This is a genomic window from Streptomyces sp. NPDC002032, assembly GCF_042890765.1.
In the GTDB taxonomy this organism is placed as follows: Bacteria; Actinomycetota; Actinomycetes; order Streptomycetales; family Streptomycetaceae; genus Streptomyces.
In genome coordinates, this window is sequence record NZ_JBIASM010000004.1 from 452,979 (window position 1) to 508,917 (window position 55,939).

Sequence of the window (55,939 nt, forward strand, 5' to 3'; positions counted from 1 at the left end):
ACCTCTTCACCGTCCGGCTGCCGCGGACCGCCGACGCCGTCCGCGTCGTCCTGGAGACCGTCGTCCTCCAGGAACTGGTGGCCCAGCTCAGCGCCGAACGCGACGTACCGATCGAATCGTTCGTCTTCGCCAACGACGACACGAAGGAGGGCGGCCTCGACATGTCCGACTTCGAAGTCGCCGCCCACTCCCCGGCGCCCTGACCCCGCCGCCGCCCCCGTAGCCCCCAGGCCGCCCCCGGCCTCGGGGGCCACGGCCGTCTGCTGAGATCATCCGTCCATGGACGACGTACTGCGGCGACTGGCCGCCGTGGGCCCCTTCTTCACCGTCGCGTACGGCGAGGAACCGCCCGGGCCCGGATTCCGGACGCTGGAGGCGCTGTACGGAGAGCACCTCGGCCCCTACGTCGACGAGGTCGGGCGACGGACCGGGAGCGGACCCGGGCGGGTGGCGGCCTCGACCGCGCAGCTCGGGATCGCCTCCCGGCTCTGGTCCCTGGGGCTGGGCTGCGCCGCCCTCGCCGGGCGGGTGCCCGACCTCGACCCGGCCCGGGTGGGATGGCGGCTGCCCGCGGCGGGCTCGCTGGAACTGTGGCTGCCCGCCCCGGCGTCCCGGCCGGCCGGGGACCTCGGTGCGAGCGTGCTCGGGAACCTGGCCGTACTGGACCGCGCGCTGCGCGAACGGTACGGCGTCTCGGCGAAGGTGCTGCGCGGCAACGCCGCCTCCGGGCTGGTCGGGGCGCTGCGGGTACTGCTCGACCGGGTGCCCGGCGCCCTTGCCGTGGACCTCGCGGGAGCGCTGCTCGCCGAGGGCGGAGCGCTGGCGGGCACCGGCACCTTCGTCCACGAGGAGGGGCTCGGAGTGGCCTTCGTGCGCCGCAGCTGCTGCCTCTACTACCGGGTGCCCGGCGGCGGCTACTGCGGGGACTGCGTGCTGCGCACCCGCTAGGCCCTCGCGGACCCGCCCTGGCGCGGACGGGGCCGGACGCGGCGGCGCCACCGCACGCGCGAGGGGCCGCCGGGGAGCGGTCGCGCCGCTCCCCGACGGCCCCGCCCTGCGGGAGCGTTCCTAGAAGGTGAGGTTCCAGGAATCGATCTTGCCGGTGTCGCCGGCCGCGTTGTCGTTCACGCGGAGCTTCCAGGTGCCGTTGGCCACCTCGGAGGAGGCGTTGACGGTGTAGGTCTGGTTGATGTTGTCGGTGCTGCCGCCGGCCCGGTTGTGGACCGTGTAGACGGTGCCGTCGGGGGCGACCAGGTCGACCTTCAGGTCACCGATGTAGGTGTGCGCGATGTTCACGCCCACCTTGAGGGTGGCCGGGGCGTTGCCGGTCACGCCGGAGACGGTGATCGGGCTTTCCACGGTGGTGTTGTCACCGATGGCGAAGTCCGCGGTGTTCTCGAAGTACTTGCCCGCCGGCGGGGTGGCGCCGACCGCCTTCAGGGCGTCGACCTGGCCCTCTCCGAAGAAGGAGTTGTTGGCGGTCGTACCGGTGCAGCGGCCGTCGGCCGGGCAGGCGATGTCGTTGGCCTGGGTGGCCAGCTTGTCGCGGATCTGCGCCGGGGTGATGCCCGGGTTGGCGCTGGCGATCAGCGCGGCGACGCCCACCACGTGCGGGGTGGCCATCGAGGTGCCGCTCTTGGTGCCGTACTTGCCGCCCGGCAGCGTCGAGTAGACGTCGCTGCCCGGCGCCGCGACGTCGATGACGCCCTGGCCGAAGTTGGAGAACGAGGCCTTGGTGACGCCGGTGCCGTTCGCCGCGACCGTGACCACGCCCGGCAGTTCGGTCGGGATGTCCAGGCAGGCGTTGGTGATGGTGCGGGTGACCGGGGTCGAGTCGTTGGGGCTCGCGGTGTCGGTCGTCTTGTGGGCGAGGTCGTAGTTCTCGTTGCCCGCGGCGGCGATCTGGAGCGAGCCCTTGCTCTCGGCGTACTCCTGGGCGCGCTTGACGCCCTCGATGATGGCGGCCTGGTCGATGTTGTCCGGGCAGTTGAACTGCCACGGGTCGGTGTAGTAGCTGTTGTTGGTGACCTTGAAGCCGTGGTCACCCGCCCACACGAACCCGCAGATGGTGTTCTCGGCGAAGAAGAACGAGTTGCCCGGCTCGGCGACGCGGACCGCGGAGATCTTCACGCCCGGAGCCACCCCGACGACGCCCTTGCCGTTCTTGGCGGCCGCGATGGTGCCCGCGACGTGGGTGCCGTGGGTGTCCACGTCACGCCAGGCGCCGGCCCGGGTGTCGGGCTTGCCGTAGGCGCAGGAGACCGAGTCGGCCGCGTTGAAGTTCGGGGCCAGGTCCTGGTGCTGGTCGTCGACACCGGTGTCCAGGATGCCGACCTTCACCGAGGCCGAGCCGGTGGTGACGGCCCACGCCTGGTCCGCCTTGATTTGGCTCATGTCCGCGCGGACCGGCTCACCGGCGGCCGTCGCGGACTGCGCCGGGTTGGCGGGCAGGGCCGGGTCGTAGGCGTCGGCGGGAACGTCCGAGGTACGGGTGGCGCCGACCTTCTGCACACCGCTGACGCCGCGCATGGCCGTGGCGAAGTTCGCGGAGGCCGAGTGGGCGACGGTCACGCCGATCGCGTCGAAGGACGAGAAGACCGTGCCGCCGTTGGCGGTGATGGCCGAGCGGATCGCCGAGCCGTCGCCGGGGGCGCTGATCACGAGGTAGGCACGGGTGCCGGCGGCCCAGGTCGCACTCTGGGAAGCCGGGGCCGCAGCCTTGGGGGCGGCCGCCGGAGCGGAAGCCGGGGCGGAGCCGTTGGGGGAGACGGGAGCGGTGCCGGCGAGCGCGGCGGGGGCTCCGAAGGTGAGGGCGGCGCCAAGGGCGGCGGCCAGCACCAGACTCCGTCGGTGTCGGCCGGATATGTGGGGTATCAATGCGTCCTCCGATGGGCGCGGCAGTGCTGTTGGCACCTGCCGGGCCGTACGAAACGAGTGGTGGACGCAAGATGTCAGACGGGCTGCCCGCTAGGGAAGTACCTTTCCCCGCAGCAGAGTTGAAGATCACATGGCCGAAAACAGCCGTACGTGGGCATTCGTCGGTCTTCGTCGGGCTGTGACGCGCCCCCGCCGGCCGGAACCGGGCGGGGGCGGGCGCGGTGGCCGGGATCCGGCCGGACTGGGCACCGTGGGGGCGAGCCCTGTCCGGCCGGATCCCGGCCGGGGTGTGCCGGCCAGCCTCAGGCCGGGACCCCGTCCTTGGGGCCGGCCGCCGGGCCGGCCGCGGGTACGGTCGCCGGCACGGGCACCGTCGCCGGCGTCGCGTCGGGCTCGGGCTCGGCCTCGGGCGCGTGGCCGTCGTCGACCAGCGTGGTCTCGTCGAACGGCAGCCGGCCCGCGAGGACCTCCGTGGCGCGCTCCCGGTCGAACTCCTTGGTCCACGTGCCGATCAGCACCGTGGCGACGGCGTTGCCCGCGAAGTTCGTCATCGCCCGGGCCTCGCTCATGAACCGGTCGATGCCCACGATCAGGCCCACGCCGTCGACGAGTTCGGGCCGGTGCGACTGGAGGCCGCCGGCCAGGGTGGCGAGGCCCGCGCCGGTGACCCCGGCCGCGCCCTTGGAGGCCACGACCATGAACAGCAGCAGCGAGATCTGCTCGCCGAGCGCGAGCGGCTTGCCCATGGCCTCCGCGATGAACAGCGAGGACATCGTCAGGTAGATCGCGGTGCCGTCCAGGTTGAAGGAGTAACCGGTCGGCACGGTGATGCCGGTCACCGGACGGGACACGCCGAGGTGCTCCATCTTCGCGATCAGCCGTGGCAGCGCCGATTCCGAAGAGGACGTCGACAGGATCAGCAGGAACTCCCGCCCCAGGTAGCGCACCAGGGCGAACACGCTGACCCCCGTACAGACCCGCAGCAGCGTGCCCAGGACCACGAAGACGAAGAGCAGACAGGTGGTGTAGAAGCCGATCATGATGACCGCCAGGGACTTCAGCGCGTCCATGCCCGTCGCCCCGACCACCGCCGCGATGGCACCGAAGGCGCCCACCGGGGCCGCCCACATGATCATCGCGAGTATCCGGAACACCAGCTTCTGGAGGTGTCCGATCCCGCGCAGCACCGGTTCCCCCGCCCGGCCCATCGCCTGGAGCGCGAACCCGCACAGCAGCGCCACCAGCAGGGTCTGGAGCACCTCCCCGCCGGTGAAGGCCGACACCAGCGTCGTCGGGATGATCCCGAGCAGGAACTCCGGCGTGCTCTCGGCGCCGCCCGCCTTGGCCTGGGCCTCGCCGGCGTGCCGGACCGCCTCGGTCAGGTGCAGCCCGCTGCCGGGCTCCAGCAGGTTCCCCACGAGGAGGCCGATCGCCAGCGCGACCGTGGACATGACCATGAAGTAGCCGAGGGCGAGGCCGCCCACCGCGCCCACCTTCGCGGCCTTGCGGACGGAGCCGATGCCCAGCACGATCGTGCAGAAGATCACGGGCGAGATCATCATCTTGATGAGGTTCACGAAGCCGGTGCCCAGGGGCTTGAGCTCCACGGCCACGCCGGGGGCGGCGAAGCCGACGGCGATGCCGAGCAGCACCGCGGCGATCACCGCGATGTAGAGAAAGTGGGTCTTGTCGCGCCTGGCGGCCACGTCGCCTCCTGGGTGGTGAATGTGTTCCCGCAGACCATCGCCCGCCCTGTGACCCCGGTCACCCTTGCGTTCATTGAGTTCATGGCCGGGTGCACACTGAGCGCCATGTTCCGCTTCCCTCGACCGCCCCGTAGCCTCGCCGGCCAGCTGTTCGCCATGCAGGTGCTGCTGGTCACCGTCGTCGTCGCCGGGTGCGCGGTCTTCGCGTACGCGACCGCACGGGACCAGGCCGAGGACGCCGCGCGCCGCCACGCCGGGGCGGTGGCGCGGGCCGTCGCCGACTCGCCGTCGGTGCGCGAGGCCGTACGGGCGGGCGCGGGCGGCAGCGGCCCCTCGGCGGCCCTCCAGCCTTACGCGGAGCGGGTCCGCGCCGACGCGGGCGTGGACTTCGTGACGATCATGGCTCCCGACGGGCGCCGCTGGACCCACCCCGACCCGCGCCGGATCGGCGAACGCTTCCTCGGCAACACCGCCCCCGCGCTGCGCGGCGAGACCTTCAGCGAGACCTACACCGGCACGCTGGGCCCCTCCATCCGCGTGGTCACCCCGCTCGCGGACGAGGCGGGCCGGATCGTCGGTCTGGTCAGCGCGGGGATCACCGTCCGCGCCGTCAGCGACCGGCTCGCGGCGCAGCTCTCCGCCCTCGCCTGGGTGGCGGCCGGGGCGCTGGCGCTGGGCGGCGCGGGCACGTACGTGGTCAACGCCCGGCTGCGCCGGCACACGCACGGCATGAACGCCGCCGAGCTGAGCCGGATGTACGACTACCACCAGGCGGCCCTGCACGGTGTCCGGGAGGGGCTGCTGATGCTCGACGGCCACCGCAGGATCACCCTCATCAACGACGCGGGACGCGAACTCCTCGGCCTGCGCGGTGAGGTCACCGGCACCGGCGTCGCCGACCTCGGACTCCCCGCGCCGCTCACCGGGGCGCTGCTCGCCGACCGGCCCCGGGTCGACGAGGTGCACCTGACCACCGAGCGGGTGCTCGTCGTCAACAGCTCACCGGTGGCGGGCGGCGGCCGCCGGGGCACCGTGGTGACCCTGCGCGACCACACCGAACTCCAGGCGCTCACCGGTGAACTGGACCACGAGCGGGGCTTCACCCAGGCGCTGCGCTCACAGGCCCACGAAGCCGCCAACCGGCTGCACACGGTGGTCTCCCTCATCGAGCTGGGCCGCAGCGAGGAGGCGGTGGAGTTCGCCACCGCCGAACTGGAGCTGGCCCAGGCCCTGACGGACGAGGTCGTCACGGCCGTCGGCGAGCCGGTCCTGGTCGCCCTGCTGCTCGGCAAGGCGGCCCAGGCGCACGAGCGGGGCATCGAACTCGCCGTCACCCCCGACAGCGGGCCGGTCGACACCGGGCCGGGGGTGCCGCCCGCCCGGGACCTCGTCACGGTGCTCGGCAATCTCATCGACAACGCCGTCGACGCCCTGAGCGGGGTGCGCGGCGGCCGGATCGCGGTCACCGTGCGCAGCGACGCCGGCGGGCTGCTGCTGCGGGTCGCGGACAACGGTCCCGGACTCCCGGAGGGCGTGGACGTCTTCCGGCGGGGCTGGTCCGGCAAGGGTGAGGGGCGCGGGCTGGGCCTGGCGCTGGTCCGCCAGGTGGCCGACCGCCACGGCGGCCTCGTCGACGCGGCCCCCGGGCCGGACGGCGGCGCGGAGTTCACCGTGAGCCTGCCGCCGCACACCGCGCCGGCGGCGCCGGGCGGCCCGGACGGCAGGGACGGCAGGGACGGCAGGGACGCGCCGCGGCCGCCGGGGCCGCGGGGAGCGGCGCGCGGGCCGTCGGGCGCGCGGCCCGGCGAGGACGCGTCCGGCGCGGCGGGGACCGTACGGGATCCGGCCGCGGGGGCGCCCGGGGCTCGGCCCGGCATCCCCCGTCAGCGCCGCTCGGGCGGCACCGCGTGAGCGCGCCCGAGGTGCGGGTGCTGGTGGTCGAGGACGATCCGGTGGCCGCCGCCGCGCACGCCCTGTACGTGGGCCGGGTGCCCGGCTTCACCGCCGTGGCGGCCGTGCACTCCCTCGCCGAGGCGGCCCGTGTCCTGGAGCGTGCCCCCGTCGACCTGCTGCTGCTCGACCTCACCCTGCCCGACGGCCACGGGCTGCGCTTCGCGCGCGGCCTGCGGGCGGCCGGGCACCCCGTGGACGTGATCGCGGTGACCTCGGCCCGGGATCTGGCGGTGGTCCGCGAGAGCGTGTCGCTGGGCGTCGTGCAGTACGTACTGAAGCCGTTCGCGTTCCCGACCCTGCGCGAACGGCTGCTGCGCTACGCCGAGTTCCGTGCGAGCGCGGGCGAGGCGGCCGGGCAGGACGATGTGGACCGGGCGCTCGCCGCACTGCGCGCGCCGGCTCCGGCCGAGCTCCCCAAAGGGCTCAGCGCCGCGACCCTGGACCGGGTCGCGGCGCTGCTGCGGTCGGCGCCCGAGGGGCTGACCGCGGCGGGGGCGGCCGGGGCGGCCGGGATCTCGCGGATCACGGCCCGCCGGTACCTGGAGCACCTGGTGGACACCGGCCGCGCGGACCGCACCCCCCGGTACGGCCAGGTGGGCCGCCCCGAACTGCACTACCGCTGGCTGGCGGCGGCGGCCGGCTCGGTGTCGAACGCGTAGAACGTGCGGTGGTCCAGCATGTCGGCCGGGGTCACGTCGTTCCACGGCCGCATCGTGTCGCGCAGGTCGACCACGTTGGGGGTGCCGGCGGCCGGCAGGTAGGTGGACTGCGGGTGCTTGGCCTGCCAGTCGGCCCAGAGCTTGTCGATGAACGCGTGGTGCATCCAGAACACCGGGTCGTTGGGCGAGACCCCGGTGCCCATCTGGCCGCCGACCCAGACGTGGACCCGGTTGTGCAGGTTGGCGCCGCGCCAGCCCTCCAGGTTGTTGCGGAAGCCGTTGGAGGAGCTGTTCCAGGGGGCCATGTCGTAGACGGGCATCGCCAGGACGGCGTCCACCTCGGCCTTGGTCGGCAGCTGGGCGACGCCCTCGCCGAGCGCGCGCCGCAGGTAGTTGCGGCCGTCGACGCGTACGGCTATCTCCCACTTGCCCGTCGCGTAGGCGAAGGGTCCGTCCATGACCTGTCCGTCGCGGGCCCGGCCGGTGCCGCCGAGGAAGTCGGCGGCCCAGAGGGAGGAGCGGGTGGTGCGGTCGGCCGTCCAGTCCCAGTACGGGAGCGAAACGCTCGCGTCCACCGCCTGCAGAGCAGCCTCGAACTCCAGCAGAAACCGCCGGTGCCAGGGGAGGAAGGAGGGAGAGCGGTGGCCGACGCGGTCGCCCGAGTCGGTGTCGCTCATGATGAACCCGTTGTGGGTGGTCACGAACCGGTCGTAGCGGCCGGTGCGCTTGAGTTCGAGCAGCGCGTTGGTGAAGGCGCGCTTCTCCTCGGAGGTGAGCGCGGCCTGGTTCTTGCGGACGGTCATGCCGTGCCACCCATCTGCATCGGGGCGAGCTGGGCGCCCTGGAGCTCGCGCACGGCGGCCCGGGCCAGGGAGGTGGGCTCGGCGAAGGTCTCGTAGTGGTTGACCACGCTGATCCAGGTGCCGTCGGCGTTCTGCATCACGTGCAGTTCGCGGCCGTCTATCTTCACGGTCGGCAGGCCGGGGGAGTGGTGGCCGCCGTGGTGGCCGCCCCCGGTGCCGGGAGTGATCTGGATGCGGCGGCCCTGGTACACCTCGTCGACGGTGCCGGCCGGGGTGGTGGCGGCGCGCGAGTCGGTGGCGGCGGCGTGCGCGGTGGCGCCCGCGATGCCGAGGACGGTGAGAGCGCCGGCGGTGGTGCCCAAGGCCTGCCGGCGGGTGATCTTGTTCATGGCCGAAGAACTATCAGGGCCACGAGGGCAGTTGACCGCTATCCGGACATCCGTGGATAAGTTGTGTGGAAAACCAATGAAATGATCTTCCCGTCCGGACCGGCTCCACCGGCCGGGACAGCAAGATCTGCGGAGGAAATGCTACTGGACGGTAATTCTTGTGGTGAGACGGTGAAGGTATGGAGGAGATCACACCCCCGAGTCGGCCGGAAGGCGTGGTCCCCGCTCAAGGAGCGCCGGAACCGAATCTGTCGCGATCTGCCCCTTATAGTCCCGATATGGCTCTTCATGAGACGAAGGACGTACGTGCCCGGGACGCCGCGACGGACGTGTTCGCGTCCGCCCTCAGCGGCCAGATCCTCCCCAAGTACCGGATGCCCGACGACCCCGCACCCTCCGACGTGGTCTACTCGCTCCTCCACAACGAGCTCCTCCTCGACGGCAACGCCGCCCAGAACCTGGCCACCTTCTGCACCACCTGGTCGGACGACGGCGTACACCGCCTGATGAACGAGTGCCTCGACAAGAACATGATCGACAAGGACGAGTACCCGCAGACCGCCGAGATCGAGGCCCGCTGCGTCAACATCCTGGCCGACCTCTGGAACGCCCCGCCCGGCACCTCCGGCACCGGATGCTCCACCACCGGCTCCAGCGAGGCCGCCATGCTCGGCGGCCTCGCCCTCAAATGGCGCTGGCGGGCCCGCCGCCGGGCGGAGGGCGAACCGGCCGACCGCCCCAACCTGGTGTGCGGACCGGTCCAGATCTGCTGGGAGAAGTTCGCCCGGTACTTCGACGTCGAACTGCGCCAGGTCCCCCTGGAGCCGGGCGCCACCGGACTGCTGCCCCACCAGCTCGCCGCCCACGTCGACGAGAACACCATCGGCGTCGTCGCCATCCTCGGCGTCACCTACACCTGCGACTACGAACCCGTCGCCGCGATCTGCGAGGCGCTCGACCGGATCCAGGCCGAACACGGCTGGGACGTGCCCGTCCACGTGGACGCCGCCAGCGGGGGCTTCGTCGCGCCCTTCCTCCACCCCGACGTCGTATGGGACTTCCGGCTGCCGCGCGTGGCCTCCGTCAACACCTCCGGCCACAAGTACGGGCTCGCCCCGCTCGGCGTCGGCTGGATCATCTGGCGCACCGCCGACCTGCTCCCCGCCGACCTCGTCTTCGACGTGGACTACCTCGGCGGTGACATGCCGACCTTCGCGCTCAACTTCTCCCGCCCCGGGGGCGAGGTCATTGCCCAGTACTACCTCTTCCTGCGCCTCGGCCGGACCGGCTACCAGCGCGTCCAGCAGGCCTGCGCCGACACCGCCCAGTACCTCGCCGGGCAGATCGCCGACATGGGCACCTTCACCCTGCTCTACGACGGCCGGGGCGCGCTGCCCGCCGTCTCCTACACCCTCGCCGACCCGGAGGGGGCCGGCTTCAGCCTCTACGACCTCTCCGACCGGCTGCGGATGCGCGGCTGGCAGGTGCCCTCGTACCCGCTGCCCGCCGACCGGCAGGACACCGTCATCCAGCGCGTCCTGATCCGGCACGGGGTGACCCGCGACCAGATCGCCCTGCTCGTCACCGACCTGCGCCGGGCCGTCGAACACCTCAGCGCCCACCCGCAGCCGGTCCCCGCCGCCGAACCCCGCTCCGCCTTCCACCACTGACCGCTGCGGCCCCTCAGCCGGAACCCGACCAGCGCATCCCCAGGGCGGTCAGCGCGGCCACCCGCTCCGGCGGCAACCGCTGCGCCCGGGAACGCTGATTGGCGATCCACGACCCGAGCCGCAGCTCCCGGTCCCCCACCCGCTCCACGTGCGGGCGGGGGACCCGCAGATGCCCCTCCCGGGCCCGGAACAGCCGGGCCGCCTCCAGATGCCCGGCCCAGGCATCGGCATGGCTGCGGCGCGGCGGCGGCCGTTCCTCCTCGCGCACCGGGTCCAGCCCCAGCGCGTGCTCCAGCAGCCAGCGCTGCGCCCACCCCAGCCGGTCCCAGCCCAGCCGCTGCGCGCGCACCCAGGCCCCCAGGTCCTCGCCCTGCACCAGGAGCCGGCCCGGCCCGTCCGGGAGCCGCCCGCCCGCGTCCAGGTGCACCCGGGTCAGGTGGAAGGCCCGCTGCCAGCCGATGTCCCAGGCGGGGCACCAGGACGGGTCGATCGCGTCCAGGGCCTCCCGGCGGTCCTCGGGCAGCGCCCCCGGCCCCTCCCGGCGGGCGGCGGCCCGGTTGTTCTTCATCCACACCCCGACGGGCGCCCCGTGCCAGGTCGCGTTCACCGGCGGCAGCAGGTGCCCGTGCCCGGCGGCCCAGGCCCGGGCCGCCGCCAGCCCCTCCTCGAAGGCCACGTCGAAGTGGCTCCACACCATGCCGAGTTCGTCCAGCTCCCGGGTCCGCTCCCGGCTCAGCGCGCCCCGGCGGTACGTCCGCCGCGCGTCCGCGATCCACTGGCCGAGCGGGAATCCCGCCGGCGCCGCCGGCCCGTCCCCGCCGGACGCCGGCACCTTGTACGCGAACGGCACCCGCAGGTCCCCGGCCAGCGCGGCGTACGCCCGGGCCGCCTCCACCCCGCGCCGCCACTGCGTGTGCTCCGGGTTGAGCACGCGCAGCCGGATGAAGGCCGCCAGCAGCGCGGGATCCCGGGGCGTGGAGAAGCTCAGCAGCGCCCGCGCCCCCGGCCCGGGGCCCGTGCCCGGGGCGCCCGCACCGGCGGCGGGCGCCGGGCGGCCCGGCGCCTGCGGCTGGGCCAGGGCCTCCACCAGCCGCGAGTCGTGCGCCCTCAGCGCTTCAAGGAGCCGCGCGAGGTCCCCGTACGCCCGTGAGGTCAGCATCGACTCCGGTGACTCCCCGGGACCCAGCAGCACCGGCACCACCAGCGAGGCGACCTTTCCCTCGCCGGGCCGGATCCGCAGCGCCCGGCCCACGGCCTGCACCAGATCCGGCATGGAACCGCGTACGTCCGCCCAGAAGACGGAGTCGCACTCCTTGGTGTCCACCCCCTCGCCCAGCACCCGGACGCTGCCCAGGAAGGCCTTCTCCGCGACCCGGTCGGCGGCGAACGCCTCCAGCACCCGGCGCCGGTGCGCCGCCGGGTGCTGTCCGCACAGCCAGTCCGCCCACACCGTCCGGGGATAGGCCGGCAGGGGTGCGCGGCTCGCGGAGCGCAGCCGAGCCGCGACCGCCGGCAGGCCCGCCGCGAAGGCCTCGGCCTCCTTGGTCAGGTGGTGGAAGACCAGCGTCCGCCGGAAGCCCTGTTCGGCGGCCGCCTTCACCAGCGCGGCCTGGAGCGCGGCCAGCCGCATCCCGCGGACCCGGTCGGAGCGGCCGTCGGCGCCCAGCAGCACCTCCGCCTGGAAGCCGGGATCGCTGACGTCCACGCACACCACCCGGTACGGCGCGCAGATGCCCCGGTCGATGGCCTCGGACAGCGGCAGCGTGTAGCAGCGGGCGCCGAACGGACCCGCCGGATCGTCCTCCATGGACGCGACCAGCTCGCCGCGCCCGCGCGCGCCGCCGCCGGGCGCCGCGTACTCGGCGTCGGCGTCGGTGTCGTTGCCCGCGCCGGTCCCGGCCGCCGCCTCGGCCTCGGCTTCTGGCTCCGCCTCCGCCTCGGTCTCCTCGCCGTCCCGCCACACCCGGGGCGTGGCCGTCATGTAGAGCCGCCGGGCGGACGGGATGCGCGCGTTGTCGTGGACCACCGCCCAGGGCTTGCCGATCCGCCCCGACGTGCGGTGGGCCTCGTCGACGACCACCAGGTCCCAGGGCGGCAGCCCCGCCAGGTGCGCCCGTTCGAGCGTGCCCAGACCGAGGGAGGCGTACGTGGCGAACACGGTCACCCGCTCGACCGGCCGGGCGCCCCAGCGGGCCAGTTCGCCCGGATCGGTGGTGGTCGGCACCCCGGCGTCCTCGCCGCGCAGCGAGCACACCGCGACGGCCCGCCCGCTGCGGCCGCCCCCGCGCCAGGCGGCCACGGTCTGCACGAGCAGGTCGAGGGAGGGCACCAGGACGAGCACCCGGCCCGCCCGCAGCGCCTCTGCCGAGCGCACGGCGACCAGGGACTTGCCCGACCCGGTCGCCATGATCACCTGTGTCCGCAGGCCGCGGGCCGGCAGCCGGCCGCCGGCCGGCGGCTCCAGCGCGCGCACGACGGCGTCGACGGCCTCCCGCTGATGCGGACGCAGCTCCGCCCTCGCCGTACGACCCATGAGTCCGATCCCCCTTGATCTGCCGATTCGCCTCCAGGGGATATCTTGCCCCGATTATGAGTCAAAAGGGTGGCGGCGGACCGGCCGGTCGTCGCCGTCGTGTCCCCGCGGCGCGGGCCGTCCCGGCGGTGACGTCAGCGGGCGCCGAAGTTCTGCGTCCACCAGGGGCCGCCCGAACCGTTGTGGATGCCCACCCCGATGTCCTTGAAGGAGCAGTTGAGGATGTTCGCCCGGTGGCCCGGGCTCTTCATCCACGAGTCCATCACGTCCGCCGCCGTCTGCTGGCCCCGCGCGATGTTCTCCCCGTACGTGGACCAGCGGTACCCGGCGGCCGTGGTCCGCGCCCCCGGGTCCGCCCCGTCGGGGTTGGTGTGCGAGAAGAAGTCCCGCCGCGCCATGTCGTCGGAGTGCCCCTGGGCCGCCGACCGCAGCTGCGCGTCCTCCTTCAGCGGACCGCAGCCGGCCGCCGCGCGCTCGGAGTTGACGAGCGCGATGACCTGACCGGCCACCCCCGCCGGGGCGGGCGCCGGAGCCGGCGGGGCCGGGCGCGGCGGCGTGCTCCTGGACTGCGTGGGCGCCGGCGGCTTCGCCGCACTCGTGGACGGCGACGGGGACGCCGAAACGGAAGCCGGCGCCGAGGGGGACGGCGGGGCGGAGGGCGAAGCCGTCGCGGAGGGCGGCGCGGAGGGCAGGGCCGAAGCGCCGTCCGACGCGGAGAGCGCGGCCAGCCCGGAGGCCGACGCGCTGCCGGCCGCCTCGGCGCCCCGCTTGCCGGGGAGCGAGCCGAGATAGACCAGGCCCCCGCCCGCCACGCATGCCGCGAGCACGGCGCCGCCGATCACCCGGCGGCGGTTCTGCCGCCGCCTGCGCTGCGCCCCGCGCCCGGCGGCGGACCCGGCCCCCGGATCGCCCGCGTCGCCCCCCTTGCGGCGCGCGGCCCGGCCCGGCCCCGACACCACCGGGGTGAGCTGGGTCCCGGCGTCCGCGAACCCGGCCCCCGAGGCGTGGGGCGCGGCCTGCGCCCCGGCGAACGCCGCGCCCGCGGGCGCGAAGCCCGCGGCCGTGGCCGCCCGTACGCCCGCCAGCAGCGCCGCCGTCACCGGGACCAGCGCCAGACCGGCCAGCAGCCCCTCCGCCGGCACCAGTCCGTTCCACAGCCCGGAGCAGCGCAGGCACTCCCGGGCGTGCCGGGCTATCCGCTTGCGCCACAGCGCGGACGGCCGTCCGTCCCAGGTGCCCGTCATGGCCCGCAGCCCCTCGCACGGGGGCTGGGCCTCCAGCGCCCGCTCCACCACCCGGGCCGCTTCCAGCTGGGCCTTCATCCGCTGCACCCGTACCGCCGTGTGCTGCGGGGTCAGCTCCAGCGCGGCGGCCGTCTCGGCCCGCGTCACCTCACCGGCGCACTCCAGCCACCACAGCGACAGCAGCGCCCGGTCGTCGGGCTCCAGCCAGCGCGTGGCGCGGGCGGTCTCGCGCCGCTGCCCGGACAGGTGGAGGCGTACGACGGTCAGGTCGGCGAAGTCGGCGCCGGGGTCGGCGACGTCCGCGGCCGCCTCCAGTCCGCTCTCGCCCGGACCGCCGCTGCGGGCCTGCCAGTGCGCCCGCACCCGGTTCATCGTGATCGCCACCAGCCAGGACCGGAAGCTCTCGTCCGACCGCAGGCCGCCCAGCCCGTCCAGCGCCCGCAGCATCGTGTCCTGGACCACGTCGTCCACGTCGCACGACCCGTTCAGGGCCCGGCCGACGATGTTGTAGACGAGCGGCAGGTGGGTGCTGACGAGCTCGTCCTGGGCGCGGGGATCGCCCGCGCGGGCCGCTGCCACCAGCGCTGCCGTGTGCTGTGTACTCATGTGAAAGTCCCCGTCCGTACCGGCGGTCGATGATGCCCAATAACTGGGAGACCGTCGAGCGGGGGCCCGATAACGGATATCCGGAGAAAAACTTTCGGGGCTGCTCCGAACGGGGCGCCGGGCCCGGTCGCGGGGGTGTTCACAGCAGCGGCGACAGCGCCCGCGCCGCCGCTCTCAGCGCGGGCGCGTAGGCCTCGACCTCCGCGCGGGAGACCAGGAAGGTGACGGTGGTGACGGAGACCCCGCCCACCGGACGGCCGTCCGGGCCGGGGACCGCCGCCCCGGCGCAGCGGATCGTGGGCTCGTTCTCCTCGTCGTCCACGGCGAAGCCCCGTTCCCGGACCGAGGCCAGTTCCGCCTCCAGCTCCACCGGGGTGGTCAGCGTCTTCGGGGTGCGGCGCGGCAGGCCGGCCGCGGCGGTCAGGGCGCGGACCTCCTCGGGGGGCAGGAGCGCGAGGACGCTCTTGCCGATGGCCGTCGTGTGCAGCGGCATCCGCATGCCGACGCGCGAGGCCGTCCTGAAGGGCTGGTCGGCCTCCAGCTTGCGGACGTAGGTGATCGTCTCCCCGGTGAGCAGGGCCAGGTGGACCGTCTGGCCCGTCTCCCGCCGCAGCTCGTGCAGGACCTCGTCGACGCCGGCCGGCTCCGCCGCGCCGACCAGCGCCGCCAGTCCGCGCAGCCGGGGGCCGATGCCGTAGCGGCCCTCGCCCTCCGCCCGTACGAAACCCTGCTCGGCCAGCGCCGCGAGGATCCGGAAGGTGCTCGACTTCGGCACGGCGGCCGCCGCCGTCACGTCCGTCAGCCGGTGCGGTCCGCCGGGGGCGGCGACCGCCTCCAGGATGCGCAGGGACTTCTCCAGGGCCGATCCGGCGGCCGAGGTGCGGCCGCCCGCGCCCCCGCGCGCGAGCCGTGGAACGTCCTCTCCGGGGCCTTGCTCCGTTGACACGTCGTCTCCCTGGGTGGGTAAGGTCTGGACCACGAAGTTCCGGCACACGATACCTCGTTCCACTACGTGGAACACATCGGAGGGTCCCTTGTCCTGCCATCCGTACGCGGTCATAGTCGCCCAGCGTCTGCTGCCGGTCCTGCGCACCACCGGCGCGGACGAGGCCGTCCGCGCCACCACGGCCCTGCTCGCCGCCGGCTGCCGCGCCGTCGAGCTCACCACGACCACCCCCGGCTGGGCGGAGGCCGTCGCCCGCACCGCCCCGCTCGCCGACGCCCACGGCCGCCCCGCCCTGATCGGCGTCGGCACCGCCACCACCGCCGCCCACGCCGAAGCCGCCCTCGACGCCGGCGCCGCCTTCCTCGTCTCCCCCTACCCCGCCCCCGAGGTCCGCGAGGTCGCCCGGCGGCGCGCGGCGGCGTTCGTCGAGGGCGGCTACACCCCCGGCGAGATCGCCGCCGCCGCCCGCTCGGGCGGCGCCGCGAAGGTCTTCCCGGCCCACGTGGGGGGCCCGGACTTCATCCGCTCCCTCAGGGCGGTCCTCCCCGACGCCCTCCTCGTGCCGACCGGCGGCATCCGCCCCGGCGAGGTCCGCGCCTGGCTCGCCGCGGGCGCGAGCGCCGTGGGCATCGGCAGCGGACTGCCCGCCGACCCCGCCGAACTGGCCGCCATCTTCGCGGAGCTGGCCGGACCGTGCTGCGCCGCCCGCGGCTGCGACCGGCCGGAGCCGTCCCGCGGCTCCGGGGCGCGCTGACGGTGGCGGGCACCGCCGGCCCCGCCGGCTCCCCGCGCGGCTACGACGTCCTCGTGCTCGGCGAGGTCCTGGTCGAGATCCACGCCGACACCGCCCTGCGGGCGGCCGCCGACGGCACCGGCGCGCGGATCTCCTACTCCGGCGACGCCCTCAACGCCGCGGCCGCCGCCGCCGCGGCCGGGGCCCGCACCGCCCTGCTCGCGGTCGTCGGCGACGACGAGCTGAGCGTCCCGCTGCTGAGCCGCGCCGCCGAACTGGGCGTGGACGTTTCCCACGTCCGGCGTGCGCCCCGCCCGAACGGCGCCTACCTGCTCGGCGCCGACACCGAAGGCGAGCGGGAATTCGTCTACTGGCGCGCCCACAGCGCCGGTTCCACCCTCTCCCCGGCCCACACCGAAGCCTGGCGGGACCTGCTGACCGGTACGAAGGCACTGGTCACCAGCGGGATCACCGGCGCCCTCTCCCCGAGCGCCCGGGAGGCCGTCCTGGACGCGGCGCGCACGGTCCACGCCGCCGGCGGGCACGTCACCTACGACCCCAACCACCGGCCCCGGCTGACCGGCCGGAGCGAGGCCCGGGAGCTGCTGGCCCGGATCGCCCCGCTGACCGGCCTGCTGAAGACCTCCTGCCCGGCCGACGCACTCGCCCTGGTGGACACCGGCGCCCCCGGCACGGCCGCGGCCCGCTACCGGGCGCTGGGGGCCCGCGCGGTGGCCGTCACCTGCGGGGCGGACCGGCTGCTGCTGGACGACGGGGGCCGCGTGGCCCGCTTCCCGGTCCCGGCCGACCCGGCGCCCGTCGACGCGACCGGTGCCGGGGACTGCTTCACCGGCACCGCCACGGCCCGGCTCGCGCTGGGCGACACCCTCGCGCGGGCGGTCGCCCACGGCGTGGCGGCCGCCTCCCTGTCGGTCTCCGGGCGCGGCGGCACCGGTCACGTCCCGGCCTTCGCCGACACCGCCGCACTGGCGGCTACGGTCCGCCCGGATGCGGGGCCGGGCCCCTGACCCGGCCCGCCGAGGGGGTGTGTGGAGGGCGCCGCCGGGCCGGAACGGTTTCCGCGGCCCGGCGGCGCCGGTCGGGTGGGGCCGGGGGCCGGCCGCCGGCCGGCCCCCGGGCCGGTCAGTGGCCGTGCAGGCCCCGGTCCACGGCGGCGGTCAGCTCGCCCTCGGCGGTGTCGGCGTCCAGAGACCAGAACATCGCCCCGCCCAGGCCCTGTTCGCGCACGTACCGGGCCTTGGTGTTCAGCACCTGCGGGTCGTCGTAGGTCCACAGGGTGGTGCCGTCGAAGAGCCAGGCGTGGCCGCCGCGCCGGTCGCGGTGCACCTGGTAGGTGCCGGAAGCGGCCAGCTTCTTGAGTTCCTTGTAGTCCTCGTACCCGGCCGCCCAGGTGGCGGGCGCCGGACCCGTCGCGGGCTGTCCCATGCCGTCGCCGCCGCCGCTGACCCCGGTCCAGCCCTGGCCGTAGAACGGCATGCCGACCACCAGCTTCCGGGCCGGCGCCCCCCGGCGGCGCCAGGCCTCCACCGTGCCCTCCACGCTGAAGTCCTCACGGGCGCGCAGGGCGGACTGCTGCGCCGTGGTCTTCTCCCCGGACACGTGGAAGTCGTAGCCCTGGAGGTTGACGAAGTCGAGGCCGCGCATGATCCGGCGGACGTCGAAGCCCGCGTCGATCTTCGCGCTCGCGGTCGGGACGAAGGCGGACAGCTCGTACGTCCGCCGCTTCTCGCGGCCGTACGCGTCGAGCTGACGGCGGAACTCCTCGACCAGCGCGGCGAAGTTGCGCTTGTCCTCCGGCCGGAACGTGGTGTCGGTGTCGCCCGCCGAGCCGGGCCACTCCCAGTCCAGGTCGATGCCGTCGAAGAGGCCCGCCGCCGCGCCCGCGCCGCCCCGGGCGCCGTCCTGCGGGAGGTTCCCCTTCAGGTACAGGTCGATGCAGGAGGAGACGAAGGCCTTGCGCGAGGCGGGGGTGAGGGCGGCGTCCGAGAAGTGGGTCGACCAGCTCCAGCCGCCCAGCGAGATCATCACCTTGAGCCCCGGGTGCCGGGCCTTGAGCTCCCGCAGCTGGTTGAAGTTGCCGGCCAGGGGCTGCTCGGCCGTATCGGCCACCCCGTCGACGGAGTTCGCCGCGTCGAGCGGGCGTACGTAGTCGGCCCACGCGTCGGCCTCGCCGGGCACGTTCCCGGTGAAGCACTTGCCGTCGGCGCTGACGTTGCCGAAGGCGTAGTTGACGTGCGTGAGCCGGGCGGCGGTACCGCTCGTCTCCAGGTCCTGGACCTGGAAGTCCCGCCCGTAGACGCCCCACTGGGTGAAGTACCCGACCTTGCGGAACGAGGTGTCGTGGCCACCGCCCGCCGCTGCCGCCGCCTCCTGCGGACCGGCGGCGGCGGTGGGCGCGAAAGCGGTCAGCAGGGAGAGGGAACAGGCGGCGACGGCGAGCCTGCCGAGCGTGCTGCGGCGCATGGGCTTCCTTTGCGGATGCGGGGGAGTGGTGCTCGTCAGCCGGAAACTATTGGTCTGGACCAGCTGGGTCAAGGGTGCGTTCACCTCGGGTTCCGCACGGCGGCCCGGTCGTCCGAAATTCATCCTTCACGGCCCTGGGCACCTTTGCGCCCCCTCGCTACCCTCCGCGCATGATTCCCACGGTGGTCTGGGGCACGGGCAATGTCGGCCGCGCGGCGATCCGCGCCGTCGACGCCCACCCGGCGCTCGAACTCGCGGCAGTGATCGTCCACAACCCCGGAAAGGTCGGCCGCGACGCGGGCGAACTCGCCGGGCTGGAACATCCGTTGGGGGTGGCGGCGACCGATGACAGCGAGGCGGTGCTGGCCGGCCGCCCGGCCGCCGTCGTCTACGCGGCGTCCGGCGACGTCCGCCCCGACGACGCGCTCGCCGACATCACCCGGGCGATAGCCGCCGGAGCGGCCGTCGTCAGCCCGGCCCTCTACCCCCTCTACGACCACCGCAACGCCCCGCCGGAGTTCCGGGACCCGGTGCTCGCGGCGGTCGCGCGGGGCGGTGGCTCGCTCTTCGCCTCGGGTGTCGACCCCGGCTGGGGCAACGACGTGCTCCCGCTGCTGCTCAGCGGCCTCGGCACCCGGGTGGACGTGATCCGCTGCCAGGAGATCTTCGACTACTCCACCTACGACCAGCCGGACTCCGTCCGCTACCTGGTCGGCATGGGCCAGCCCATGGACTACGAACCGATGATGCTCATGCCCTCCGTCCCCACCATGGTGTGGGGAGGGCAGGTCCGGATGATGGCCCGAGCCCTGGGCGTGGAACTCGACGAGATCCGCGAAACCTCGGACCGCCGCCCCCTCGACACCACGGTCACCACCCGCACCATGGGCGAGTTCGAGGCCGGCACCCAGGGCGCCATCCGCTTCGAGGTGCAGGGCATCGTCGCGGGCGAACCGCGCATCGTCATCGAACACGTCACCCGCATCCACCCCTCCTGCGCCCCCGACTGGCCCGCGCCGCCCGACGGGACCGGCGCCCACCGCGTCGTCATCGAGGGCCGCCCGCGCATCGAGGTCACCGTCGAGTGCACCGACGAGGACGACAACCGGTCGGCCGGAGGGAACGCCACCGCCGTCGGCCGCCTCGTCGGCGCCATCGACTGGCTGGTCGACGCGGAGCCCGGACTCTACGACGCGCTCGACATCCCGCTGCGGCCCGCAGTCGGCAAACTCGGAAGGAAGCAGTCATGAGAATCGACGTCCCCGAAGGACAGCACCCCATCGAGTACGTATGGGGCGACATGGTCCCCGGCATCGGCATGGCCGCCGCCAACTTCTCCCTGTCGGTCTACGCCCACACCACCCTCGGTCTGCGCGAGTTCGAGGCCGCCCGGCTGCGCATCGCCCAGATCAACGGCTGCGTCTTCTGCCTGGACTGGCGCACCGACCGGGACGGGGAGAAGGTCGAGGAGGGCTTCGCCGACGCGGTGACCGAGTGGCGCACCACCGGTGCCTTCGACGAGCGCACGCGGCTGGCGGCGGAGTACGCGGAGCGCTACGCGCTGGACCACCACAACCTGGACGAGGAGTTCTGGGAGCGGATGGGCGCGCACTACAGCCAGTTGGAGATCGTGGAGCTGAGCATGAGCATCGGCTCCTGGCTCGCCTTCGGCCGGCTCAACCACGTCCTGGGCCTCGACAGCGTCTGTGTGCTGCCGAGCGGCTGACACGGCCCGGGGCCGGACGGGGGCGCACCCTCCGTCCGGCCCCGGGATCCCTTCCGGCTCAGAGGTCCGTGGCGATGATCTTCTCGATGTTCCGCTCGGCGAGGGCCGTGATCGTCACGAACGGATTGACGCTGGTGTTGCCGGGGATCAGCGCTCCGTCGATCACGTAGAGGCCGGTGTAGCCGCGCAGCCGGCCGTAGTTGTCGGTCGCCTTGTTCAGTACCGCGCCGCCCAGCGGGTGGTACGTGAGGTGGTCGCCCCAGATCTTGTTGGTGCCGAACAGGTCGGACCGGTAGATCGTCCCCTCCTTCGAGTTGATCTTGTCGAAGATGGTCTTCGCCATGTCGATGGAGGGCTGCTTCCAGGCCGTCTGCCAGTTCAGCTCGACCTGGCCGGCGGCGGCGTTCCAGGTGAACTGGGCCCGGTTGGGGTTCTTCGTGATCGAGAGGTAGAAGGACGCGTACGTCTCGATCCCGGTCGGCAGCGGGGCGACCTCGGCGAAGGCGCCGCCCGCGTCCCAGTTGTCGATCCCGCCGCAGGGGATGGAGGCCTGCACCTTGCCGGTGGGGTCCCACATGTGGTTCGCCCGGCCGCACATGACGTTGCCGTTGTCGCCCCAGCCCTTGCCGATCTCGTCGTTCAGGTTCGCCAGCGCGCCCGTGGCCTTCAGCCTGACGAGGAGCTTGCTGGTGCCCACGCTGCCCGCCGCGAAGAACACCTTGTCGGCGGTGACGGTCTTGGTGGCGACCACCGCCCCGGTGGTGTCGAGCTGCTCCATGGCGACCGTGTAGCCGCCACCGCCCGAGGGGGAGACGGTGGTGACCCGGTGCAGCGGGGAGATGCCGACCTTGCCGGTCGCCTTCGCGGCGGCGAGGTAGGTCTTCTGCAGGGACTTCTTGCCGGCGTTGTTGCCGTAGAGGATCTCGCCGGCGACCGCGGACTTGGGGACGGTCCCGGCCACCTCCTGCTTCATGTAGTCCCAGTCGTACACGTCCGGGACGAAGACGAAGGGGAATCCCGAGCGCTGGGCGTGCTTGCGGCCCACCCGGGCGAACTGGTAGCAGTCCACCGTCTCGAACCAGTCGGGGTCGATCAGTCCCACCCCGAGACCGGCGTTGGCGCGGGGGTAGTAGGTGTTGTACATCTCGTCGGCGTTCACCGAGGGCAGGATGGCCGCGAAGTTCTGCCGCTTGGGCGTCACCGCCATGCCGCCGTTGACGAGCGAGCCGCCGCCGACCCCGCGGCCCTGGTACACGATGATCCCGCCCATCTCCTCGGCGTCGAGGATGCCCGTGTACTTGGGGACGGCCGAGTCGATGGGGAAGCCGAGGAAATTGCTGAGCGGGGCCTTGGTCTTGGTGCGCAGCCAGTACGAACGGTAGTCGGGCTTGGTGGTGTTGGCGAAGATCTTGCCGTCGCTCCCGGGGGTGTCCCAGGCCATGCCCATCTCGATCATGTGCACGTCGACCCCGGCCTGGGCGAGCCGCAGCGCGGCGACCGAGCCGCCGTAGCCGGTGCCGATCACGAGGGCCGGGACATGGGCCCCGGAGTCGATCGGGGGGTTCGCGGCGGCCGTGCCGACGGCGGTTTTCGCCTGGGCGGGGGTGGTGTTGACCGCGAGGGCCACGGCTCCCAGAATAGAACTGGTTCCAGCGATGAATCCACGGCGTGAAACACCCTTGGAGACCTTGCTGTGCAGGCTTTTGTCACTCATGTGACCTTCCTCACTCTCGACGGAGTGAGAACAAGTTCTACTGTTGAGTGCTTGCTAAGTCACTACATACGACGAGGTAACTTCCGGCTCGTTCCGCTTGCCGAACCGCCGGGGCTCCAGGGGCAACCCGCCCGGAAAGTGGCTCCCGGCGCCGGCTGTCGACCCGACTTCCCCCCGACCGACCCCCGAATTCGGTGGATCTTCGCGCCGTGCCGTGCCATGGTTGGTCCCACCGAAGGGGTGTAGCTCAGCTGGCCAGAGCAACGGTCTCCAAAACCGTAGGTCGCAGGTTCGACTCCTGCCGCCCCTGCCCTCGCAGGACAGTCGAAGGCCCGTACCGGCGCGCAAGCAGCCGGCGCGGGCCTTCGGCGTATCCGGGGCCGGAGCCCGCTCAGGGGGCCGGCCTCCGCGCCCGTCTCCGCACCCGGTCCGCGCCCGGCTCCGCGCCCGTCTCCGCGCCCGGCTCCGTGCCCACGCCCGTGGCCGGATCCGGTCTGTGCGGCGGACGCCGTTCCGGGCGAAAGGCGGCATCTGGCAGACTTGGCCGGGTTGTCCGGGCGGCGCAGGACAGGAAACCGGTGCGAATCCGGTGCGGTCCCGCCACTGTGACCGGGATCCCGACCGTGGGATCTCGGGAGTCAGACACTGACGCGCCGCCTCTTCACTTCGACCGGGGACGAGGATCCCCCGGAGAGGCCTTCCCATGTCGCGTTCCCGCGCAGCCCTGCGCTCCTTCGCCGCCCTCGCGCTCCTGACCCCGCTCGCCGCCTGCAGCGCACCGGCCGGGGCGGACCGGCCCGCCGCCGACGCCCGGCCCGCGCCCGGGTACCCGTACACCGTCACCAACTGCGGTGTCACCAGCACCTTCCAGGCGCCGCCGAAGCGGGCCGTCACCATGAACCAGCACGCCACCGAGATCATGCTCGCCCTCGGACTCCAGGACCGGATCGCGGGCACGGCCTACCTCGACGACTCCGTACTGCCCGCCTACCGGCCGGCCTACGACAAGATCAAGGTGCTGGCCAAGGAGTACCCCTCCAAGGAGGTCCTCCTCGGCGCCGGCCCCGACTTCGTGTACGGCGGTTACGCCAGTGCCTTCGACAAGGCGCAGGGCCGTGACCGCGAAGCCCTGGCGAAGTCCGGCATCAACTCCCGTCTGAGCGTGGAGTACTGCACGCGGGGCCCGGTCGGCCTCGCGCAGCTGAAGACCGAGATCACCGAGGTGGCCCGGACCTTCGGAGTGCCCGAACGCGGCGCGGCGCTCATCGCGGACGAGCAGCGCCGCGTCGACGCCGTCACAGCACGGGTGAAGGACGCGCCCAAGCCGTCCGTCTTCGTCTACGACTCCGGCGAGGGCTCGGCCTTCACCTCGGGAGGCGAGGGCATAGGCAATGAGATCGTCTCCCTCGCCGGGGGGACGAACGTCTTCGCCGACCTCAAGGACACCTTCGGCGACGTGTCGTGGGAGAAGGTCATCGAGCGCGCGCCCGAGGTCGTCCTCATCTACGACTACGGCGGTACCACCGTCGAGTCCAAGAAGCAGCGCCTGTTGAACGACCCGGCGCTGGCGCAGGTTCCCGCCATCCGCGACCAGCGGTTCGTCGTGCTGCCGTTGTCCTCGGCCGTCCTCGGCGTCCGCGTCGCCGACGCCGTCGAGTCCCTGGGCCGCCAACTGCACCCCGACGCCGCGTGAAGCGGCGCCGGACCGCCACCGTCCTCGTCCTGCTCGCCGTCCTCCTCGCCGCGTCGTCGGTGGCGGGGCTCGCGCTGGGCCCCGTACGGATCGGCCCCGGGAAGGTCCTCGGCCTCGTGCTCGCCGGGCCCGGGGCGCGCGGCGGGGCCTTCGCCTCCATCGTGTGGGACGTCCGCATGCCGCGGGTGCTCCTCGGCACGGTCGTCGGCGCCGGACTCGCCGTCGCGGGCGCCGTGCTCCAGGCCCTGGTCCGCAACCAGCTCGCCGACCCCTTCCTGCTCGGTGCCTCCTCGGGTGCCTCGGCCGGCGCCGTGCTCGTCCTCGTCTTCGGTACGGCCGCGGGCGCGGGCGCCGCCGGGTTCGCGGCCGGAGCCGGGGTGCCGCTCGCCGCGTTCGCCGGCTCCCTGGCCGCGCTCGTCGCCGTCTACGCGATGGCCCGGCGCGGGGGCACGATGACCACCGGCCGGCTGATCCTGGCCGGAGTCGCCGTGCAGTACGTCCTGTCCGCGCTGACCAGCCTGGTGCTCGTGCTGTCCGCGCGCCCCGACCAGATCCGCTCCGTGCTCTTCTGGACCCTGGGCGGCCTCGGCGGCGCCCGCTGGGACGAACTCGCGCTGCCCGCCGCCGCGCTGCTCGTCGGCACCGTCCTGCTCGTCGCCCTGGCCCGGCCGCTCGACCTGCTGCTCGCGGGCGAGGAGGGCGCGCACACCCTCGGGCTGGACACGGGCCGGTTCCGGGCCGCCGTCTTCGTCCTCACCTCCCTGGTCATCGGGGTGCTGGTGGCCTACAGCGGAGCGATCGGCTTCGTCGGGCTGATGGTTCCGCACGCCGCCCGGATGGTGGTCGGCGCCGGCCACCGGGCACTGCTGCCCGTCGCCGCGCTGGGCGGGGCCGTGTTCCTGACCCTGGCCGACCTGGTCGCCCGGACGGCGGCGGCGCCCGAGGAGATACCCGTCGGCGTGGTCACCGCGCTGGTGGGCGGGCCGTTCTTCCTGTGGATGCTGCGCAGGTCCGGCCGGAGCGAGGGGGTTTCCGCATGACGGGGCGTCCGCCAACGCCGGGGAAGCCGGTGGAACTCGCCGTGGAGGCCGTGCGTTACGAGGTCGACGGGCAGACCCTGCTGCACGGCGTCGACCTCACCGCCCGGCCCGGCGAGACGGTGGGGGTGGTCGGCCCGAACGGCAGCGGCAAGACCACGCTGCTGCGCTGCGTCTACGGCACCCTGCGGCCCTCCGGCGGCCGGGTTCTGCTCGACGGGGCCGACGCGGCCTCGCTCGGCGTCAAGGAACGCGCCCGGCGGGTGGCGGCGGTCCCACAGGAGGCGGGCGGCACCCTCGGACTGACGGTCCGTGAGGTGGTCGCCATGGGCCGCAGCCCGCACAAGAGGTTCTGGGAGCAGGACGGTCCGCAGGACGCCCTGTGCGTCGGCGCGGCCCTGGAGACCGTCGGCGCGGCCGCCTTCGCCGACCGCCGTTTCGACGAGCTCTCCGGCGGCGAACGCCAGCGCGCGCTCGTCGCCCGCGCCCTCGCCCAGGAACCGGGCCTGCTCGCCCTGGACGAGCCCACGAACCACCTCGACATCCGCTTCCAGCTGGAGGTCCTGGGGCTGGTGCGCGGGCTCCCCGCGACCGCCCTGCTGGTCCTGCACGACCTCAACCTCGCGGCGTCGTTCTGCGACCGGCTGTACGTGCTGGAGGCCGGCCGCGTCGCGGCGTCGGGCCCGCCGGGCGAGGTGCTGACGGAGGAGATGCTGGCCGCGGTCTACGGAGTCCGCACGCGTATCGGCGTCCACCCGACCACGGGCGCCCCCAGCATCGTCTACCTGCCCTGAGCCCGCGCTCCCGGCGCCACGGGCACGCCACCGCTCAGCCCCGGCAACGGACCTACGACTGGCGAACGAGAAGCTCGTCGGCGAGGTGTACGGCCGGACCACCGCCACCGATTTAGCCCGGCGCTCGGGGAGCTCGTGAAGCTGAGGGGGGCGTGGCTGGACAGCCGCCGCTCCCGGGCCGAATTCCTCGACGGGCACCCGCCGGTGCTCGGTCCCGCTTTCACCGGACCGCCGGTCGAACCGGGGCCGGAGCCCCGGGACCGGGTCGCCCCGGCCATGCGCCTGCGTGCGGTGACCAGCGTCGTCGGCGTGCCCGCGCCGGCGGTCCCGACCGGCCCGGCCGACGGGCTGCGGATCGTCGGGCGGGCCGGTCGGGACCGGTGCCTGGCGGTGGCGCAGGCCGTCAAGGGCCGGCTGCGGCGCCCTGGGTGTGCCGTCCCGCGCGGCGGTGGGTCAGTGGTCCGGCCGGGCCAGGCGGCGGAGCAGGGGGAGTGCCTGGTCGAGGGGGACCGCGTCGAAGAACGCCGCGTCGGCCCGTTCGACGGCCGCGATGGCCCGGGGCGCCAGCTCGGCGCCCGCCTCGGTGACCCGCAGCCGCTTGGCCCGGGTGTCGGCCGGGTCGACCTCGCGCGCGACGAGCCCCTTCTGCTCCAGCGCCCGGAGTACCTGCGAGGTCATCTTCACGTCGGTGCCGGCCTGACGGGCGAGGGTCAGCTGGTTGGGCTGTTCGCCCTGGGAGTTGAGCCACCAGGCGCAGGCGAGCAGCACGAACTGCACGTGCGTGAGGCCGAGCGGTGCCAGCGTCGCGGCCATGTCGCGCTGCCAGCGCAGCGTCGCGTGCCACAGCAGGAACCCGGGGCTGTCGGCCGGGCGCAGCGCCATCAGCGGGCCGCCGGTTCGCCCGAGGGGTCGGAGGGGTCGGAGGCGTCCGGCCCGGCCGGCTCCGCGAGGGCGACCAGTGCGGCCATGGTCTGCGGCCAGTCGGCGGTGATGCCCGGTCCGATCTCGGGGCCGGCCTCGTCCGCGCCCGTTCCGGTGATCTCCATCCGGTAGGTCACACGGATCCGGCCCGGCCCGGCCGAGTCGAGGCGGTGCAGGGTCCGCAGCACGAGGCCGCCGAACTGGGCTTCGTCGACGAAGAGTTCGTTCTCCACGGCCTCGGCGATGACCAGCGGGATGGGGTCTTCGCCGGGCGGGGTCATCGTGATGCGGGTGCCCGCGGCGAACGGCCCGTCGATCTCGATCTTCTCGACCCCGTCGTTCCAGTCGGCCCAGCGCTCTACTTCGGCCCAGAGCCGCCAGACCGCAGCGGGGGTGGCGGTGGTCTCGACGCTGTGCTCGTACGTCCACATGGTGCGGGCTCCCTCGGGCGGCCGGTCAGATCTTCTGTCCACAGACTATCTGTGCGCAGACTATCTGTCCAGGGGTGGTCGGGATGCCCCGGCGGGAACGCGCGGAGGGGCCCGCGGCGCCGCGCGCCACGGGCCCCTCGGTGGGGAGTTTCGCTAGCCGCCGTACGGGCGGGTGATGATCTCCATCCCGTGCCCGTCCGGGTCCGGGAAGTACACCCCGCGGCCGCCGTCGTTGTGGTTGATCTCGCCCGGCCGCTTGCCGTGCGGGTCGGCGAAGTACGGGATGCCCGCCGAACGGATCTTCTCGAAGGCGCTGTCGAACTCGGCCTCCGAGACGAGGAACGCGTAGTGCTGCGCGGCGATGGCCCCCTCCGGGAGGGCGGCGAAGTCCAGGGTGACCCCGTTGGCGGTGGACACCGGGACGAACGGACCCCATGCGGGGCCGACTTCGAGACCGAGGATGTCTGCGAGGAAGGCCGCGGACTTCCGGTTGTCACGGCAGAAGACGATGGTGTGGTTCAGCTGTACTGACATGAGTGAATGCCTCCGCAAGGCACGTCACGGACACCTCCATGCCTCACCCAGCCGGTGACCGACACGCGATGCCGCGGTCGTGATCCTAAACAGCCGGTCCGGGGGAAGTCCACCGATATCGCCGCCCGGCCGTCATGCGCCGCCGTACACCTCCTCGACGTTGTCCCGGGCCGGATGCGCCCGCCCCGCCGGCCCCGCCGCGAAGACCCGCAGCAGGTTCTCCGTCACACGCCTGGTCAGCGCCCCGGAACGCGCGTCCAGGCCGTGGCGGGCGCCGCCCTGCCCGTCGCCGGACGCGTCGAGGGCCTCGACCCAGCGCATCGTGCCGGTCGCGAACACCCCCGCCCCGCTCGGCACGGTGTAGTACGCCGTGTCCTGGTGGCTGGGCCGCCCCTCGCACACCACGGGGGAGTGGGCCAGTATCTCGATCGGGCGGGGCGTCGGGAAGCCGGTGTCGACCTTGTCGTACTCCACCCCGACCAGGTGCGCGAAACCGTCGCCGGCCTTCGCGGCCGTCCCCTCGAACAGCCAGTGCCCCGGGTTCGTCACCACGTACGGGGCGTCCACCGGGTACCCGTCGTAGATCACGCCCAGCAGGGAGCTCTCCGGGTCGGCGGCGGGCGCCGAGCGGAAGTCCACCGTGGCCGGGTGGCCCCGCTTGAAGCCGGGGTCCTGGGCGTACGAGGACTTGTAGCAGACCACCGTGCGGTCCGGCCCGAGGTCCGAGGCCTCCAGCCGGATCCGGCGGAAGCAGCAGTTGGCCCCCAGGACCGCGATGTTGGTGCCCGCGTCCCGGGCCGCCGTGACGTGGGCGCGCTGCTCGGGCGACCAGTACTCGTCGTGGCCGAGCGAGAGCACCGCCGTCGCCCCCTCCAGCAGCCGCTTCTCCCGCCCCACGTCCGTGGTCGTCGCGTACGCCAGGGGGATCCCGAGCCGCTCGGCCAGCGCGATCAGCGGGGCCTCGTACACGAGGAAGAGGCCCGCCCCGTCGTCGTATTCGTACGGCCGGTCGAAGGAGACGGTGAGCGAGCGCGACGCGTAGCCGCCGCCCGGGCCGTCGTAACTTCCGTACCCGCCCCACCGGTTGTACGCCTGCCAGGTCGCCACCGCGTTGACCGCCACCGTACGTCCGGCCGTCACCGCCGAGCGGACGGTGAGGGGGACGAACCGCTGGCCCTCGCCGCCCTGGGCGTCGAGCCGCAGCAGGTAGCACCCCTCCGGCCAGCCCCTGGTGTCGACGGAGGCGGTACGCGGCCACCGCGTACGGACCATCCTGGTCGCGGAGTCCACGGTGTGCTCGGGCTGGCGCGCCCCCGGCAGCGACTCCGAACGCCAGACCAGCCGGGCCCGCGCCCCGCCGTACCAGCCCATCCGGTAGGCGGAGACGGTGAACCGCGGTGCGGTGGTCGACACGTGCAGGCCGAAGGACTCGCCCGGCAGGACGCTCACCCGGTCCGCGAACCCCTCGATGGCGCGGGCCGGACCGGCCTTCGTCACGTGCCAGTCGGCGTTCCCTGGCCGGGCGTTCTCCGCAGTGACGTCGAAACCGGCCCTCGCCGACGCCGACGGGCCACCACCGGGCCCGCGCCCCTCCCCGGCGCCGGACCCCTCCGCCGCGCCGCCGCCCCCGCCGCCCGTCCCGCAGCCCGCGACGGCACCGAGCCCGGCGACGGTGGCCGCGCCCGTCGCGACGGCGAGGAAACGCCGCCTGCCCGCGCCGGCGCCGTCGCCCGCACCCTCGGCCCCGCCGGCTATGTGCTCCTGATCCATGCGGGCACGCTATGTCATGCTCACCCCCCACCTCGATCCGCCCCGAAGCCGTTCCGCCCCCCGGATCACCCGAGCCGCACCACCACTTCCTGGCCCGCCCCGGCCGTACCCGTCAGGTCACCGAACTCCAGCCGCAGCCGCGTCCCGGTGGCCACCGCGATCAGGCTCGCCGGGCGCGACAGGACCGCCGCGACGGGCCGGTTCCAGGTCACGGTCAGCGCCGCCGCCGCCCGGGGCGGATCCGCCACGGACAGCGTCGCGGTGCCGTCGGACCTCTCCCGCACCGTGACCGAGCACGGGGCGCTCACCTCCAGCGGCCCCGCCGACCCGGACTGCCAGAAGTTGACGCCGGTGAATCCGAGGGAGGCGGCCGACACCCCCTGGGCCGCTTCCCCGTTGGCGAGGACGGACAGCCACCCCGGTGTGGCCGCCCGCGCCGCCGTCTGCGCCGCACTGGCCCCCGGGAGTATCTGGTACGCGTATCCGGCGCCCGCCGGGTCCGTGCCGTGGTCGTACCAGAGGGTGAGGTACCGCCGCGTCAGGGCGGCCGTGGAGCTGCTCCGGTTCACCTCGCTCCACCGGCCGGTGCGCTCCTGACGCAGGGCCCTGACCGTGCCCGGCCCGTGCAGGACGTAGCCCCCGAACCCCGCCAGATGGGCCCAGCCGGGCGCCGGGAACACCCCGGACCAGCCCGGCGCCGACGGCTGCACGGCGGCGTTCACGGTCAGGGCATGTGTGCCGGAAACCCCCAGATTGCGGTTGTCGACGACCGACTCGACCACCGCGCCGTCCGAGGCGCGGATCCCGGCACCCAGACAGACCATCGTGTCGGCGAGGAAGAACCAGGACTTCCGGGCCTGGAGCGTGCTGCCCAGAGCCCGCAGGTGCTGGCCCACCGACGCGAACTCCCCGTCCGTGCTCCCGCCCACCCAGGCGGCGTCGGGCCGGGCGGCCCCCCAGTCGCCGCCCGCTCCGTCGGCCAGCGCCTTGCGCACCACGGTCGTGCCGGGCAGCCGGTACGGGTCGACCGTGGGCCAGAACGCGTCCGCGTACTGACCGTTTCCGTACGAGGCCCCCCACCAGGAGAGCATCCCGCTCCCGGTGTGCCAGCCGCGCAGGTTCTCGCCGTTGCCCGTCTCGTAGTGGGCGATGCGCCGCGACGCCAGCGAGAGCGAGGCCGCCCATCCCGGTCTGCGGTGCACGGCCCGGTCCATCGAGGGGAACAGCCGGTGCCCGACGGGCTCGGGCAGCGCCGCGACCGACGTGTCGGCGTCCAGCGCCGCCAGCCGGGCCAGCGAAGCCAGGCCGAGGCTCCGGTCGGCGAGGGGGCGGCCGTAGTAGTCCCGCGCCGACCATCCCTTCACCAGTCCGCGCCAGCGCGCCCGCTGCGCCGGGGCGGCCCCTTCGGCGAGCAGCAGGACGGCGGCCAGTACGGCATGCCCCCGGGTGTGGTCGTCCTGCTGCACCCCGAGCGCGTCCGAGACGGCGATGCCCCGGCTGACCGCCCGCCCGGACACGCAGTCCATCACCAGTCCGTTGAACAGGAAGGGCGCCCAGGCCCGCTCCACCGCGTCGAAGACGATCTGTGCCCCGGGGTCCGTGACCTGCCACACGGTTCCGTCGAGCAGGGCGAACAACAGGCCCAGACCGCCCAGCAGCACCGCACCGTAGGTCCCGGTGTACGGCACCCAGCCGTGCTGGACGAACGACCCGTCACGGTAGAGCCCGTCCCCGGAGGTCACGTACGGGAACACCGGCGCGAGCGCGTCCCGCGCCAGGGCCAGCTTCGCGGGATCCGCGCCGGCCACCCCGCGCAGCGCCAGCACCCGGCACAGGTCGACGCGGTTCGCCCCCGTACTGGTCCCGCCGTACGTCGCCACCGCGGAGTCCGGCACGAAGTGGTCCACGGCGGCGCAGTACTCGGCGAGACGCGCCGCCGGTACCTCCTCGTCCAGCAGGACGCACACGTCCAGCAGGGCCTGGGGTGCGCCGATCTGCCAGCAGAACCAGTTCCCGTACCGGACCTGGCCCGCGTGGTACGCCTGCCCGTGGAGATGGTCGAGGCCCTTCAGCAGCGCTGACAGCAGGGCGCCGTCGCCGGTGATTCCGGTGCCCGGCCGAACGTAGGCCTCCGTCATCGTCCTGAGCCGGTAGTAGCTCTGCATCAGCATCTCGGGGTCCGTCGCGAAGCCCAGGTCGGGCCAGAGCGAACCGGACGCCGGGGCCATCGCCGAGATCCAGCCCCGGGTCCGCTCGCCGAGCTCGGCCAGCCGCGAACGGAACGGTTCGACGCCGGCGGAGAACCCGCTGCCGAGGACCAGACCCCGCCAGACGGCGCGCAGGGCCGCGTACTCGCCCTCCGCGGTCCCGGCCGCCGCCCGGCCCGCGGGCGTGCCCAGCAGCAGGGCGCCTCCGGCCGCGGTGGAGAGGAAGGCGCGCCGACTCCACTCTTCTGTCATCGCATGCTCCTTGTCCGAATCCCTGCCGACCCCGTCGGCCGGTCGTCCATTCCCTCACTCGACGTGCTCGCGGTAGCGGTCGATCACCTCCCGGAGGACCTCCCGGCCGTCCCGGGCCCACAGCGCCGGAGCGAAGATCTCCACCTCCACCGGCCCCCGGTAGCCCGCCGCGTCGGCCATCTCGCGAAAGGCCCGCAGGCCGACGCAGCCGTCACCCAGCTGCCCCCGCCCCAGCAGCACGCCCTCGGGGAGGGGGGTGACCCAGTCGGCTACCTGTACGGAGACGATCCGGCCGCCCTCGCCCGCCCGCCGCAGATCCGCCTCCAGCCGCTCGTCCCACCACAGGTGGTAAGAGTCGGCCACCACGCCCACCTGGTGTGCGGGGAACTGCTCGGCCATCTCCAGGGCCTGCCCCAGGGTGGAGACCACGCAGCGGTCCGCCGCGAACATCGGATGCAGCGGCTCGATCCCCAGCCGCACCCCGTGCTCCGCCGCCCAGGGAGCCAGCTCGCCCAGCACGCCGACGACCCTGCGCCGTGCCTCGACGAGATCGCGCTCGCCCGGCGCGAGGCCGCCCGAGACCAGGACCAGGGCGTCCGCCCCGAGTGCGGCCGCCTCCTCGACGGCGCGCCGGTTGTCCTCGACGGCGGCCGCCCGCCCGGATGCGTCGGCAGCCGTGAAGAACCCGCCGCGGCACAGGGAGCTGACGCGCAGCCCGGCCTCCGCGACCAGCTTCGCCGTCTCCCGCACCCCGAACCGGCGTACGGGATCCCGCCACAGGCCCACCGCGCCCACCCCGGCCTCCGCACACCCGGCCACCAGCTCGGGCACCGACCACTGCCGGACCGTCTCCTGATTGAGGCTCAGCCGCGCCGGCGCCGCCACCCCGCTCACGAGGGCGCTCCCTGCGCCGCGAGGAGCCCGCGCATCCGGCCGGCCGCGAGCTCCGGATCGGGGAACAGACCCAGCAGATCGGCCCGTTCGTACGCGGTCGCCAGGTGGGGGAGCGAGCGGGCCGACTCCAGGCCGCCCAGCAGGGTGAAGTGCTCCTGGTACCCCGCCAGCCAGGCCAGCAGGACGATTCCCGTCTTGTAGTTCCGCGTCGGCGGGGCGAACAGATGCCGGGCCAGCGCCACCGTGGGATCGAGCAGTTCCCGGAACCCGGCGGTATCCCCGAGGTCGAGGGCGCGCGCCGCACGCGCGGCGAGCGACGCGATCGGATCGAAGACGCCCAGCAGGGCATCGCTGGCCAGCTCCCCGTCCCCGGCGATCAGCTGCGGATAGTGGTGGTCGTCCCCCGTGTAGCAGCGGACCCCCGCCGGCAGCCGCCGTCTCAGCTCGGTCTCCCGGTCCGCGTCCAACAGCGAGATCTTGATGCCGTCCACCTTCGCCGGATGCTCGGCGATCAGCTTCAGCACGAGGTCGGTGGCATTGTCGAGATCGTCGTGGCCCCAGTACCCGGCGAGCTCGGGATCGAACATCGGCCCCAGCCAGTGCAGCACGACCGGCCGCGCACTCTGCCGCAGGAGCCCGCCGTACACCTCCAGGTAGTCCTCGGGCGCGCGGGCCGCCGCCACCAGGGCGCGGGAGGCCATCAGGACGGCCCCCGCCCCGCAGGACTCGACGAACGCGAGCTGCTCCTCGTACGCGGCGGTGACCTCCGCGAGGGAGTGCGCGCGGCCCGCGGGCAGTTGGTCGGTGCCCGCACCGCAGACGATCCGGCCGCCCACCGCCCGCGCTTCGGCCGCCGAGCGCCGGATCAGCTCCATCGCCCCGGGCCAGTCCAGGCCCATGCCCCGCTGGGCGGTGTCCATGGCCTCGGCGACCCCGAGCCCCAGTCCCCACAGGCGGTGCCGGAAGGCCAGGGTCGCCTCCCAGTCGACCACCGGACCGCCCGCGCCGGAAGCCGAGGGCGGTGCGGCGGCCACATGGGCGGCCGAGTAGAAGGTACGGCTGCGGGCCGGGGCGCAGGTGAACGGTCCCAGCGGATCGGTCGACGGCCGGTACAGGCGCAACCCGCCGTCCGCCGAGGGGAGCCGGATGCCGTTCACAGCGTCACCTCCGGCACCGGGAGCCTTCGCCCCTCGGCCGCGGACCGCAGTCCGAGCCCCGCCAGCTGTACTCCCCGTGCTCCCGCCAGCAGATCCCACCGCCAGGGTTCGTCCCGCACGACGTGGCGCAGGAAGAGCTCCCACTGGGCCTTGAAGCCGTTGTCGGCGGGGTCGTTGTCCGGCACCTCCTGCCACTGGGCCCGGAACGGCTCGGTCTGTGCCAGATCCGGGTTCCACACGGGTTTCGGAGTCGTCGCGCGGTGCTGGATCCGGCAACCGCGCAGGCCCGCCACCGCCGAACCGTGCGTTCCGTCCACCTGGAACTCCACCAGCTCGTCACGGTGCACCCGCACGGTCCAGGAGGAGTTGATCTGGGCGACCGCCCCGCCCTCCAGCTCGAAGATCCCGTAGGCCGCGTCTTCCGCGGTGGCCTCGTAGGGTTTGCCCTCCTCGTCCCAGCGGCGGCCGATGTGCGTCCGGGTGAGGGCCTGCACGGTGCTGACCCGGCCGAAGAGTTCGTGCAGCAGGTACTCCCAGTGCGGGAACATGTCGGCGACGATGCCTCCTCCTTCCTGCTGCCGGTAGTTCCAGGAGGGGCGTTGGGCCGGCTGCCAGTCGCCCTCGAAGACCCAGTAGCCGAACTCCCCCCGCACGGAGAGGATCTCGCCGAAGAATCCGCCCTCGACCAGCCGCCTCAGCTTGAGCAGGCCGGGCAGGAACAGCTTGTCCTGCACCACTCCGTGTTTGACCCCGGCCGCGGCCGCCAGCCGGGCCAGCTCCCGTGCGGACTCGAAGGTAAGGGCCGTGGGTTTCTCGCAGTACACGTGCTTACCGGCCGTCAGGGCCCGGCGGACCGCATCCTCGCGGGCGGAGGTCACCTGGGCGTCGAAGTAGATCTCCACCTCGGGGTCCGCCAGTACGGCGGCCAGGTCGGTGCTGAAGTGTTCCAGGCCGTGCCGCTCGGCGATGGCGCGCAGGGCGCCCTCCCGGCGTCCGACCAGCACCGGCTCCGGCCACAGCAGCGTCCCGTCGCCGAGGTCCAGGCCGCCCTGTTCGCGCAGGGCCAGCAGGGAGCGGACCAGATGCTGGCGGTATCCCATCCGCCCGGTCACGCCGTTCATCGCGATCTTGATCGTCCTGCGTTCCATGGTGTCCACGTCCTTCGTCCGGCTGGGTTTTCCTCACGATAGAAAGCGCTTTCTGTCCATCAGATTAGGGCTGCAAGTCACGCCCGCACAACACCCGTTCGAGCGATAGAAAGCGCTTTCTGAATCGGGCACACTGGAGCTCCACACACGGATGACACGACGACCGGGACCGACAACAAGGCCCGGAAGGAGGGGGTTCGAGATGGCAGTCACCCTGGCCGAGGTAGCGGTGCACGCGGGAGTGTCGCCGGCCACGGTCTCGCGCGTACTCAACGGCGGATACCCGGTCGCGGGCGGCACCCGCACCCGCGTGGAACGTGCCGTCGAGGAACTCGGCTACATCGCCAACGGCCCCGCCCGCGCACTGGCCGCCGCCACCTCCGACCTCGTCGGAGTCCTGGTCCACGATGTCGCCGACAGCTTCTTCGGCATCCTCGCCGGCTCCCTGCAGAGCGCGCTCGACCCCACCGGCCCCGCCGATGCGCGCAGGCTGGCCGTGGTCTGCAACACCGGGGGAGCTCCGGCCGCCGAGCTCGCCTACCTCGGACTGCTGGAAGGCCAGCGGGCCGGCGGCGTCGTCCTGACCGGCGGCGCCGTGGAGGAACCGGACCACACCAGCGCGCTCGCCGCCCGGATCGCCCGCATAGCGGCTACCGGAGCCCCCGTGGTCCTGTGCGGGCGCCCCCCGCTGCCCGTGCGCCCCGGACCACCGGTCGCCACCGTCGTGTTCGACGACCACGGAGGGGCCTTCCGCCTCGCCGAACACCTCCTGACACTCGGACACCGCCACATCGCCTACCTGGCCGGCCCGCCCGGACTGAGCACCACCCGGGAACGGCTCGCCGGCCACCGGGCGGCCCTGCGCCGCCACGACCCCGAGGTCTTCGACGCCTGCGCCGCGCTCACCGTCCATGCCGGATTCGAGCGCGCCGCCGGTTATGACGCCACCCGCGAACTGCTGCGCCGGGGAAGACCCTTCACGGCCGTGGCGGCGGCCAACGACACCGTGGCCACCGGCGTCGTCGCCGCCCTGCGCGAAGCGGGTCTGCGGATTCCCGGGGACGTCTCCGTCGCCGGATTCGACGACCTGCCGTTCGCCGTGGACACCGGCCCCGCGCTGACCACCGTACGGGTGCCGCTGCGCGAAGCGGGGGTGCTCGCGGCGCAGCTGGTGACCGGCCGGCGGTCCCTGCCCCCGGGCGGCATCACCACCCTCCCCACCGAACTCATGGTGCGCGGCTCCACCGCCCCGCCCCCAACCGGAAGGAGGACATCGTGAAGTACGCCTTCTCCACACTCGGCCTGCCGGGTGCGACCCTCGCCCGCAGTGCGGCCCTGGCCGCCGAGCACGGGTACGACGGCCTCGAACTGCGGGCGCATCCCGAGGAGCCACTGCATCCCGGGAGTCCGCGCGGGGACCGGGCGGCCGCACTGAGGGAGGTCATCGGCGCCGGGGTGAGCGTCCTCGCGGTGGCGGGCTACGCGCGGGTGGCGGCGCCCGGCGAGGACAGCCCGGTCCTGGAGGAGCTGCGGGCCCTGGTCCGGCTCGCCGCCGATCTCGAAGCCCCCTACGTACGGGTCTTCCCCGGGGGCGGTGAGCTGGCCGCCCCCGAGGCCGACGCCCATGCCGTCCGACGGCTGCGCGAGTCGGCGCCGCTCGCCAGCCGGCACGGAGTGCGGATCCTGCTCGAAACCCATGACTCGCACCGGACCGGGAGAGCAGCCGGCCGGGTGCTGGACGCGGTCGGGCACCCCGGGGCGGGTGCGCTGTGGGACGTACTGCACACCTGGCTGGGAGGCGAACCACCCGACGAGTCGAGACGGTTGCTCGGTGAGCACCTCGGATACCTCCAGGTGAAGGATGTGGCGTCGGCGCGGGACCTCACCCCGCTCGGGCTGGGCGACGGGGTACTGCCGCTCGCCGGGGCGATGGCCCAGGCTCCGCCGGGGGGATGGCTGTGCTGGGAGTACGAGAAGCGCTGGTACCCGGAGGCCGCCGAGCTGGCGGGACAGCTCGCGCGGGGCCGGGAGCACCTGGAGTCGCTGGAGCGGTCGGCGGGGGGTGGCCGTCAGGCGGAGTAGGCGAGGCGGCCCTTGTCCACGGCGTGGCGGAAGCCCAAGCCCCGCGCGTACCGCTCGAGTTCCTCCACGGCGGTCGCCGCCAGACGGTCCAGCTCACCGCCCAGGGAGCCCGCCACATGGGGGGTGAGCAGGACGTTCGGCAGGTTGAACAGCGGTGAGGCGGCGGGCAGCACCTCGGGCTCGGTGTGGTCGAGCACGGCGTGCAGACGTCCGGCGACCAGTTCCTCGGTCAGGGCGGCCGTGTCGACGAGCGAGCCGCGTGCCGTGTTGATCAGCGTGGCTCCGTCGGGCATCAGGCCCAGCCGGGACGCGTCGAGCAGGTGGTGGGTCTGGGGGAGCAACGGGGCGTGCAGGCTCACCACGTCACTGCGGCGCAGCAGTTCGTCGAGGGAGCACGGCTCTCCGCCGAGGGCCATGACCTCGGCGGGGTCGGCGTACGGGTCGTTGACGAGGACGCGCAGGTCGAAGGGGCGCAGCAGTTCCAGTACCCGCCGCCCGATCAGGGAGGCTCCGACCAGGCCGACGGTCTTCCGGTAGTTGCCGGCCCGCGGATAGCGGTGCAGCGGGTCGACCGGCCCGCGCGCGACGCGGTAGGCGTGCGCGGCCTCCAGCACCCGCTTGTTGGCGAACAGGATCGCGGCGAGCGTGTACTCGGCGACCGGCAGCGCGTTCGCGGCGGCCGCGCTGGAGACCAGCAGGCCACGCTTCCAGCAGGCTTCCGTCACATGGTGCTTGACGCTGCCGGCTGCGTGGACGACGGCGCGCAGCCGGGGCATGCGGCGCAGCGCGTCCTCGTCCAGCGGCGGGCAGCCCCAGCCGGTGAACAGCACCTCGGCGCGGGCCAGCACGCCTCCGAGCTCCACGCTGTCCCGTTCGTCGAAGGTGGTGAGCAGCAGACCGGGGTCCACGTCGGCGACCCGTAGCAGCTCGGGCAGGATCCGGGGGCTGAGGACGGCGTCCCGGGTACCGGCGCTCATGGCGAGCACCGTGGCCGGCCGGGAGGCGAGGGTTGGGGCGGCGGGGTGGTGGGTCACTTGACGGCTCCTGCGGTGAGACCCGAGCGCCAGAAGCGCTGGAGGCCGAGGAAGGCCAGCACCAGCGGGACGACGGAGACGAGCGAACCGGTGATCACCAGCGGGTAGAGCTCGGGCTGCTGGTAGACGCTGCGGTTCCACATGAACAGGCCCAGACTCACGGGGTAGAGCCGCTCGTCGCTCAGCATGGTCAGCGCGCCGTAGAAGTTGTTCCAGATGCCCGTGAAGGTGAACAGGAAGATCGTCACAAAGCCCGGCCACAGCATGGGGAACGACACGTGCGTGAAGACGCGGAGTTCACCCGCACCGTCGACCCGCGCGGCGGCGAGGACCTCGTCGGGGATGTACCCCTCGGCGAAGACCCGGGCCAGGTAGACGCCGAAGGGGCTGACGAGCGAGGGCACCAGGTACGCGGCATAGGTGTTCACGGCGCCGGCGGCGGAGGCCATCAGGTAGAGGGGGAGCTGGAGGACGGTGGCGGGGACGAGGACCCCGGCGAGGACGACGCCGAAGAGCGCCTCCTTGTGCCGGAACTCGTACGCGTGGAAGGCGTATCCGCAGGCCACGCTGATGAGGGCGGACGCGGTCGAACCGACGACGGTGTAGAGGAGGCTGTTGCCGAGCCAGCGGCCGAAGATGCCGTCGCCGTAGGTGAAGAGCTCGGCGAGGTTGTCGAAGAGGCGGAAGTCGCCGGGGGAGTAGGGGGCGGTGGCGAAGAGGTCGCGGCGGTTCTTGGTGGCGGCGAGCACCAGCCAGGCCAGGGGAAGCAGGGTGTAGGCGGCCACGAGGACGAGTGCGGCGTTGACGGCGGTGCGGGAGAGCGCGGCGCGGGTGCGGGCGGCCGCTGCCGTGGGAGCGGGCCTGGCGGGGGCCTCGGAGGCGGGGCCGGCGGAGCCTGACGGAGTACGGGTGGCGGTGGTGGTCATGCGGACCTCCAGCGGTTGCCGAGGGCGGTGACGACGTAGGACGCGGCGCCCGCGACCAGGGCGAGGAGCAGGGCGCTCGCGGCCGCGAGCCCGTAGTCGTGGCCCTTGAACGCGGCGCTGAAGATGTACATGGTCGGGGACCAGGACTCGCCCATCTCGGTCGCCCGGAGCTGGAGCAGCTGCGGGGCGTCGAAGAGCTGTACGGCTCCGACGCAGGTGAACAGGATGGTCAGGACGAGGGTGGGCCGGATGGCGGGCACCTTGACCTGGAAGGCGGTGCGCAGGCCGCCGGCGCCGTCCAGGGCGGCCGCTTCCAGGGTTTCGCGGGGCACGGCCTGGAGGCCCGCGAAGAAGATGATCATGTTGTACCCCATCCACTGCCAGGCCGAGATGTTGACCACCGAGAGCAGGGCCTCGTCGCGCCCGAAGAAGTTCCAGGACAGACCGGCGGTGTCGAGGGCGGAGAGGACGGGGCTGAGGCCCGGTGTGTAGAGGTAGAGCCACAGCATGGCGGCGATCAGGCCGGGGACGGCGTGCGGCAGGTAGAAGGCGATCTGGAAGAAGCGGCGGGCGCGGGCGAGGGCGGAATCGAGGAGCAGGGCGAGGAGGAGGGCGCCGCCGACCATGAGGGGGACGTAGAGGAGGCAGTAGAGGGCGATGTGGCGGAAGGAGGCGAGGAAGAGGGGATCGGTGAGGGCGGTGGCGTAGTTCCCGAATCCGCGGAAGACCCTGCGGGTGCCGCCGAAACCGAGGCCGGACTGCTCGTCGTGGAAGAGGCTGAGGTAGCCGGCGTAGCCGATGGGGGCGACGGTGACGAGGGTGAAGAGCAGGAAGAAGGGGGCCATGAACCAGCCGGCGGCGGCCCTGGCCGGGCGGCGACCGGCCGCTGCGGCGGCGGCGGTTCGGGCCCGACCGGCGGGGTGGCGGCCGGTCCCGGGGGCACCGGCAGCGACGGAACCCGGGAGCCGGCCGTCGGGCCCGGCGCCCCGGGAGACCACCCCGCGAGGTCCGGGCGACGGCACCGCGGCGCCTCCGGAGTCCGGCGAGGGGGCGGGGCCGGCGGCCTGGCCGGCGCCGGGGCGCGTGCCCGCCGCAGCTTCGGCGCCGGACCCGAAGACGCCGTCGGGCGCGGCGGCCCCGGATGCCGAAGCCGGGACGGGGCGGGAGGTGGGTGCCCGGCCGGTGGTCGGGGCGGGCCCGGAAATGGGATCCGCGCGGTTGCCCGCGGCGGGCCCGGAGTCGGGTGAGGGGGTCGGGCCGGTGGCGGAGGCCGGAGTTGGGGCGGGGCCGGAGGCCGGTACTGGGCCGGTGTTCGAGGCGGGGCCGGAGGTTGGTGCTGGGCCGGTGTTCGAGGCGGGGCCGGAGGTTGGGGCGGGCACGGAGGCGGGTGCTGGGCCGGTGCCCCGGGTGGGCCCGGAGGAAGTCGGGGCGGCGCCGGAGGCCGGTACTGGGCCGGTGCCCAGGGTGGGCTCGGAGGCCGGTGCCGGGGCGGGCCCGGGGGTGGGGTGCCGGCGCATCAGGGGGCCAGGGCGAGGCCGCGGGACTGGATGGCCTTCTCGGCGGCCGACTGGCCCTCCGACAGGGACTTCACCAGGTCCGCCCCGGCGGCCCCCTGCGCCGCGTTGACCTGGAGCTGCACCGGCCCCCACGTCCAGCCGGGCAGCACCGTCCCCGCCGCCTCGCCCGCGAGGGCGTACGGGTCCTGCCCCTCGAAGTACGAGGCGTCGAACAGCTTCGCCGCCTCCGCCCGCATCGCCGGGTTGGCCGGCAGCGCGCTGCTCGGTGCCTTCAGGGAGCTCAGTCGGGCCTTGATCGCCTCGGGTTCGGTGGTGACCCACCGGATGAACTCCGCCGCCGCCTTCGTCTGCTTGCTGCCCTTCGGCACGATGTACGAGGTGCCGCCGTACATCCCCGTCGCGGGCTTGCCGTCCCAGGTCGGCAGCGGGGCGATACCCCACTTGCCCTTGAGGTCGGGGTAGTTCGCCAGGAAGGTACCCGCCGTCCACGCGGCGCCGATCACCGTCGCGACCTGCCCCGAGCTGCGCTCCTTGGCCTCGCCCTCACCCCACAGCGGAGTCTTCGACGCGACGCCCGAGGCCATCAGCCCGTTCCAGTACCCGGCGACCTTCCGCGACGCGGGATCGTCGATGGCGACCTTCCACCGGTCGCCGTCGGTGCCGTACCAGCGGGCACCGGCCTGCCACGCCAGCCCGGCCAGCAACGCCGGGTCGCCGCCGCCGAAGTTGGTTATCCGTACCGAGGGGTCCGCCCGGTTGATCTTCTCGCCCGCGGCCTTGTACTCCTCCCACGTCCGGGGCACGGCCACCCCGTGCTTCTCGAAGATGTCCTTGCGGTAGAACAGTTCGAGCGGTGTGACGTCGAAGGGCACCGCCCAGGTCCGGCCGCCCAGCTTCACCAGGGACTGGACCGCCTCCGGGAACTTCGCGGAGACGAGCTCGCCGGACGTCGCGCTCAGGTCCTCCAGGTTGCCGCCGCTCGAGAACTCGGGGAGCGCGGAGTAGTCCATCGTGGCGATGTCGGGTGCGTTGCCGCCCTTGACCGCGTTCGCCAGCTTCGCTGCCCCGTCGGGACCACCGGGCACCGCGGAGAACCGCACCTGGATGCCGGGGTGCGTCTTGTTGAACGCGTCCGCCGTCTGCTGCGCCCCCGCCGAGGAGGACCAGTACGTGAGCGTGACGGGCCCGGAGGCGGCCGCCTCCGCCCCGGCCGCCTCCGTGCCCGCCCCCCGGCCGCACGCGGTGGCGAGGAGGGCGAGCGAAACGATCGACGCGGAGACGGTGAGGGCGATGCGGGGCGTGCGGAAGCTGCGCGGCATGGTTCGGCTCCTACGGACGACGACCGGGTGCGGTGGCGGATGGAGGCCCATCTTTTGTGCCGACCCGGAGACCGTCAAGAGCGAACGCGCAACTCGATCGAAACAATCAGTTCGGAGTGACCGTCATGACCGGACGCTCAGCCGGGGGAGCAGTTCCAGGTGCTGCCGCGGGCTCTCGTCCCCCGACAGCCGGTCCAGCAGCAGGGCCGCCGCCCGCGCCCCCACCTCGCGCTTGGCCGGCGCCACCGCCGACAGCGGTACGTCGGCCAGCCCGGCCACCTCGTCGTCGTAGGTGATCACGGCCAGGTCCTCCGGCACCCGTACCCCCCGCGCCTGGAGGCGGGGGATCAGCATGATGGCGTCCGTGTCGCTGTGGATCAGGGCCGCGGTCACCCCGTCCTCCGTCACGGCCCGGTACAGGTACTCCAGGGTCCGCGCGAACCGGTCCGCCACCGACAGCGCGCCCGCCCCCGCCCCGGCGCCCACCCCCGCCCCGGCGCCCGACTCTGCCGGTGGCCACGGCGGCGCCGGCTCCAGCCCGAGCGCCGCCACGGCCGCCTCGTACCCGGCCCGCAGCCGCGCCGACGTCGGCGTCTCCTGGCTGGCCAGCGCGATCCGCCGGTGGCCCCGCTCCGCCAGATGCTGCACCGCCCGCGCCGCTCCGTGCGCGTGGTCCGACACCACCCGGTCCAGCGCCGCCCCGGGGTGCCCCGGCGGTGCCCACCGCTCCACCAGCACCACCGGCACCGGCAGTCCCGCCGTCCAGGCCCCCTCCCCGGGACCCGCCGCGCCGGAGCCCCAGTTCGGGGTCAGCAGCAGTCCGTCGGCACCGGTCGACAGCAGCCGGTCGGCCTGGGTCCGGTCCTCGCCCGGCAGGTACCGGGTCAGCCCCACGGTCAGCCGGGCGCCCCGCGCCTCGACCACCTCCCGCGCGCCCCGCACCACGTCGGCGTAGTAGTACTCGGTCGTCGGCACGACCATCCCGACCACCAGCCCGGTGCCGCCACCCGCCCCCGGGCCGGGCGCCGCTCCCCGCCCCGGAAGGGGCTCGGCCACCCGGCTGATCACCCCGTGCATCCGGTGGATCTCCCCCCGGGCCGCCATCGCCTCGACGTCCCGCCGCAGCGTCACGGGGGAGATCCCCAGCTCCACGGCCAGCTCCGCCACCCGCACGCTGCCCCGCTCCCGCACGAGTGCGAGCACCCGGGCCTGCCGCTGGTCCACATGTGGTCGCACGATGTCCCCCTGGAGTCGGGCCCGCCGGAGATCGGCCGGCCGGGTCGCTCGCCATCATAGGCAATCGAAACGATCGATTTGATCGATCTGCTCAACCGCTCATTGACGGGGTGGACGACCCGTTCATATATTCGGCGGCGTCCCACGCGCCACCCCGCCCCACGCCGCCCCAACCCCCACGCCGCCCCAGCACCCGACGGCGTCCCAGCCGGCCTTCTCCCCGGGAGTCAGCGCATGCTCACGTACGACCAGGACGGATTCCGTCGCGCGGGCCGCCCCCACCGCATCGTCTCGGGCGCCCTGCACTACTTCCGGATCCATCCCGATCTGTGGGAGGACCGGCTCCGGCGGCTGCGCGCGCTGGGCGCGAACACCGTGGACACCTACGTCCCCTGGAACTTCCACGAGACCGCCCCCGGCGAGGCCGACTTCACGGGCTGGCGCGATGTCGGCCGCTTCCTGCGCACCGCGCAGGACCTCGGTCTCGACGCCATCGTCCGCCCGGGCCCCTACATCTGCGCCGAATGGGACTTCGGCGGCCTGCCCGCCCGCCTCCTGGCCGTCGACGGCCTGCGCCTGCGCTGCTTCGACCCCCGTTTTCTGGCCGAGGCCGACGGCTGGTTCGACCTCGTCGTCCCCGAGCTGCTGCCCCACCTCGCGGGCCGGGGCGGTCCGGTGGTCGCCGTACAGATCGAGAACGAGTACGGCTCCTACGGCAACGACCGCCCCTACCGCGCCCACGTCGAACGGGCCCTGACCGAACGCGGCGTCGACTGCCTGCTGTTCACCGCCGACGGGCCCGAGGACGCGATGCTCCAGGGCGGCACGGTGCCCGGCCGCCTCGCGACCGCCACCTTCGGCGCGCGCCCCGCCGAACGGCTCGCCGCCCTGCGCCGCCACCAGCGGACCGGCCCGCTCACCGCGATGGAGTTCTGGATCGGCTGGTTCGACCACTGGGGCGAGGACCACCACGTGCGCGCGGTCGCGGACGCCGCCGAAGCGCTGGACGAACTCCTCGCCAGCGGAGCCTCCGTCAACCTCTACATGGCCCACGGCGGCACCAACTTCGGCTTCTGGGCCGGAGCCAACCACACCGGCTCGCGCCCCTGCGACCCCGGCTACCAGCCCACCGTCACCAGCTACGACTACGACGCGCCGATCGGCGAGGCCGGCGAACTGACCCCCAAGTTCAACGCGTTCCGCGAGGTCATCGGCAAGTACGTGCCCCTGCCGCCGGACCCGCTGCCCGCGCCCCGCCCCCGGATGGCTCCCGCAGAGGCCCTCCCGGCGGGCACCGCGCCCCTGCTCCCCGCGCTCGGCCCGCTCGCGGGGCCGCCCCACCTGCGTCCCGCGCCCGAGTCCATGGAGAAGCTCGGCCAGTCCCACGGGCTGATCCACTACCGCACCACCGTCACCGGCCCGCGCCCGGCGATGCCCGTCAGGATCGACGGGCTCGGCGACCGCGCGTACGTCTTCGCCGACGGACGCCCCCTCGGCGTCCTCGACCGCAACGCCCCCGACGAAGGGCTCGACCTGGCCGTCGGCGAGGACGGCGTGGTGCTCGACCTGCTGGTGCGGGCCCAGGGGCGGGTCAACTACGGGCCGTTGCTCGACGACCGCAAGGGCATCTGGCGCGCCGTCCGCCACGGACACCAGCACCTCTTCGGGTGGGAGATCCGTCCCCTGCCGCTCACCGACCTCACCGCCCTCGACTGGTCCGCCGGCCACCCCCGCGACGCCACCCCCGCCTTCCACCGCTTCACCCACGACTCCACCGGCACCCCCGCCGACGGCTTCGTCGACCTCCGTGACTGGGGGACCGGCCTCGTCTGGCTCAACGGTTTCCTGCTCGGCCACTACGACACCCCGCGCGGCCCCCAGCGCACCCTGTACGCACCCGCCCCGCTCTGGCGCGCCGGCCGCAACGAGATCGTCCTGCTCGAACTGGAGCGTCCCGGCGCCACCCTGCCCCTGCGCGACCGGCCCGACCTCGGGCACCCGACGGTCGTCACCCTGGAATCGTGAGGCGGGTCATGCCGGCCGCGGGCTCGTCAACGGCTGCTGGAATACGGCCGCTCTCCCCGGACCGGGCCGGACCGGGCCGGACCGGGCCGGTGGGCAAGCGCCTCGCGGGCCCCTTCTGACCCCGTCACACGCTGTTCACGCGGGGCGGCGCCGAACACCGTGCCCGCGAAGGACCATGTGTCTAGACTCGGGACCGTTGTATTGATCATGTATCGGACGAGTGTGGAGGAAGAGCCCGCATGCGCTATCACCCGCTGGGCAGTTCAGGTCTGCAAGTCTCCGCGGTCGGCCTCGGCTGCAACAACTTCGGCGGCCGCCTCGACGCCGCGGGCACCCGTGCCGTCGTCGACGCCGCCCTCGACGCGGGCATCACCCTCCTCGACACCGCCGACATCTACGGTGGCGCCGGCGGGTCCGAGAGCCACCTCGGCCAGGCCCTCAAGGGCCGCCGGGACCAGGTGGTGCTGGCCACCAAGTTCGGTTACGACGGCGTCGACATGGGCTACGGGCCCGCCGCCGGGTCCCGCGGCGGCCGCGGCTACATCCGGCGGGCCGTCGAGGAGTCCCTGCGGCGCCTGGAGACCGACCACATCGACCTCTACCAGCTGCACAGCCCCGACCCCGCCACGCCCATCGCGGAAACCCTCGCCGCGCTCACCGAGCTCGTCACCGAAGGGAAGATCCGCTACATCGGGCACTCCAACTTCAGCGGCTGGCAGCTCGCCGAAGCCGCCCACGTGGCCCGCGACACCGGCGCGGTCCCCTTCGTCTCGGCGCAGAACGAGTGGTCGCTGCTCCAGCGCTCCGCCGAGCGGGAGCTCGTCCCGGCCGCCGTGCACTACGGAGTCGGCGTCCTGCCGTACTTCCCGCTGGCCAACGGCCTGCTCACCGGCAAGATCCGGCGGGGTGCCCCCGTACCGGCGGGCTCCCGCCTCGAAGGGCGCGACTCCTACCTCACCGAGGAGCGCCTGGACACGGTGGAAGCCCTCGCGGTGATCGCCGAAAAGCACGGGCGCACCCTCCTGGAGCTCGCCATCGGCTGGCTCTCCGCCCAGCCCGGCTGCGCCTCCGTCATCGCCGGTGCCACCTCGGCCGAGCAGGTACGCGCCAACGCGGCGGTGGCCGGCCGCCCGCTGGAGCCGGAGCTGCTGGCCGAGATCGACGCCGCGGCGGCCGTACCGGCGTAGTCGGCGGACCGGCGGACCGGCGGACCGCCGGACCGGCGGATCACCCGGGTGCGCGGCGCGGCCTGCGCGCCCGGGGCCGCTCCCTCCCGCACAGTTCCGGACAGAACGGGACCGTGAGCGCGGCCCCCGCCGGAGGGAGTGAGCCACGGTGACGGATACCGCACGACGCGCGGCGCTGGCGGCCCTGGCCGCGACGGGGGCGACGGCGGCACTCGCCGCCACAAGCCGTTTCGCCCCCACCGCCGCGGCGGCGGCCCGCCACCGGCCCGGCGGCCCCGCAGGCGCTCCGCGCCCGCCCGCCTCCTGGATGGGCGCCGAGATCCGCCGGCTGCCCACCACCCGGAAGGTCGTGGCGCTCACCTTCAACGCCGCCTGGGACGAGAGCGGGCTCGACGACGTCCTCGCCGAACTGCGGCGGCGGAAGCTGGCCGCCACCTTCTTCCCCACCGGCGGATTCGCGCAGGAACACCCCGCCGCCGTCCGCGCGATGGCCGCCGGCCACGGCCTGGGCAACCACTCGCACACCCACCCCGACTTCGGCGACCTCGACACCGAGGAGCGCGCCGACGAGGTGCGCCGCGCCGACGCCGCGATCCGCGCCGCCTGCGGGGCCGAGCCCCTGCCGCTCTTCCGCTTCCCGTACAGCGCGACCACCGAAGCCTCGGTCGCCGACGTGAACGACCTCGGCTACGCGGTGATGGAGTTCACCGCCGACACCAACGGGTACCTGGGCCCCGAGGGCGGCATGACCGTCGACCGGGCGGTCAGCCGGGCCGTCGAGGCCTTCACCCCCGGATGCGTGATCCAGATGCACGTCGGCAGCACCGGAGACGGCGTCGTCCTCGATGCCCGCGCGCTGCCCCGGATCATCGACGAGGCGCACGCCGCCGGCTACGGGATCGTCGACCTCCGCTCGTTCCTCACCGCGGCGCGCGCCTGATTGTCAGGACACGATGTCCTTGCGGGCGAACCCGCGGAAGGCGAGCGCGAACAGCACCACCGCGTACGACACCGACAGCACCGACCCCTTGATCATCCCGCCCCACTCCAGCTGAGGCTGAAGGGCGTCCGCCCACGCGAACTGCCAGTGCGCGGGCAGGAACTCCCGCCACGATCCCAGGGCCGTCACCGCGTCGAGCACGTTTCCCACGATGGTCAGCCCGACGGCCCCGCCCACCGCGCCCAGCGGCGCGTCCGTCCGCGTCGACAGCCAGAACGCCAGCCCCGCCGTGACCAGCTGCGACACGAAGACGAAGACGACCGCCAGCGCGAGGCGCGGCAGGGCGTCCCCGGCCGGCAGCATCCCGCCGGTGGGCAGCTTCAGCGGCCCCCACCCGTACGCGGCCGTACCCGCCGCCAGCGCGACCGCCGGCAGCAGCACGATCGCGGCGAGGCTGAAGCCCAGTGCCACCACCAGCTTGCTCCACAGCAGCCGCGCCCTCGGCACCGGCGAGGCCAGCAGATAGCGCAGCGAGGACCAGCCGGCCTCCGAGGCGACGGTGTCCCCGCAGAACAGCGCCACCGGCACCACCAGCAGGAAGCCGGCCGACACGAACAGGCAGGTCACGGCGAAGTTCGCGCCCGAGGCCGTCGCCGAGTCGATCAGGCTGATCCGGCCGTTTCCGCCGGCCGCCCCGTTGTCCGGGCCGCCGCCCACCGCGAAGGCGACGATCATGACGAAGGGCAGTGCGGCCAGCACGCCGCCCATCACCAGCGTCCGCCGCCTGCGCCACTGCCGCAGCGCCTCCACGCGCAGCGGCAGCGTCCGGCCCGCCCGGTAGCCGGGCGCGGTCTCGGCCGAGCCCGAGCCCGAGGCCGTGCCCGAGCCCGCCCCCGCGCCCGAGCCCGCGCCCGAAGCCGACGCCGAAGCCGCATCCGCGTCCGATGCCGCGGCCCCGGCCGCCGCGGTTCCGGTTCCGTTCTCCTGGACGGCGCTCATGCCGTACCTCCGATCAGGGTGAGGAAGGCGTCCTCCAGCCGGCGGTGGGGTCCCACCGCCGACACCGGCACGTCCAGCCGTACGAGCTCGGCGATCAGCGCGGCGGGCGTCGCCCCGTCCAGGCGCACGAGGATCCCGCCGTCTCCGGCCACCGCCGAGGCCACGCCCTCCAGGGCCGCGACCTTCTCGACGGTGACCCCGTCCACCGGGCGCTCCAGCGCGACCAGCAGGGTGTTCCCGCCGCCGGTGATCTCGGCGACCTCGCCCGCCCGCACCAGGCGCCCACGGTCCATGACCACCAGGTGCGTGCAGGACTGCTCCACCTCGGACAGCAGGTGGCTGGAGACGATGACCGTCCGCCCGCCGGCCGCGTACCGGATCATCACGTCGCGCATCTCGCGGATCTGCGGCGGGTCCAGACCGTTGGTCGGCTCGTCGAGGATCAGCAGGTCGGGCATGCCCAGCATGGCCTGGGCGATGGCGAGCCGCTGCCGCATGCCCTGCGAGTAGGTGCGCACCGCCCGCTCCAGGGCGTCGCCGAGCCCGGCGATCTCCAGGGCCTCGGCCAGGTGCGCGTCCTCGGCGGGCCGGCCGGTGGCCTGCCAGTACAGCTCCAGGTTGGCGCGGCCCGTCAGGTGCGGCAGGAAGCCGGCGCCCTCCACGAACGCCCCGACCCGCGACAGCACGGGAGCCCCCGGCCGGATCGGATGCCCGAACACCCGTACCTCCCCGGCGTCCGGCGCGATCAGCCCCATCAGCATGCGCAGGGTGGTGGTCTTCCCGGCCCCGTTGGGCCCGAGCAGACCGAGCACCTGGCCCTTCTCCACCCGGAAGGACAGGTCCCGCACGGCGTAGCGGTCCCGTGCCTTGGCGTACCGCTTCGTCAGCCCGGTGATGTCCAGCGGTACGTCGGCCAGCGCGGGTTCGGGCTGCGCTGCGCCCGCCCGCACCGCCCCGCGGCCCCCGCCGGTGCGCCGGACCCCGAGCAGCCCCGCGGCCAGCGCCAGCGCGCCGAGCGGCAGCCACCACACCCAGGAGGGCAGGCCGGCCGCGGCCGTGCGGACCCCGTCCGCGACGGGCACGGCCAGCGGGCCCTGCGCCGAGACGGTGTAGGCGGCGGGCGCGGCGGGGGAGGCGTAGCCGAGGTCGGTGGCGGCGACCACCACCCGCAGCCGGTGCCCGGCCTGGACGGAGTGGTCGATCGCGGGGAGCCGCAGCCGCACGCTGCGGCCCTGCCCGGCGTCCTCCACCCGCACCGGCGCGACCAGCTGGCCCGGCAGCACCTGCTGGCGGCCGTCGGGCCCCACGTCGTACACCTTGCCGAACAGGACGGCCGCCCCGTCCGCAGCCGTCGACCTCACGTTCAGGGTGAGGGTCGGGGTCCCGGTGACCCGCAGCTCCTCGCTCAGCGGCGCCGATTCGAAGCGGGCGTTCTGCCCCGGGAAGTCGAGCGCGAGCCCCGCGCCGAGCGAGGCGAGCTGGCCGCCGATGCCGGGCAGCGAGGACAGCGCGGGCGGGGCGCCGCCCGCCGGATTGGCGAAGGTCTGCTCCCGTCCGGTCAGCGGGACCTCGCGCGGGGAGGAGGTGAGGCCGGGGTAGCGGTCACCGCTCGCGCCGCGCAGCTTGACCAGCCCGTCGGTGGAGTCGAGACCGCCGGAGCGCGACACCCGGAAGGCCGGGCCCGTACCGGCGCCCTCGTCCCCCTTCAGGTAGCGGTCGAACCACTGCGTCACCCGGGCCTCGACGCGGCCGGACTCGCGCATGCCGCCGTCGTGCCCGCCCGCCGCCCAGTCCACGGAGACGGGGGCGCCGTTCGCCGCGATGGTCCGGGCCATCGCGTCGGCCTGGTCCAGCGGGAAGAGGGAGTCGTCCTGGCCCTGCACGATCAGGGTCGGCACCTTGATCCGGTCGCCGACGGCCGAGGGGCTGCGCCGCTCCAGGAGCTCGCGCGCCTCGGCGTCGGGCTTCCCGGCGACAGCGACTCGCTCGTACATGGCACACAGCTGCGCCTCGAACCGTCCGCAGCCGGGGGCCTGCGGACCGGCGTTCCCCGCCGCCGGCGCCGTGACCGGCGCCGGCTGGAGGCCGCCCGCGGCGCCCGTGGTGAAGAAGATCCCGGCCCACAGCTTCTTGAAGACGCCCTGCGGGAACAGGGCGTCGGCGAGGTTCCAGTACGTGATCTGCGGAGCGATGGCGTCCACCCGCCGGTCGTACCCTGCGGCCAGCAGTGAGATCGCACCCCCGTACGAGGCCCCGGCCACGCCCACGCGCGGATCGCCGTCCCCGTCGAGGCGGACCTCGGGCCTGCGGGCCAGCCAGTCGATCAGCGCGGAGACGTCCTTGACCTCGTGATCGGGGTCGTTCAGGCCGATCTTGCCGCCGGATCGGCCGAAACCGCGCGCCGACCAGGTCATGACGGCGTACCCGTCGCGGGCCAGCCGCTCGGCCTGGGCCCGTACGTCGTCCTTGCTGCCGCCGAAGCCGTGCCCGAGGAGTACCGCGGGGCGGCGCCGGCCGGCGTCCCCCGCGGTGAAGAAGGAGGTGTCGATCCGGGCTCCGGCCGCGTCCGGGCCCGGCAGGTCCAGCGTCCGGTCCTCGCGGTGCACGGCCGGGGCGTCCCCGGACGCGGCGGCCGCCGTCCAGGTACCGGCGCCGGCCAGGACCGCGAGGGCGGCGGCGCCGGCGAGCAGGCGGTCGCGGCGCCGCCGGGGCAGTCGTGGCTTCATAGGGGAACCCTACGACCAGTGATCGCCGTGTGCGGGCTCCCTCAGGGTGAGCCCCGCCCCTTCTCCAGGCGTACGCGGTCCCGCCCGGCGTACCGCGCCCGTGGTACGGGCGGCGGCCGGGCGCGGCGGCCACGGGGGGGTGCCGGCCGGGCGCGGCGGCACGGGCCGGCGGCGGCCGTCCTCCGTACGCACGGCCGTCCTTCGTACGCACGGCCCCCGTCGACCTGCGCGCGGGCCCGGGCGGCGGGAGGATGGGCGGCATGCTGCTGGCCGAGGTCGCGCGCGTGTCCCGGGAAGTCGCCGGGACCGCCGCCCGCTCACGCAAGACCGCCCTGCTCGCGGAGCTGTTCGCGGCCGCCCCCGCCGAGGAGGCCGGACTGGTCATCTCCTACCTTTCCGGACGGCTCCCGCAGGGCCGCCCGGGCGTCGGCTGGCGCACCCTGGGCCGGGAGGCGCCCCCGGCGCCCGGGCCCACCCTCACCGTCGGGGCGGTCGACGCGGCGGTGGCGGAGCTGGCCGCGGTCGCGGGCCCGGGGGCGCGGGCGGAGCGGGACCGGATCGTCGACGCCCTGCTGGGCGCCGCCACCGCCGACGAACAGCGGTTCCTGCGGAGCCTGCTGTCCGGGGAGGTGCGCCAGGGGGCGCTGGACGCGGTGGCCCTGGAAGGGGTGGCCAAGGCCGCCGGGGTCCCGGCCGCCGACCTGCGGCGGGCCGTGATGCTGGACGGCTCCCTGCCCAGGGTGGCGGCGGCCGTGCTCGCCGAGGGGGCCGCCGCGCTGCGCGGGGTGACACTGCGCGTCGGGCAGCCCGTCCAGCCGATGCTCGCCGGGACCGCCCGGTCCGTGGCGGACGCCCTGACCGCGCTGGGGCCCTGCGCCGTGGAGGAGAAGCTCGACGGGATCCGCGTCCAGGTCCACCGGTCGGGGGACGAGGTGCGGATCCACACCCGGTCCCTGGACGAGATCACCGACCGGCTGCCGGAGGTCGCGGAGCTGGCCCGGAGCCTGCCGGGGGAGCGGTTCATCCTCGACGGCGAGGTCATCGGACGCGGCGCCGACGGGCGACCCGTGCCCTTCCAGGAGATCGCCTCCCGGGTCGGGTCGCGGCTGGACGTGGCGGCCGCCCGGCGCACCCTCGCGGTGACCCCGTACTTCTTCGACCTGCTGGCCGTCGGTGACCGGGTGCTGCTCGACCTGCCGGTCCGCGAGCGGTACGAGGCCCTGGCCGCGCTCGTCCCCGAGACCGCCCGGGTGCGCCGGCTGGTGGTGGAGGATCCGTCGGAAAGGGGGGCCGACGCCGAGGCGTTCCTGGCCGAGGCCCTGGACCGGGGCCACGAGGGCGTCGTCGTCAAGGCCCTCGATTCTCCCTACGCGGCGGGCCGGCGCGGCAAGCGCTGGCTCAAGGTCAAGCCGGTGCACACCCTCGACCTGGTCGTGCTCGCCGCCGAACGGGGCCACGGACGCCGTACCGGCCTCCTCTCGAACCTGCACCTCGGCGCACGGGCCGCCGACGGCACGTACGCGATGCTCGGCAAGACCTTCAAGGGACTCACCGACGAGATGCTCCGCTGGCAGACCGGGCGGCTGACCGAACTCGCCGAGAGCGACGACGGCTTCACGGTCAGGGTCCGGCCCGAACTGGTGGTCGAGATCGCCTACGACGGCCTCCAACGCTCCCCGCGCTACCCGGCCGGGGTCGCCCTGCGCTTCGCCCGGGTGCTGCGCCACCGGCCGGACAAGACCGCCGAGCAGGCGGACACCGTGGAGACGGTGCTGGAACAGGGTGGCCACGGCGGTGACGGCGGTGACGGCGGCCCGCAAGGCGGTGGTGCGCCGGGCGGCGGCGGAAGCGCGGCCGAGGGCTGATTTTGCCTCAGAGGCAAGAAAATTGCCCGAGGGGCAACTTTCTGGCTCAATCGGAGCATGAACCCCAGTGCCGAGGGGCCCGGCCGCCCCGACGAGGGCCACCCCCACGAGGGTAACCCCGACCCGGCCGCCACCGACGAGCTGCCCGCCGTCGCCCCGCAGCTGCGCGAACTGCGCCGCCGCGCCGGACTCACCCTGGAGGCAGCCGCCGCGCGGGCCCGGCTCTCGCCCGCCCACCTGTCCCGGCTGGAGACGGGCCGCCGCCAGCCCTCGTTGCCGCTGCTGCTGGGACTGGCCCGCACCTACGGGACCACCGTCTCGGAGCTGCTCGGAGAGACCCAGGCCGTCGCCGACCCCGTCGTACGGGCCGGCGGTCCCGGCGCCCGCGAGGCCGACGGGTGGACGTACTGGCAGGCCGGGGGCTCCGGGCGGGGGATGCAGGCGCTGCGCGTGCACGTCCCCCAGGGGCGCAGCCAGGGCGAGCTGGTCCGCGTACATCCCGGGGAGGAGTGGCTGTACGTGCTCACCGGGCAGTTGCGGCTGCGCCTGGGGGAGACCGAGTACCTGCTGGAGCCGGGCGACAGCGCGCACTTCGACTCGCTCACCCCGCACCGGATCGGAGCGCCGGGGCACGGCGGAGCCGAGCTCCTGTTCGTCCACACCCTGCTGCAGAGCAGCCTCGCCGGGCTGTGTCTCGGCGGCGCCGCCACGCACCACCGATAGCCGAGGAGCCGTACCCATGACCCAGGGGGAGCACATGCCCAGCACGACCGAGCAGCCCGCCGTCGCCGAAACCGACATCAGCGCCGAAACCGAAACCGAAACCGCTGCCGATACCGATACCGGGACCCGGCCGGCCGGCCTGCTGGGCCGCGTCGAGTCGCGCTTCCCGCGCGGCCTCGTCATCCGGCTGGTCGCCTACCTGTTCGTCGGCCACCTCTTCGCCTTCTTCGTGTACCTCCTCTTCGTGCTGGGCGGCCAGAACCAGTAGCCCCCGCCGGGCGCCCCCGGCCGCCGCACCCAGCCGAGCACCAGCAGCGAGGCCACCGCGGCGAAGGCGCACCACGTCGAGGCGAACGCGAGGCGCCACAGCGCCGCGCAGACGAGCGCCCCGGCGGCCAGGACGGCGCCCAGCCGTCGCAGCCGGGGGTCCCGGCCGAGCAGCAGGGCGCCGAGGGTGGCGTACACGTAGCCCGCCGCGACGAGCGGGGCGTACGGCACGTCCACCCCGTAGCGGACCAGCAGCCCCCGCACCTCGGCGGTCACCGGCCGGGTCGCGAGGCAGTACGCGAGCACCGCGCCGGTGGCGAGGCCGACGGCCGCGGTGGCCCACAGTCGGCGTCCAGCCCCGGGCCCGGCGGCCAGCAGCACCCCGAACGGCACCCAGACGGGCAGCAGCGGCAGGGCGATCACCGCCCAGGCCGTGGTCGCCGGACCGCAGCCGCCGCCCGTGTCCCGGACGGCGGCCTCGATCAGCTGGTGGGCGCCCAGCAGCAGCGGCAGCGCGGCGACGGGCAGGTCGCGGGCCCGGCGTACGCGCGCCACGCACACCACCCCGACGGCGGTCACCACCGTGCCCGCCGTCAGGTCCGCGGCCGTGCTCCAGCACACGCGGGGCCCCGGATCGCCCGTGTCTCACCCGTCGGCCGTGGCCGGGGGCTCCAGCGGGGGTGCGGTGACCCCGCACTGGGTGCGGCACTGCTGGTGGGGGTGGGGTTCTCCGGGGGCGGGGGAGCGTACGGTCGCCCAGGCCAGTACCGAGCCGAGCACGAGCACCCCCGCGCACCAGAGCATGGCCCGCCCGAAGGCGGCGTCGAAGGCCCCGGCCGACAGATAGGCGTCCGGGCCCATTCCGGCCAGCAGCGGCAGGGCCGCCACGGCGAGGAGTCCGGCGGCCCGGGCCGCCGCGTTGTTGATGCCGCTGGCCAGGCCCGCCCGGCCGGGGTCCACCGAGGACAGGACGGTGGCGGTCAGCGGGGCCACCAGGGTGACCATTCCGGCGCCCATCACGACCAGGGCCGGCAGCACGTCCTGTACGTAGGACGCCGCCGGACCCACGCGCAGCATCAGCACCATTCCGGCCGCGCACAGCAGGGGCCCGACCGTGAGCGGGATCCGCGGCCCGATCCGCTCGCCGAGTGCCGCCGAGCGGGCCGACAGCAGCAGCATCAGCGCGGTGGTCGGCAGCAGCGCGGCCCCCGCCGCCAGGGCCGAGTACCCGGCCACGACCTGGAGCTGGAGCACGACGAGGAAGAAGAACCCGCCGAAGGCCGCGTACACGCACAGGGTGACCAGGTTGACGGCGGTGAACAGCCGGGAGGAGAAGATGTCCGGCGGCACCATCGGATCCGGCCGCCGCCGCTCGACGTACACGAACGCGACGCCCAGCAGGATGCCGCCGGCCGCCGCGGCCACGACCAGCGCGGTGCCGTTCCTCGCCTCGATGAGGGCGTAGGTGACCAGGGCGAGGGAGGCGGCGCCGAGCACCGCCCCGAGGACGTCGAACCGCCCGTGGGCCCGCGGGTCGCGGGATTCCGGTACGTGTCTGAGCGCGACCGGCACGCACAGCGCGGCCACCGGCACGTTGATCAGGAACACCCACCGCCAGCCCGGCCCGTCCACCAGCCAGCCCCCCAGGAACGGCCCCACGGCCGCGCCCACCCCGCCGAACCCCGACCACAGGCCCACCGCCCGGGCCCGGTCCTCCGCGTGGATCGAGCCCTGGATCAGCGCCAGCGAACCCGGTGTCAGCAGGGCTCCGCCGATGCCCTGGAGGGCGCGGGCGGCGATCAGCACCCCCTCGTTCGGCGCGAGGCCGCACAGCAGCGAGCCGGCCGCGAACCACACGACGCCGAGCATGAAGACCTTGCGGCGTCCGAACCGGTCGCCGAGGGCCCCGCCGACGAGGATCAGGCCGGCCAGGGTCAGCAGGTAGGCGTTGACGGTCCACTGGAGCACCGCCAGGTCGGCGCCGAGGTCCCGCCCGATGCTCGGCAGCGCCACGTTGACGACGGTCGAGTCCAGCAGGGCCATGGTCGACCCGAGCACGGTGGCGAGCAGGATCCACCGGCCCCGGGCGGAGCGCAGCGGAACCCCGGGCGCGCGGTCCTCGCCGGTGCGGGGGCGATGGCCGGCGCCGGCGCCGGGAGGTGCGGGATCGGTCATGTCCCCAGGCTGGCGCGCTCGGCCCGGAAGGGCCAGC

Annotated in this window: 47 protein-coding genes, 1 tRNA gene and 1 riboswitch (2 of these 49 only partly in view); of the genes, 22 read left to right on the top strand and 26 right to left on the bottom strand. The window is 74.2% G+C overall.

The window, feature by feature from the left end; all coding sequences use genetic code 11:
- A protein-coding gene (locus ACFYYT_RS13695) for an SIS domain-containing protein (protein WP_351820069.1) crosses the window boundary here: on the top strand, positions 1-203 show its 3' portion. 853 nt of this gene lie to the left of the window's left edge; the window shows 203 of its 1,056 coding nt (coding positions 854-1,056); its start codon lies beyond the left edge, outside the window; the stop codon is at positions 201-203.
- 76 nt (positions 204-279) lie between these two features.
- Positions 280-948 carry a (2Fe-2S)-binding protein gene (locus tag ACFYYT_RS13700; RefSeq protein ID WP_351820072.1) on the top strand — a complete coding sequence of 223 codons (669 nt, stop codon included), beginning with the start codon at positions 280-282 and terminating at the stop codon, positions 946-948.
- Between the two features lie 120 nt (positions 949-1,068).
- On the opposite strand, the gene ACFYYT_RS13705 is transcribed toward ACFYYT_RS13700, so the two are convergent.
- Positions 1,069-2,838: a S8 family serine peptidase gene (locus ACFYYT_RS13705; RefSeq protein WP_351820075.1), complete on the bottom strand. Its 1,770-nt coding sequence runs from the start codon at positions 2,836-2,838 to the stop codon at positions 1,069-1,071.
- Between the two features lie 341 nt (positions 2,839-3,179).
- Complete coding sequence (locus ACFYYT_RS13710) at positions 3,180-4,583, bottom strand: cation:dicarboxylate symporter family transporter (RefSeq protein ID WP_388607863.1); 1,404 nt, start codon at positions 4,581-4,583, stop codon at positions 3,180-3,182.
- 105 nt (positions 4,584-4,688) lie between these two features.
- Here ACFYYT_RS13710 and ACFYYT_RS13715 point away from each other — a divergent pair, with 105 nt between their 5' ends.
- Together ACFYYT_RS13715 and ACFYYT_RS13720 are read left to right on the top strand one after the other, a co-directional pair.
- Positions 4,689-6,494: an ATP-binding protein gene (locus ACFYYT_RS13715; RefSeq protein ID WP_388607866.1), complete on the top strand. Its 1,806-nt coding sequence runs from the start codon at positions 4,689-4,691 to the stop codon at positions 6,492-6,494.
- Complete coding sequence (locus tag ACFYYT_RS13720) at positions 6,491-7,195, top strand: response regulator (protein ID WP_351831634.1); 705 nt, start codon at positions 6,491-6,493, stop codon at positions 7,193-7,195. Before ACFYYT_RS13715 ends, ACFYYT_RS13720 begins: the two co-directional genes overlap by 4 nt.
- On the opposite strand, the gene ACFYYT_RS13725 is transcribed toward ACFYYT_RS13720, so the two are convergent.
- A complete protein-coding gene (locus ACFYYT_RS13725; RefSeq protein WP_351831631.1) occupies positions 7,150-7,998 on the bottom strand; it encodes a tyrosinase family protein in 849 nt (282 codons plus the stop codon). The genes ACFYYT_RS13720 and ACFYYT_RS13725 overlap by 46 nt on opposite strands.
- Positions 7,995-8,387, bottom strand: coding sequence for a tyrosinase family oxidase copper chaperone (locus tag ACFYYT_RS13730; RefSeq protein WP_351831629.1), 393 nt, complete (start codon positions 8,385-8,387; stop codon positions 7,995-7,997). The genes ACFYYT_RS13725 and ACFYYT_RS13730 overlap by 4 nt, the downstream gene beginning before the upstream one ends.
- Positions 8,388-8,665: 278 nt before the next feature.
- Between ACFYYT_RS13730 and ACFYYT_RS13735 the strand changes: the two genes are divergently transcribed.
- On the top strand, positions 8,666-10,057 hold the full coding sequence (locus tag ACFYYT_RS13735; protein WP_351831626.1) for a glutamate decarboxylase: 1,392 nt from the start codon (positions 8,666-8,668) through the stop codon (positions 10,055-10,057).
- A gap of 13 nt (positions 10,058-10,070) precedes the next feature.
- Here ACFYYT_RS13735 and ACFYYT_RS13740 read toward each other — a convergent pair whose 3' ends face one another.
- From ACFYYT_RS13740 to ACFYYT_RS13750, 3 genes are all read right to left on the bottom strand, one after another.
- Positions 10,071-12,590, bottom strand: coding sequence for a Helicase associated domain protein (locus ACFYYT_RS13740; protein WP_388607870.1), 2,520 nt, complete (start codon positions 12,588-12,590; stop codon positions 10,071-10,073).
- A 134-nt stretch (positions 12,591-12,724) separates the two neighbouring features.
- Positions 12,725-14,440, bottom strand: coding sequence for a sigma-70 family RNA polymerase sigma factor (locus tag ACFYYT_RS13745; protein WP_351831461.1), 1,716 nt, complete (start codon positions 14,438-14,440; stop codon positions 12,725-12,727).
- Between the two features lie 139 nt (positions 14,441-14,579).
- Positions 14,580-15,386 (bottom strand): IclR family transcriptional regulator, encoded by an 807-nt coding sequence (locus ACFYYT_RS13750; RefSeq protein ID WP_351831464.1) that lies wholly within the window; start codon positions 15,384-15,386, stop codon positions 14,580-14,582.
- Positions 15,387-15,474: 88 nt separating this feature from the next.
- On the opposite strand from ACFYYT_RS13750, the gene ACFYYT_RS13755 reads away from it, so the two are divergent.
- On the top strand, positions 15,475-16,140 hold the full coding sequence (locus ACFYYT_RS13755; protein ID WP_351831467.1) for a bifunctional 4-hydroxy-2-oxoglutarate aldolase/2-dehydro-3-deoxy-phosphogluconate aldolase: 666 nt from the start codon (positions 15,475-15,477) through the stop codon (positions 16,138-16,140).
- On the top strand, positions 16,080-17,147 hold the full coding sequence (locus ACFYYT_RS13760; RefSeq protein ID WP_351831469.1) for a sugar kinase: 1,068 nt from the start codon (positions 16,080-16,082) through the stop codon (positions 17,145-17,147). The genes ACFYYT_RS13755 and ACFYYT_RS13760 overlap by 61 nt, the downstream gene beginning before the upstream one ends.
- A 115-nt stretch (positions 17,148-17,262) precedes the next feature.
- Here the strand turns inward: ACFYYT_RS13760 and ACFYYT_RS13765 are convergent, their stop codons facing one another.
- On the bottom strand, positions 17,263-18,603 hold the full coding sequence (locus ACFYYT_RS13765; RefSeq protein WP_351827321.1) for a glycoside hydrolase family 18 protein: 1,341 nt from the start codon (positions 18,601-18,603) through the stop codon (positions 17,263-17,265).
- A gap of 170 nt (positions 18,604-18,773) precedes the next feature.
- Here ACFYYT_RS13765 and ACFYYT_RS13770 point away from each other — a divergent pair, with 170 nt between their 5' ends.
- On the top strand, positions 18,774-19,853 hold the full coding sequence (locus tag ACFYYT_RS13770; protein WP_351827318.1) for a dihydrodipicolinate reductase: 1,080 nt from the start codon (positions 18,774-18,776) through the stop codon (positions 19,851-19,853).
- Entirely contained in the window at positions 19,850-20,329 is a 480-nt protein-coding gene (locus ACFYYT_RS13775; protein WP_351827315.1) for a carboxymuconolactone decarboxylase family protein, read from the top strand. The genes ACFYYT_RS13770 and ACFYYT_RS13775 overlap by 4 nt, the downstream gene beginning before the upstream one ends.
- Before the next feature lie 58 nt (positions 20,330-20,387).
- Here the strand turns inward: ACFYYT_RS13775 and ACFYYT_RS13780 are convergent, their stop codons facing one another.
- Positions 20,388-22,043, bottom strand: coding sequence for a GMC oxidoreductase (locus tag ACFYYT_RS13780; RefSeq protein ID WP_351827314.1), 1,656 nt, complete (start codon positions 22,041-22,043; stop codon positions 20,388-20,390).
- A 236-nt stretch (positions 22,044-22,279) separates the two neighbouring features.
- Here ACFYYT_RS13780 and ACFYYT_RS13785 point away from each other — a divergent pair.
- The 4 genes from ACFYYT_RS13785 to ACFYYT_RS13800 all read left to right on the top strand — a co-directional run bounded on the left by ACFYYT_RS13785 (position 22,280) and on the right by ACFYYT_RS13800 (position 25,567).
- A tRNA-Trp gene (locus ACFYYT_RS13785) sits at positions 22,280-22,353 on the top strand.
- Positions 22,354-22,573: 220 nt separating this feature from the next.
- Positions 22,574-22,711: riboswitch (cobalamin riboswitch) on the top strand.
- A 35-nt stretch (positions 22,712-22,746) separates the two neighbouring features.
- Positions 22,747-23,736 (top strand): ABC transporter substrate-binding protein, encoded by a 990-nt coding sequence (locus tag ACFYYT_RS13790; protein ID WP_351827311.1) that lies wholly within the window; start codon positions 22,747-22,749, stop codon positions 23,734-23,736.
- Positions 23,733-24,776 carry an iron ABC transporter permease gene (locus ACFYYT_RS13795; protein ID WP_351827309.1) on the top strand — a complete coding sequence of 348 codons (1,044 nt, stop codon included), beginning with the start codon at positions 23,733-23,735 and terminating at the stop codon, positions 24,774-24,776. Before ACFYYT_RS13790 ends, ACFYYT_RS13795 begins: the two co-directional genes overlap by 4 nt.
- Positions 24,773-25,567, top strand: coding sequence for an ABC transporter ATP-binding protein (locus ACFYYT_RS13800; protein ID WP_351827306.1), 795 nt, complete (start codon positions 24,773-24,775; stop codon positions 25,565-25,567). The genes ACFYYT_RS13795 and ACFYYT_RS13800 overlap by 4 nt, the downstream gene beginning before the upstream one ends.
- A gap of 453 nt (positions 25,568-26,020) precedes the next feature.
- Here the strand turns inward: ACFYYT_RS13800 and ACFYYT_RS13805 are convergent, their stop codons facing one another.
- The 8 genes from ACFYYT_RS13805 to ACFYYT_RS13840 all read right to left on the bottom strand — a co-directional run bounded on the left by ACFYYT_RS13805 (position 26,021) and on the right by ACFYYT_RS13840 (position 34,881).
- A complete protein-coding gene (locus ACFYYT_RS13805; protein WP_351827303.1) occupies positions 26,021-26,449 on the bottom strand; it encodes a MarR family transcriptional regulator in 429 nt (142 codons plus the stop codon).
- Entirely contained in the window at positions 26,449-26,919 is a 471-nt protein-coding gene (locus tag ACFYYT_RS13810) for an SRPBCC family protein (RefSeq protein WP_351827300.1), read from the bottom strand. Before ACFYYT_RS13810 ends, ACFYYT_RS13805 begins: the two co-directional genes overlap by 1 nt.
- Positions 26,920-27,072: 153 nt before the next feature.
- Complete coding sequence (locus ACFYYT_RS13815) at positions 27,073-27,453, bottom strand: VOC family protein (protein ID WP_351827298.1); 381 nt, start codon at positions 27,451-27,453, stop codon at positions 27,073-27,075.
- Positions 27,454-27,585: 132 nt separating this feature from the next.
- On the bottom strand, positions 27,586-29,223 hold the full coding sequence (locus ACFYYT_RS13820; protein ID WP_351827295.1) for a N,N-dimethylformamidase beta subunit family domain-containing protein: 1,638 nt from the start codon (positions 29,221-29,223) through the stop codon (positions 27,586-27,588).
- Between the two features lie 65 nt (positions 29,224-29,288).
- Complete coding sequence (locus ACFYYT_RS13825; RefSeq protein ID WP_351827293.1) at positions 29,289-31,682, bottom strand: polysaccharide lyase 8 family protein; 2,394 nt, start codon at positions 31,680-31,682, stop codon at positions 29,289-29,291.
- A 54-nt stretch (positions 31,683-31,736) separates the two neighbouring features.
- Positions 31,737-32,567 carry a sugar phosphate isomerase/epimerase family protein gene (locus tag ACFYYT_RS13830; RefSeq protein ID WP_351827328.1) on the bottom strand — a complete coding sequence of 277 codons (831 nt, stop codon included), beginning with the start codon at positions 32,565-32,567 and terminating at the stop codon, positions 31,737-31,739.
- Positions 32,568-32,572: 5 nt separating this feature from the next.
- Positions 32,573-33,733 (bottom strand): dihydrodipicolinate synthase family protein, encoded by a 1,161-nt coding sequence (locus ACFYYT_RS13835; RefSeq protein WP_351827290.1) that lies wholly within the window; start codon positions 33,731-33,733, stop codon positions 32,573-32,575.
- Positions 33,730-34,881 (bottom strand): Gfo/Idh/MocA family oxidoreductase, encoded by a 1,152-nt coding sequence (locus ACFYYT_RS13840; protein ID WP_351827288.1) that lies wholly within the window; start codon positions 34,879-34,881, stop codon positions 33,730-33,732. Before ACFYYT_RS13840 ends, ACFYYT_RS13835 begins: the two co-directional genes overlap by 4 nt.
- 202 nt (positions 34,882-35,083) lie before the next feature.
- On the opposite strand from ACFYYT_RS13840, the gene ACFYYT_RS13845 reads away from it, so the two are divergent.
- Both ACFYYT_RS13845 and ACFYYT_RS13850 read left to right on the top strand, forming a co-directional pair.
- Positions 35,084-36,160 (top strand): LacI family DNA-binding transcriptional regulator, encoded by a 1,077-nt coding sequence (locus tag ACFYYT_RS13845; protein ID WP_351827285.1) that lies wholly within the window; start codon positions 35,084-35,086, stop codon positions 36,158-36,160.
- On the top strand, positions 36,157-36,963 hold the full coding sequence (locus tag ACFYYT_RS13850; protein WP_351827284.1) for a sugar phosphate isomerase/epimerase family protein: 807 nt from the start codon (positions 36,157-36,159) through the stop codon (positions 36,961-36,963). Before ACFYYT_RS13845 ends, ACFYYT_RS13850 begins: the two co-directional genes overlap by 4 nt.
- On the opposite strand, the gene ACFYYT_RS13855 is transcribed toward ACFYYT_RS13850, so the two are convergent.
- The 5 genes from ACFYYT_RS13855 to ACFYYT_RS13875 form a co-directional block, all read right to left on the bottom strand.
- The gene (locus ACFYYT_RS13855; RefSeq protein WP_351827326.1) at positions 36,951-37,940 is read right to left on the bottom strand and encodes a hydroxyacid dehydrogenase; all 990 of its coding nucleotides are present in this window, start codon (positions 37,938-37,940) and stop codon (positions 36,951-36,953) included. The two genes, ACFYYT_RS13850 and ACFYYT_RS13855, sit on opposite strands and share 13 nt — an antisense overlap.
- A 53-nt stretch (positions 37,941-37,993) precedes the next feature.
- The gene (locus tag ACFYYT_RS13860; RefSeq protein WP_351827282.1) at positions 37,994-38,923 is read right to left on the bottom strand and encodes a carbohydrate ABC transporter permease; all 930 of its coding nucleotides are present in this window, start codon (positions 38,921-38,923) and stop codon (positions 37,994-37,996) included.
- Entirely contained in the window at positions 38,920-39,768 is an 849-nt protein-coding gene (locus tag ACFYYT_RS13865; RefSeq protein WP_351827279.1) for a sugar ABC transporter permease, read from the bottom strand. The genes ACFYYT_RS13860 and ACFYYT_RS13865 overlap by 4 nt, the downstream gene beginning before the upstream one ends.
- Before the next feature lie 671 nt (positions 39,769-40,439).
- The gene (locus tag ACFYYT_RS13870; RefSeq protein WP_351827276.1) at positions 40,440-41,759 is read right to left on the bottom strand and encodes a sugar ABC transporter substrate-binding protein; all 1,320 of its coding nucleotides are present in this window, start codon (positions 41,757-41,759) and stop codon (positions 40,440-40,442) included.
- 123 nt (positions 41,760-41,882) lie between these two features.
- Positions 41,883-42,995 carry a substrate-binding domain-containing protein gene (locus tag ACFYYT_RS13875; RefSeq protein ID WP_351827273.1) on the bottom strand — a complete coding sequence of 371 codons (1,113 nt, stop codon included), beginning with the start codon at positions 42,993-42,995 and terminating at the stop codon, positions 41,883-41,885.
- Positions 42,996-43,229: 234 nt separating this feature from the next.
- Between ACFYYT_RS13875 and ACFYYT_RS13880 the strand changes: the two genes are divergently transcribed.
- The 3 genes from ACFYYT_RS13880 to ACFYYT_RS13890 all read left to right on the top strand — a co-directional run bounded on the left by ACFYYT_RS13880 (position 43,230) and on the right by ACFYYT_RS13890 (position 47,147).
- Positions 43,230-45,020 carry a beta-galactosidase family protein gene (locus tag ACFYYT_RS13880; RefSeq protein ID WP_351827270.1) on the top strand — a complete coding sequence of 597 codons (1,791 nt, stop codon included), beginning with the start codon at positions 43,230-43,232 and terminating at the stop codon, positions 45,018-45,020.
- Positions 45,021-45,259: 239 nt separating this feature from the next.
- Positions 45,260-46,207, top strand: a complete 948-nt coding sequence (locus ACFYYT_RS13885) for an aldo/keto reductase (protein ID WP_351827267.1) — start codon at positions 45,260-45,262, stop codon at positions 46,205-46,207.
- Between the two features lie 148 nt (positions 46,208-46,355).
- The gene (locus ACFYYT_RS13890; RefSeq protein ID WP_351827265.1) at positions 46,356-47,147 is read left to right on the top strand and encodes a polysaccharide deacetylase family protein; all 792 of its coding nucleotides are present in this window, start codon (positions 46,356-46,358) and stop codon (positions 47,145-47,147) included.
- Between the two features lie 3 nt (positions 47,148-47,150).
- On the opposite strand, the gene ACFYYT_RS13895 is transcribed toward ACFYYT_RS13890, so the two are convergent.
- Together ACFYYT_RS13895 and ACFYYT_RS13900 are read right to left on the bottom strand one after the other, a co-directional pair.
- The gene (locus ACFYYT_RS13895) at positions 47,151-48,146 is read right to left on the bottom strand and encodes an ABC transporter permease (protein WP_351827262.1); all 996 of its coding nucleotides are present in this window, start codon (positions 48,144-48,146) and stop codon (positions 47,151-47,153) included.
- The gene (locus tag ACFYYT_RS13900) at positions 48,143-50,872 is read right to left on the bottom strand and encodes an alpha/beta fold hydrolase (protein ID WP_388607887.1); all 2,730 of its coding nucleotides are present in this window, start codon (positions 50,870-50,872) and stop codon (positions 48,143-48,145) included. The genes ACFYYT_RS13895 and ACFYYT_RS13900 overlap by 4 nt, the downstream gene beginning before the upstream one ends.
- A gap of 260 nt (positions 50,873-51,132) precedes the next feature.
- Here ACFYYT_RS13900 and ACFYYT_RS13905 point away from each other — a divergent pair, with 260 nt between their 5' ends.
- The 3 genes from ACFYYT_RS13905 to ACFYYT_RS13915 are packed head-to-tail and all read left to right on the top strand — an operon-like array spanning position 51,133 to position 53,728.
- Entirely contained in the window at positions 51,133-52,737 is a 1,605-nt protein-coding gene (locus ACFYYT_RS13905; protein ID WP_351828296.1) for an ATP-dependent DNA ligase, read from the top strand.
- A gap of 57 nt (positions 52,738-52,794) precedes the next feature.
- Positions 52,795-53,460 (top strand): XRE family transcriptional regulator, encoded by a 666-nt coding sequence (locus ACFYYT_RS13910; protein WP_351828228.1) that lies wholly within the window; start codon positions 52,795-52,797, stop codon positions 53,458-53,460.
- Positions 53,461-53,494: 34 nt separating this feature from the next.
- Positions 53,495-53,728 carry a DUF6126 family protein gene (locus ACFYYT_RS13915; RefSeq protein WP_388607892.1) on the top strand — a complete coding sequence of 78 codons (234 nt, stop codon included), beginning with the start codon at positions 53,495-53,497 and terminating at the stop codon, positions 53,726-53,728.
- Here ACFYYT_RS13915 and ACFYYT_RS13920 read toward each other — a convergent pair.
- Positions 53,656-54,348, bottom strand: coding sequence for a DUF6629 family protein (locus ACFYYT_RS13920; protein WP_388607895.1), 693 nt, complete (start codon positions 54,346-54,348; stop codon positions 53,656-53,658). The genes ACFYYT_RS13915 and ACFYYT_RS13920 overlap by 73 nt on opposite strands.
- A gap of 24 nt (positions 54,349-54,372) precedes the next feature.
- Positions 54,373-55,902 (bottom strand): MFS transporter, encoded by a 1,530-nt coding sequence (locus tag ACFYYT_RS13925; protein WP_351828231.1) that lies wholly within the window; start codon positions 55,900-55,902, stop codon positions 54,373-54,375.
- On the opposite strand from ACFYYT_RS13925, the gene ACFYYT_RS13930 reads away from it, so the two are divergent.
- Positions 55,901-55,939: the beginning of a malectin domain-containing carbohydrate-binding protein gene (locus ACFYYT_RS13930; protein ID WP_351828233.1), read on the top strand. It continues 411 nt past the right edge of the window; 39 of the gene's 450 nt are visible here — the first part of the coding sequence; the start codon lies at positions 55,901-55,903; its stop codon lies off the right edge, out of view. The genes ACFYYT_RS13925 and ACFYYT_RS13930 overlap by 2 nt on opposite strands.

Bases quoted from the DNA above. Each gene is read 5' to 3' on its own strand.
- ACFYYT_RS13700 (WP_351820072.1), top strand. From the start codon at position 280: ATGGACGACGTACTGCGGCGACTGGCCGCCGTGGGCCCCTTCTTCACC.
- ACFYYT_RS13715 (WP_388607866.1), top strand. From the start codon at position 4,689: ATGTTCCGCTTCCCTCGACCGCCCCGTAGCCTCGCCGGCCAGCTGTTC.
- ACFYYT_RS13725 (WP_351831631.1), bottom strand. From the start codon at position 7,998: ATGACCGTCCGCAAGAACCAGGCCGCGCTCACCTCCGAGGAGAAGCGC.
- ACFYYT_RS13730 (WP_351831629.1), bottom strand. From the start codon at position 8,387: ATGAACAAGATCACCCGCCGGCAGGCCTTGGGCACCACCGCCGGCGCT.
- ACFYYT_RS13735 (WP_351831626.1), top strand. From the start codon at position 8,666: ATGGCTCTTCATGAGACGAAGGACGTACGTGCCCGGGACGCCGCGACG.
- ACFYYT_RS13740 (WP_388607870.1), bottom strand. From the start codon at position 12,590: ATGGGTCGTACGGCGAGGGCGGAGCTGCGTCCGCATCAGCGGGAGGCC.
- ACFYYT_RS13745 (WP_351831461.1), bottom strand. From the start codon at position 14,440: ATGAGTACACAGCACACGGCAGCGCTGGTGGCAGCGGCCCGCGCGGGC.
- ACFYYT_RS13765 (WP_351827321.1), bottom strand. From the start codon at position 18,603: ATGCGCCGCAGCACGCTCGGCAGGCTCGCCGTCGCCGCCTGTTCCCTC.
- ACFYYT_RS13770 (WP_351827318.1), top strand. From the start codon at position 18,774: ATGATTCCCACGGTGGTCTGGGGCACGGGCAATGTCGGCCGCGCGGCG.
- ACFYYT_RS13775 (WP_351827315.1), top strand. From the start codon at position 19,850: ATGAGAATCGACGTCCCCGAAGGACAGCACCCCATCGAGTACGTATGG.
- ACFYYT_RS13780 (WP_351827314.1), bottom strand. From the start codon at position 22,043: ATGAGTGACAAAAGCCTGCACAGCAAGGTCTCCAAGGGTGTTTCACGC.
- ACFYYT_RS13790 (WP_351827311.1), top strand. From the start codon at position 22,747: ATGTCGCGTTCCCGCGCAGCCCTGCGCTCCTTCGCCGCCCTCGCGCTC.
- ACFYYT_RS13800 (WP_351827306.1), top strand. From the start codon at position 24,773: ATGACGGGGCGTCCGCCAACGCCGGGGAAGCCGGTGGAACTCGCCGTG.
- ACFYYT_RS13805 (WP_351827303.1), bottom strand. From the start codon at position 26,449: ATGGCGCTGCGCCCGGCCGACAGCCCCGGGTTCCTGCTGTGGCACGCG.
- ACFYYT_RS13810 (WP_351827300.1), bottom strand. From the start codon at position 26,919: ATGTGGACGTACGAGCACAGCGTCGAGACCACCGCCACCCCCGCTGCG.
- ACFYYT_RS13815 (WP_351827298.1), bottom strand. From the start codon at position 27,453: ATGTCAGTACAGCTGAACCACACCATCGTCTTCTGCCGTGACAACCGG.
- ACFYYT_RS13820 (WP_351827295.1), bottom strand. From the start codon at position 29,223: ATGGATCAGGAGCACATAGCCGGCGGGGCCGAGGGTGCGGGCGACGGC.
- ACFYYT_RS13825 (WP_351827293.1), bottom strand. From the start codon at position 31,682: ATGACAGAAGAGTGGAGTCGGCGCGCCTTCCTCTCCACCGCGGCCGGA.
- ACFYYT_RS13840 (WP_351827288.1), bottom strand. From the start codon at position 34,881: ATGGAACGCAGGACGATCAAGATCGCGATGAACGGCGTGACCGGGCGG.
- ACFYYT_RS13845 (WP_351827285.1), top strand. From the start codon at position 35,084: ATGGCAGTCACCCTGGCCGAGGTAGCGGTGCACGCGGGAGTGTCGCCG.
- ACFYYT_RS13855 (WP_351827326.1), bottom strand. From the start codon at position 37,940: ATGAGCGCCGGTACCCGGGACGCCGTCCTCAGCCCCCGGATCCTGCCC.
- ACFYYT_RS13860 (WP_351827282.1), bottom strand. From the start codon at position 38,923: ATGACCACCACCGCCACCCGTACTCCGTCAGGCTCCGCCGGCCCCGCC.
- ACFYYT_RS13865 (WP_351827279.1), bottom strand. From the start codon at position 39,768: ATGGCCCCCTTCTTCCTGCTCTTCACCCTCGTCACCGTCGCCCCCATC.
- ACFYYT_RS13870 (WP_351827276.1), bottom strand. From the start codon at position 41,759: ATGCCGCGCAGCTTCCGCACGCCCCGCATCGCCCTCACCGTCTCCGCG.
- ACFYYT_RS13880 (WP_351827270.1), top strand. From the start codon at position 43,230: ATGCTCACGTACGACCAGGACGGATTCCGTCGCGCGGGCCGCCCCCAC.
- ACFYYT_RS13885 (WP_351827267.1), top strand. From the start codon at position 45,260: ATGCGCTATCACCCGCTGGGCAGTTCAGGTCTGCAAGTCTCCGCGGTC.
- ACFYYT_RS13895 (WP_351827262.1), bottom strand. From the start codon at position 48,146: ATGAGCGCCGTCCAGGAGAACGGAACCGGAACCGCGGCGGCCGGGGCC.
- ACFYYT_RS13900 (WP_388607887.1), bottom strand. From the start codon at position 50,872: ATGAAGCCACGACTGCCCCGGCGGCGCCGCGACCGCCTGCTCGCCGGC.
- ACFYYT_RS13905 (WP_351828296.1), top strand. From the start codon at position 51,133: ATGCTGCTGGCCGAGGTCGCGCGCGTGTCCCGGGAAGTCGCCGGGACC.
- ACFYYT_RS13910 (WP_351828228.1), top strand. From the start codon at position 52,795: ATGAACCCCAGTGCCGAGGGGCCCGGCCGCCCCGACGAGGGCCACCCC.
- ACFYYT_RS13915 (WP_388607892.1), top strand. From the start codon at position 53,495: ATGCCCAGCACGACCGAGCAGCCCGCCGTCGCCGAAACCGACATCAGC.
- ACFYYT_RS13925 (WP_351828231.1), bottom strand. From the start codon at position 55,902: ATGACCGATCCCGCACCTCCCGGCGCCGGCGCCGGCCATCGCCCCCGC.